The sequence below is a fragment of the Embleya sp. NPDC059237 genome (assembly GCF_042754105.1).
GTDB lineage: Bacteria > Actinomycetota > Actinomycetes > Streptomycetales > Streptomycetaceae > Embleya.
In genome coordinates this window covers 1-57,671 of record NZ_JBHZAE010000030.1, presented here as the reverse complement: position 1 = coordinate 57,671, position 57,671 = coordinate 1, and the positions used below count along the sequence as shown (strand labels likewise).

34 protein-coding genes, 1 pseudogene and 5 CRISPR repeat arrays (1 of these 40 running past the window's edge) are annotated in these 57,671 nt (G+C 69.6%); of the genes and pseudogenes, 13 read left to right on the top strand and 22 right to left on the bottom strand.

Features of this window, described 5'->3' with window-relative positions:
- The 5 genes from ACFXKZ_RS49355 to ACFXKZ_RS49335 form a co-directional block, all read right to left on the bottom strand.
- A protein-coding gene (locus ACFXKZ_RS49355) for a methyltransferase domain-containing protein (protein WP_380014006.1) crosses the window boundary here: on the bottom strand, nucleotides 1–514 show its 5' end (the start). 689 nt of this gene lie to the left of the window's left edge; the window shows 514 of its 1,203 coding nt (coding positions 1–514); its start codon is at nucleotides 512–514; its stop codon lies off the left edge, out of view.
- A gap of 3 nt (nucleotides 515–517) precedes the next feature.
- Nucleotides 518–676, bottom strand: coding sequence for a hypothetical protein (locus ACFXKZ_RS49350; protein ID WP_380014003.1), 159 nt, complete (start codon nucleotides 674–676; stop codon nucleotides 518–520).
- A 131-nt stretch (nucleotides 677–807) separates the two neighbouring features.
- Nucleotides 808–1,382: a CRISPR direct-repeat array (repeat unit 28 nt; unit sequence GGAACATCCCCGCCTGCGCGGGGCCGAC).
- 1,604 nt (nucleotides 1,383–2,986) lie between these two features.
- Nucleotides 2,987–3,568 carry a PIG-L deacetylase family protein gene (locus ACFXKZ_RS49345; RefSeq protein ID WP_380014000.1) on the bottom strand — a complete coding sequence of 194 codons (582 nt, stop codon included), beginning with the start codon at nucleotides 3,566–3,568 and terminating at the stop codon, nucleotides 2,987–2,989.
- 29 nt (nucleotides 3,569–3,597) lie between these two features.
- Complete coding sequence (locus ACFXKZ_RS49340; protein ID WP_380014063.1) at nucleotides 3,598–4,464, bottom strand: 5'-3' exonuclease H3TH domain-containing protein; 867 nt, start codon at nucleotides 4,462–4,464, stop codon at nucleotides 3,598–3,600.
- Nucleotides 4,464–4,883 carry a glycosyltransferase family 4 protein gene (locus ACFXKZ_RS49335; protein WP_380013997.1) on the bottom strand — a complete coding sequence of 140 codons (420 nt, stop codon included), beginning with the start codon at nucleotides 4,881–4,883 and terminating at the stop codon, nucleotides 4,464–4,466. The genes ACFXKZ_RS49340 and ACFXKZ_RS49335 overlap by 1 nt, the downstream gene beginning before the upstream one ends.
- 29 nt (nucleotides 4,884–4,912) lie before the next feature.
- Here ACFXKZ_RS49335 and ACFXKZ_RS49330 point away from each other — a divergent pair, with 29 nt between their 5' ends.
- Nucleotides 4,913–5,305 (top strand): hypothetical protein, encoded by a 393-nt coding sequence (locus ACFXKZ_RS49330; protein WP_380013994.1) that lies wholly within the window; start codon nucleotides 4,913–4,915, stop codon nucleotides 5,303–5,305.
- 228 nt (nucleotides 5,306–5,533) lie between these two features.
- Nucleotides 5,534–6,904: a CRISPR direct-repeat array (repeat unit 28 nt; unit sequence GGAACATCCCCGCTCGCGCGGGGCCGAC).
- A 438-nt stretch (nucleotides 6,905–7,342) separates the two neighbouring features.
- Here the strand turns inward: ACFXKZ_RS49330 and ACFXKZ_RS49325 are convergent.
- The 14 genes from ACFXKZ_RS49325 to ACFXKZ_RS49260 form a co-directional block, all read right to left on the bottom strand.
- Nucleotides 7,343–7,873 carry a hypothetical protein gene (locus tag ACFXKZ_RS49325; RefSeq protein WP_380014060.1) on the bottom strand — a complete coding sequence of 177 codons (531 nt, stop codon included), beginning with the start codon at nucleotides 7,871–7,873 and terminating at the stop codon, nucleotides 7,343–7,345.
- 108 nt (nucleotides 7,874–7,981) lie between these two features.
- On the bottom strand, nucleotides 7,982–8,275 hold the full coding sequence (gene cas2 / locus ACFXKZ_RS49320) for a CRISPR-associated endonuclease Cas2 (protein WP_380013991.1): 294 nt from the start codon (nucleotides 8,273–8,275) through the stop codon (nucleotides 7,982–7,984).
- Entirely contained in the window at nucleotides 8,272–9,306 is a 1,035-nt protein-coding gene (gene cas1c, locus ACFXKZ_RS49315) for a type I-C CRISPR-associated endonuclease Cas1c (protein WP_380013988.1), read from the bottom strand. Before cas1c ends, cas2 begins: the two co-directional genes overlap by 4 nt.
- Before the next feature lie 15 nt (nucleotides 9,307–9,321).
- A complete protein-coding gene (gene cas4, locus ACFXKZ_RS49310) occupies nucleotides 9,322–9,993 on the bottom strand; it encodes a CRISPR-associated protein Cas4 (protein ID WP_380013985.1) in 672 nt (223 codons plus the stop codon).
- Nucleotides 9,990–10,844, bottom strand: a complete 855-nt coding sequence (gene cas7c, locus ACFXKZ_RS49305) for a type I-C CRISPR-associated protein Cas7/Csd2 (protein WP_380013982.1) — start codon at nucleotides 10,842–10,844, stop codon at nucleotides 9,990–9,992. Before cas7c ends, cas4 begins: the two co-directional genes overlap by 4 nt.
- Nucleotides 10,845–10,894: 50 nt before the next feature.
- Nucleotides 10,895–12,697 carry a type I-C CRISPR-associated protein Cas8c/Csd1 gene (gene cas8c / locus ACFXKZ_RS49300; RefSeq protein WP_380013979.1) on the bottom strand — a complete coding sequence of 601 codons (1,803 nt, stop codon included), beginning with the start codon at nucleotides 12,695–12,697 and terminating at the stop codon, nucleotides 10,895–10,897.
- Nucleotides 12,698–12,700: 3 nt separating this feature from the next.
- A complete protein-coding gene (gene cas5c, locus ACFXKZ_RS49295; protein ID WP_380013976.1) occupies nucleotides 12,701–13,426 on the bottom strand; it encodes a type I-C CRISPR-associated protein Cas5c in 726 nt (241 codons plus the stop codon).
- Nucleotides 13,423–15,633: a CRISPR-associated endonuclease Cas3'' gene (locus ACFXKZ_RS49290; RefSeq protein ID WP_380013973.1), complete on the bottom strand. Its 2,211-nt coding sequence runs from the start codon at nucleotides 15,631–15,633 to the stop codon at nucleotides 13,423–13,425. The genes cas5c and ACFXKZ_RS49290 overlap by 4 nt, the downstream gene beginning before the upstream one ends.
- Before the next feature lie 266 nt (nucleotides 15,634–15,899).
- Nucleotides 15,900–17,673: a CRISPR direct-repeat array (repeat unit 37 nt; unit sequence GTGGCGGTCAGCCTTCGGGCTGGCCGAGGGTCGCAAC).
- A 322-nt stretch (nucleotides 17,674–17,995) separates the two neighbouring features.
- Nucleotides 17,996–19,117 carry a methyltransferase domain-containing protein gene (locus ACFXKZ_RS49285; protein WP_380013970.1) on the bottom strand — a complete coding sequence of 374 codons (1,122 nt, stop codon included), beginning with the start codon at nucleotides 19,115–19,117 and terminating at the stop codon, nucleotides 17,996–17,998.
- Nucleotides 19,114–19,587, bottom strand: coding sequence for a hypothetical protein (locus ACFXKZ_RS49280; RefSeq protein ID WP_380013967.1), 474 nt, complete (start codon nucleotides 19,585–19,587; stop codon nucleotides 19,114–19,116). The genes ACFXKZ_RS49285 and ACFXKZ_RS49280 overlap by 4 nt, the downstream gene beginning before the upstream one ends.
- A gap of 2,247 nt (nucleotides 19,588–21,834) precedes the next feature.
- Nucleotides 21,835–22,638: an IS21-like element helper ATPase IstB gene (istB, locus tag ACFXKZ_RS49275; protein ID WP_380013964.1), complete on the bottom strand. Its 804-nt coding sequence runs from the start codon at nucleotides 22,636–22,638 to the stop codon at nucleotides 21,835–21,837.
- 1 nt (nucleotide 22,639) lies between these two features.
- A complete protein-coding gene (gene istA, locus ACFXKZ_RS49270) occupies nucleotides 22,640–23,902 on the bottom strand; it encodes an IS21 family transposase (RefSeq protein WP_380013961.1) in 1,263 nt (420 codons plus the stop codon).
- Nucleotides 23,903–24,039: 137 nt separating this feature from the next.
- Nucleotides 24,040–24,745: direct repeats of the CRISPR family, unit length 37 nt; unit sequence GTGGCGACCGACCTTCGGGTCGGTCGAGGATCGCAAC.
- Between the two features lie 83 nt (nucleotides 24,746–24,828).
- Complete coding sequence (locus ACFXKZ_RS49265; RefSeq protein ID WP_380013958.1) at nucleotides 24,829–25,086, bottom strand: hypothetical protein; 258 nt, start codon at nucleotides 25,084–25,086, stop codon at nucleotides 24,829–24,831.
- Between the two features lie 587 nt (nucleotides 25,087–25,673).
- Nucleotides 25,674–26,068: a CRISPR direct-repeat array (repeat unit 38 nt; unit sequence GGTGGCGGTCGACCTTCGGGTCGACCGGGGATCGCAAC).
- A 1,129-nt stretch (nucleotides 26,069–27,197) separates the two neighbouring features.
- Nucleotides 27,198–27,827 (bottom strand): hypothetical protein, encoded by a 630-nt coding sequence (locus tag ACFXKZ_RS49260; protein ID WP_380013955.1) that lies wholly within the window; start codon nucleotides 27,825–27,827, stop codon nucleotides 27,198–27,200.
- A gap of 3,465 nt (nucleotides 27,828–31,292) precedes the next feature.
- Between ACFXKZ_RS49260 and ACFXKZ_RS49255 the strand changes: the two genes are divergently transcribed.
- The 4 genes and pseudogenes from ACFXKZ_RS49255 to ACFXKZ_RS49240 all read left to right on the top strand — a co-directional run.
- Nucleotides 31,293–31,913, top strand: coding sequence for a hypothetical protein (locus ACFXKZ_RS49255; protein WP_380013952.1), 621 nt, complete (start codon nucleotides 31,293–31,295; stop codon nucleotides 31,911–31,913).
- A gap of 791 nt (nucleotides 31,914–32,704) precedes the next feature.
- Nucleotides 32,705–32,932 (top strand): hypothetical protein, encoded by a 228-nt coding sequence (locus tag ACFXKZ_RS49250; RefSeq protein ID WP_380013949.1) that lies wholly within the window; start codon nucleotides 32,705–32,707, stop codon nucleotides 32,930–32,932.
- A 485-nt stretch (nucleotides 32,933–33,417) separates the two neighbouring features.
- Nucleotides 33,418–34,509, top strand: coding sequence for a hypothetical protein (locus ACFXKZ_RS49245; RefSeq protein WP_380013946.1), 1,092 nt, complete (start codon nucleotides 33,418–33,420; stop codon nucleotides 34,507–34,509).
- A 70-nt stretch (nucleotides 34,510–34,579) separates the two neighbouring features.
- Nucleotides 34,580–35,005: pseudogene (locus tag ACFXKZ_RS49240) on the top strand (ATP/GTP-binding protein); the annotation flags it as partial.
- A gap of 417 nt (nucleotides 35,006–35,422) precedes the next feature.
- On the opposite strand, the gene ACFXKZ_RS49235 reads toward ACFXKZ_RS49240, so the two are convergent.
- The gene (locus ACFXKZ_RS49235) at nucleotides 35,423–42,472 is read right to left on the bottom strand and encodes a polymorphic toxin-type HINT domain-containing protein (protein ID WP_380013943.1); all 7,050 of its coding nucleotides are present in this window, start codon (nucleotides 42,470–42,472) and stop codon (nucleotides 35,423–35,425) included.
- Between the two features lie 358 nt (nucleotides 42,473–42,830).
- Here ACFXKZ_RS49235 and ACFXKZ_RS49230 point away from each other — a divergent pair, with 358 nt between their 5' ends.
- A complete protein-coding gene (locus tag ACFXKZ_RS49230) occupies nucleotides 42,831–47,837 on the top strand; it encodes an LGFP repeat-containing protein (protein WP_380013940.1) in 5,007 nt (1,668 codons plus the stop codon).
- A 372-nt stretch (nucleotides 47,838–48,209) separates the two neighbouring features.
- Here the strand turns inward: ACFXKZ_RS49230 and ACFXKZ_RS49225 are convergent, their stop codons facing one another.
- Nucleotides 48,210–48,338 carry a hypothetical protein gene (locus ACFXKZ_RS49225; RefSeq protein WP_380013937.1) on the bottom strand — a complete coding sequence of 43 codons (129 nt, stop codon included), beginning with the start codon at nucleotides 48,336–48,338 and terminating at the stop codon, nucleotides 48,210–48,212.
- Nucleotides 48,339–49,035: 697 nt separating this feature from the next.
- On the opposite strand from ACFXKZ_RS49225, the gene ACFXKZ_RS49220 reads away from it, so the two are divergent.
- The 5 genes from ACFXKZ_RS49220 to ACFXKZ_RS49200 all read left to right on the top strand — a co-directional run bounded on the left by ACFXKZ_RS49220 (nucleotide 49,036) and on the right by ACFXKZ_RS49200 (nucleotide 54,670).
- Nucleotides 49,036–50,388: a glycosyltransferase gene (locus ACFXKZ_RS49220; protein WP_380013934.1), complete on the top strand. Its 1,353-nt coding sequence runs from the start codon at nucleotides 49,036–49,038 to the stop codon at nucleotides 50,386–50,388.
- A gap of 69 nt (nucleotides 50,389–50,457) precedes the next feature.
- A complete protein-coding gene (locus ACFXKZ_RS49215) occupies nucleotides 50,458–51,246 on the top strand; it encodes a PIG-L deacetylase family protein (RefSeq protein WP_380013931.1) in 789 nt (262 codons plus the stop codon).
- 28 nt (nucleotides 51,247–51,274) lie between these two features.
- Nucleotides 51,275–52,534 carry an MFS transporter gene (locus tag ACFXKZ_RS49210; protein ID WP_380013928.1) on the top strand — a complete coding sequence of 420 codons (1,260 nt, stop codon included), beginning with the start codon at nucleotides 51,275–51,277 and terminating at the stop codon, nucleotides 52,532–52,534.
- A gap of 781 nt (nucleotides 52,535–53,315) precedes the next feature.
- Nucleotides 53,316–54,215, top strand: a complete 900-nt coding sequence (locus tag ACFXKZ_RS49205; RefSeq protein WP_380013925.1) for a helix-turn-helix domain-containing protein — start codon at nucleotides 53,316–53,318, stop codon at nucleotides 54,213–54,215.
- Nucleotides 54,134–54,670 carry a hypothetical protein gene (locus ACFXKZ_RS49200; protein ID WP_380013922.1) on the top strand — a complete coding sequence of 179 codons (537 nt, stop codon included), beginning with the start codon at nucleotides 54,134–54,136 and terminating at the stop codon, nucleotides 54,668–54,670. Before ACFXKZ_RS49205 ends, ACFXKZ_RS49200 begins: the two co-directional genes overlap by 82 nt.
- A gap of 524 nt (nucleotides 54,671–55,194) precedes the next feature.
- Here the strand turns inward: ACFXKZ_RS49200 and ACFXKZ_RS49195 are convergent.
- Nucleotides 55,195–55,539, bottom strand: a complete 345-nt coding sequence (locus ACFXKZ_RS49195; RefSeq protein WP_380013919.1) for a hypothetical protein — start codon at nucleotides 55,537–55,539, stop codon at nucleotides 55,195–55,197.
- A 28-nt stretch (nucleotides 55,540–55,567) separates the two neighbouring features.
- On the opposite strand from ACFXKZ_RS49195, the gene ACFXKZ_RS49190 reads away from it, so the two are divergent.
- On the top strand, nucleotides 55,568–55,705 hold the full coding sequence (locus tag ACFXKZ_RS49190) for a hypothetical protein (RefSeq protein WP_380013916.1): 138 nt from the start codon (nucleotides 55,568–55,570) through the stop codon (nucleotides 55,703–55,705).
- A gap of 236 nt (nucleotides 55,706–55,941) precedes the next feature.
- Nucleotides 55,942–57,519 carry an ISL3 family transposase gene (locus ACFXKZ_RS49185; RefSeq protein WP_380014057.1) on the top strand — a complete coding sequence of 526 codons (1,578 nt, stop codon included), beginning with the start codon at nucleotides 55,942–55,944 and terminating at the stop codon, nucleotides 57,517–57,519.
- Nucleotides 57,520–57,671 lie beyond the last annotated feature (152 nt).

The following is a 57,671-nucleotide window of genomic DNA, read 5'->3' as shown; positions in this document are numbered from 1 at the left end:
TTACGACGGTGGGGTGGAGTCCGAGGGTGTCGAGTCGTGTCCGTGCCGCCGCAGCCAACCCCGGATCGACCTCCACCGTGACGACGTTCGCGTCGCCCAGGCGGTGGGTGAGCAGCCCGGCGTTCCATCCGCCGCCGGTACCGATCTCCAGGACGCGGTGCCCGTCCGCGACGTCGAGCGCCACGAGCGTGGCCGCGACGATGGACGGCTGCGACACCGAGGACGAGGGCCAGGCCGGCTCCCCCGGCTCGGGATCGCGGCCGTCGCGGACCTGGATGACCACCGGCACGTCGGACCACACCTCCGCCGCCCAACGCTCGGGATCCGTCGCCCGGTCGCACGGCACATGATCCGGCAGCCCGTCGGCGAGTTGCACCCACACGACGTTCGGCGCGAACGCGGCGCGCGGAACCTGCTCGAACGCTTCGCGCCAGCGATCGGGCAACGGGCCCGTGGCCTGCTCCACCAGACGGAGCAGGCCAGCCGGGGCCCGCTCTGCGGCTTCACTCGTCACGCTTCACTTGTCCTTCTTGGGAGTTCCCGGATTCGGCGGCTTGTCGGGCAGGATCGGCGGCGGAATCGGCCGCCCCGGCTGGTTCCCGTCCTTTTCGATGGGGCTCGAATGATCACCCATGTCGTTTCCTTCACGGTCGTCGGCACCGATCGAACCGAGCATGCGCCCGGACGGTTGCCGATACGGTCTGTGACGGACGCGGTACGCGACCACGGTACGACCGTTCCCGCAGCGTCGGAAACCCCGCACTCACAGGTTGACCGTGCCCTGCGAACGACAATGGCGTGGCCGGGGAAGCATCCCCACTCGCGCGGGGCGACTCGATGTCGGCGACGGTGACGTCGCTGTAGTAGGGGACATCCCCGCGCTCGCGGGGCCGACGATCCTCCGGTCTCACTGGTCCTGCGGGATCGGGGAACATCCCCGGGCTCGCGGGGCCGACGTCACGCCCGGCGGTCCACCGGGGCGGTGCGTGGAGCATCCCCGCCTGCGCGGGGCCGACAACAGCCCATTTTCGATGTGCCTGCCTCGCAGCGGAACATCCCCGCCTGCGCGGGGCCGACCCGCTGAAACACCAGCGAATATGGTCGAGCCGGGGAACATCCCCGCCTGCGCGGGGCCGACAGCCGCAGCAAAAAGTGACACCCGGTGGTGACAGGAACATCCCCGCCTGCGCGGGGCCGACCGTAGGCGGCCAACCCCACGCCACCGCTCCGGGGGAACATCCCCGCCTGCGCGGGGCCGACTTCCCGTCGCCCGGCCGGATGTGGACGCCGAGAGGAACATCCCCGCCTGCGCGGGGCCGACAGGAGAGGCAGATCGAGCGCGCGGCGCAGGGCGGGAACATCCCCGCCTGCGCGGGGCCGACACTGGATGACCTGGGCGTCTACCAGTCGGTAACAGCTTTTTCGCTCGGTTGCATCATGCCACCCATGCGTGGACTTCGGCGAGGTGAACCTCCGCCGACATCACGGTAGTTCACCCGACCGCCACCTCCGCGCGTCGAAGGGGGCGATCGATCCTGACCGACCGAAGCCGGCACGACCGGGGGCGACCGTTCTCGACGCCGGTCGGATGCGCCGACCGGCACACCGCTGCGCTGCGCCAGGACCACGCTCCTCAGGGCGGCCGGACGCCGTCGTGTCGGAAGGGAGCCGCCGATGTGTCCGCAGCAGCACACTGTGGTGCGGTGCAGATCCTTACCGCAGACGCAGGGAACACCCCCGCACCTGCGGAGCCGACGGACGGTTCGCCGCGATGCCCTGCTCGGTGAGCGGACCATCCCCGCTCACGCGAGGCCGATCTGCGGCGTGTACTCCCACGTGTACGACCGGCGGGAACATCCCGCGTTCGCGGGGCCGACTCGGACATGCCGCGCGCCGTGATCCGTACGCTGGGACCATCCCCGCTCGCGCGGGGCCGACGAGCCCCAGGCCGCCCGTGTCGTGCGTGTGGTCGGACCATCCCCGCTCGCGCGGGGCCGACACTGGACGACCTGGGGTTCTACCAGTCGGTAGCAGCGTTTTCATTCGGTTGCATCTCGCCGCCCATGTGTCGTCTTCGATGACCTGAACCTCCGTCGAGACCACGGTAGTTCACCCAAGCGCTGCCCTCCGTGCGGCGAAGCGTCTCGACCCGGAGCGGCCGAGGCGGGCACGGTCGGAGCATATTCCGTCCTCGACAGGGTGCGGAGCGAACCACCGGCTTCCCGCTGCGCCCCGGCACCCGGACTGCGCGCGTGGAAGCGACGCTCGCGCCGGACCGGCCGTGCCCCGCACGATCGGGAGGGTGAACCCGCCCTCGGCACCCGCCGGATCGACCGACCGGCCCGCTCCTGCGCTGCGCGAGGGCCACGCGCTCGCGGGGCCGACCTCCCTATGCAGTGTGCTTCGTGGCCTTGGCCAGGAGCATCCCCGCGCTCGCGGGGCCGACTGCCACGGGAACTCCTCAGAAGCTGAATCGCTGGCAACATCCCCGCGTGCGCGGGGCCGACACACTGCCACACGTCGACAGACACGGGAAGCCGGGAACATCCCCGTCTACTGGTCCAGACGTTGCCCATGTAAACGACGAGGAGCCAGTCGCGCTGGGCGCGGCAGCCTGGTCAGAGCATGGGGATGCCAGCGATGCGCAGTTCGTCGGGGTGCTCGGTCGGTACACACGACGAGTTCGTCGGGCCCGGGCGGGCGCCGAGGCCGCGCAGGATCAGGCCCAGGGCGGAGGATCCGGAGTCGACGGCGATGGCCGCGGCGCGGTTCGCGAGGCCGGCGACCTTGTGTTCGGCCAGAGGGGTGAGGGCGCCGTCGTAGGTGGTCAGGGCCCGCTCCTTATGGCTGGGCTCACCAACGAGACCTGTCGGGTGCCGGTGAGGTCGTTGTATTGGTACACGGCTTCGGCGCGGTCGGGTGCGTGGGCACGAGGGATGATCCCTTCGAGTCTCGGCCCTGCGGGCGGGCGTCGGGAATGGTGGTGTCACAGGCAGGGGGAGGCGGGCACGCGTCCGAGGATGGGGATTGCGGTATAGGCCTCGGCACGGGCGGCGTCGATGCGGGCGCCCCACAGACGCGCGAGTGTGTCGGCCATGGGGCCGAAGTGGTCCTCGATGGGCTGGGACGTGTGCGCCCGCAGGGCGCGCATCTTCGTCGGGAACGTCGCGGTGACGTCGACGATCGTGTCGGCGTGGACGGGGCCGTCCAGGGTCAGCGAGTTGTAGGTGTCACACGTGTACAGGCGCCGCGGATGGCCGGTGGCGATCACGACCTCGGGCAGCGCCTCGACGACGGTCCAGGCGACGGCCGCGTGCTGGGGATGGACGTCGCGGATCGGATGGGTGACGACGACCTCGGGCCTGAAGGCGTTGATCAGGTCGTGGACGGCGCCCGCGTCGATTCCGGGTATCAGACGTAGGTCCGCGCCGAGTTCGGCGGCGCCTGTTGCCGCTTCCCGGTCGCGTAGTCGGTCGTGCGCGGCGACCGCGACGAGTACGTCGGCGTGCCGCGCGTGGAGTGCGAGGGTTCCGCCGCACCACAGTTCGGCGTCATCCGGGTGGGCCATGACCGCGAGGACCCGTCCGGGGCGGGGCGTCACCACAGGCCCAGCTTGGCGATGATGTCCGCCGCCTTGGGCAGTTCGGGGCTGGGCAGGCCGGTGGGGTGTGCGGTGACGGGGACGTCGGTGCGCATGCGGATCATGTCGCGCCAGCGCAGCACGTCACCCCAGGCATCGTGGACCGCCTGCCCCTTGGTGCCTGTGAGGCGTCCGCTCTCGGGCAGTTCGTCCAGGGTGAGGCCGCCGGCGAGGTACTTCGCGGCGGCGCCGGGGCCGACGCCGCGCACGCCGGGGATGTTGTCGGAAGGGTCTCCGGTGAGGCTGCGGTAATCGGCCCATTGGGCGGGCGTGACCTTGAAGCGGCCGGTGACTTCCTCGGGGCCGATGACGCGCTTCCCGGCGTTGCGGGAGCGGTTGATGATGCGTACGTTGTCGGTGTCCAGGAGTTGGTAGTAGTCCTGGTCGCCGGACATGATCCGCACCGGCCGGTCCGGGTGGGCGCGGGCGAGGGTGGCGATGGAGTCGTCCGCCTCTGCGTTCTCGATCTCCATCCAGGCATACCCGAACGCATCGAGACCGTCCTTGACGGGCTGAAGGAACTGCAGCGGCTTGAGGGCTTCGGGCGTGGTGGGCCGGTTCGCCTTGTAGTCGACGTCCTCGGTCTGGCGGGCGGCCGAGCCCTGTTCGCCGTCGAAGACGACGATGATCTCCGGGGCGGTGGTGTCGAGGTCGTCGCGGACGACGCACCGCAGCAGGGCGAAGAAGGCGAACGCGCCGGTGAGTTCCCGTGACTTGTCGCGGGAGCGGATCTCGGCGGGGAAGCCAAACGTGGCCGACCACAGCAGGTGGTGGCCGTCGACCAGGAGCAACGGACATACGCGCGCGGGCAGGAAAGAACCCATCACGACACCGCCTTGAGGAAGGTCTCAGCGACTCGGATGGGCCGATAGTCCGACGCGGCGTAGTACACGGCCCAGGTGACTGCGGCGTAGGTTACCGGGTTCGCCAGGAGTTCGTGGACGGCCGCCACCAGTCCGGGTGACCCCAGCGCCGGTTCCACAAGAAGCCTGTCCGCGCCGGGCACGCCCGCCAGAAGGTCGGGAAGATTCCCGGTGCGGTGGGACACGAACGGGGTGCCGACGCTCATCGCCTCGGCCGCCACGAGGCCGAACGTTTCGCGGCTGGACGGCACGATGATCGCCGACGCCTCGGCCAGCCAGGTGGGGACCTCGTCCCAGGGCAGGGCGGGCAGCGCGGACCGTCGAGGAGTTTCCGGTACAGGGCGTGGGTGTGCGGCCAGGACTCCAGCTTTCTCTTCCACTGTGTGTCCGCGTCGGCGGGGTCAAGGTGGTGGCCGACGGCCTGGCGAAGCGGAACGACCGTGAGCCCGGAGGCGATGAGGGCCGCGCCGAGGTGGGTGTCCTCCATGCCCCACCCCAGGGCGCCGAACGCTGGCTCGAAGCCGCCGACATGCTCGACGGCAGGCCGGGGGACGCCGAGGAGGGCGGTGACCACCATGCGTGGGAGGTCCCAGTCGTAGTGGAAGCAGCCCAGGCCGAGGTCCTGGAAGTCTCGGGTGTCGGTGAGGGGATGGCTTTCGAAGCCGTCCGGTATGACCAGGGTGGAGTGGAGCAGGGGCACCCCGCCCGGTGGACGCCAGGTCACGCGGTGGTCCGCCGCGAGGTCCGGCGCGGTCGACGCGAATGTGTCGTGGAGGGCGGGGACACGATCCGAACGATCTGACGCTTCGTGCCGCATCCGTCCGGGGTACTCGCGGCGCCGGAGCAGCACAGCTGGGAGTCCGGAGGTGATCTCACCGTTGGGGTGCCGTAGAGAGTCCGCGTCCACGCGTGGCGGTCGACCCTCGGGTCGACCAAGGATCGCAGCCATCGGTGTCGACTCCGCCTTCGACGTGGATGTCGGCAGGCACCGGCGGCGCGTCGCGTAGCGGGCGCCGAAATCGTCGAGGAACCGAATCCCCCGCCTGCGCGGGGCCGACCTGGTGCCCGTGGTCGTCACCCTGACCGAGGCGGGAACATCCCCGCGCTTGCGGGGCCGACTTCCAGACCGACCTGATCCCGCTGTTGTAGACGGGAACATCCCCGCTCGCGCGGGGCCGACTCTCCGTGGTCAGAACCCACGTGGTGATGCCGGGGAACATCCCCGCTCGCGCGGGGCCGACGAGGTGCGCCAAGATCTGGTTCTGCCCAGTCTGGGAACATCCCCGCTCGCGCGGGGCCGACGTCCGGGTCCATCTCGCGGTACAGCGCCGTCAGGGAACATCCCCGCTCGCGCGGGGCCGACCGGGCCCGAGCGAGGCAACCGCGGATCTGCCCCGGAACATCCCCGCTCGCGCGGGGCCGACGCGAAGGTCGCGATCTTTCGGAACGGACAGCGGGGAACATCCCCGCTCGCGCGGGGCCGACACGCGAACACGTGGTGGGTGATCGATCCCGTGGGGAACATCCCCGCTCGCGCGGGGCCGACGCCACGATCAGCCACACGCACGCGTTGACGACCGGAACATCCCCGCTCGCGCGGGGCCGACCCACCCAGGGCCGGGCCGCTACTGCTCCATCAGGGAACATCCCCGCTCGCGCGGGGCCGACCTCCTCCTTGGGCAGGAGTTCCTTGCGGAGTCCCGGAACATCCCCGCTCGCGCGGGGCCGACTCATCATCGAGACCTGCCACTGTGGGGAAGCCGGGAACATCCCCGCTCGCGCGGGGCCGACCCTGTCGCGGTCGTATCCGGCCACGGCCAGGTGGGAACATCCCCGCTCGCGCGGGGCCGACCTGATCAGCAAGGTGACCGTCCCCCCGTTCTCGGGAACATCCCCGCTCGCGCGGGGCCGACTTCGGCATCGAACGCGCCGCGCCCGCCCGCCCGGGAACATCCCCGCTCGCGCGGGGCCGACGAGTACCTGGACGAGCAGCGCCGGATCAACTCGGGAACATCCCCGCTCGCGCGGGGCCGACAGGGCCCACAGCACCTCGCGCTGTCCGTACCGCGGAACATCCCCGCTCGCGCGGGGCCGACCTCTGCGGTCTCCGGGTCGGGTCCGCGTCGCGGGGAACAACCCCGCTCGCGCGGGGCCGACTGCGGGGGTCATCTCGATACCTCTCGTGGGGTGGGAACATCCCCGCTCGCGCGGGGCCGACCTCCGGAACCTCGATCGCCGGGCCGGGCCGACGGGAACATCCCCGCTCGCGCGGGGCCGACGGGCTGCTGCCGCTGAAGGGCACGAAGAACCAGGGAACATCCCCGCTCGCGCGGGGCCGACCGAGACCGGCCGCGCCCTCAACTCGGATGAGACGGAACATCCCCGCTCGCGCGGGGCCGACGCTGGATGACCTGGGGATCTACCAGTCGGTAACAGCGTTTTCGTTCGGTTGCATCTTGCCACCCACGTGTCGCCTTCGACGACGTGAATCTCCGCCGACCACCGTAGTTCACCCAAGCACTCCCCTCCACATGCAAAGCGCCGTTCGATCCGGACCCGCCGATGTGGGCAAGGCCGGAGCGGACCCCGTCCTCGACGCAGGCCGGATCGGCCGACCAGCACGCCGTTGCGCTGCGCTGGAACCTCGCTCCCGTCCGTCGCCGTGATCGTGAGCGGCCCGTAGGCGAGCGGGAACGCGACCCGATCAGCAACATGGTCGGGAACCTCGCCACATAGGTGGTGTCGCATCGATCGGCAGGACAGCCCGTAACGACCGCCGCCGGCAGCATCCCGCCGAGGATCACCCGCAGGTTTCCGAATCGCTCGACCAGACGCGGCGTCACGATCGGCGCGAGTACCGCGTCCACCCCCACCGCAGGCAGCGCGAAGCCGGTCTCCAGCGTCGACCAACCGCGCACCTCCTGCAGGTAGAACACCGCGAGGAGCTGGAACTCGAAGAATGAGCCGCCGAACAACATCGCCCCCAGGTTCGCCCGCAGCAACGCCCCGGAGCGCAGGATGCCCAGCCGTACCGGCTGCGCCGACGACCGACGCTCCACCGCCACGAAGGCGAGCAGCAGCGCGATCCCGGCCGCGAACACCGCCGCGGTCCACCCGGGACCGCGCGCCGGGTGCTCCAGCCGCACGACCTCGTACCCCAGCAGCAACATCGCGCCGTCCACATCGAAGCCCCGGTCCGGCGCTCCGGACGTTCGTCGCGCGGCAACACCGCGAGGGCCAAGGCCAGGATCACTGCGGTCAGCACTACCGGTACGAAGAACACCTGACGCCAGCCGATCGTGGTCAGCAGCCCCCTGATGACCGGACCGAGTGAGAAGCCGCCCGCTGCGGTACCCGGGTAGAAGAGCAGTGCCCTGTTGCGCTCCGGACCTTCGGGGAAGGGTCGGTCGGTTTCAAACGAGGCACAGTCCGGGCTTGTGTTCGTGCGTTGACTGCCGCTGTTCGGGTTCCGGGATGGCTAGAAGACGAAGTCGTCGCGGTGTGCCAGGAGTCGGGCCGTGCCCACGGTGTGGACGGCTTCGAAGCCGTTCCCGGGAAGTCGGTAGATGCGGATGCTGTCCAGGTCGGCGTTGATGAGGCTCTTGACTGCGGCGAGGAGTTTGAGGAGGCCGATGTCGTCCGTGGCTACCTCGAAGACGGATTGTTGGACGCGGTTTCCGTAGCCTTCGCAGAGTTTGGCGACCTTGCGGAGGCGTCGGCAGCCTTCGGGTGTGGTGGTGTCGACGTCGTAGGTGAGGAGGAGGTCCATCATGCGGGTGTCCAGGGGAGGTAGCCGGGGAGTTCGCCGCGGAGGTGGCGGGCGAGGATACGGGCCTGCATGACGGGCAGGAGGCCGGCGGGGACGGGGCGTGCGGCGATCGGGTGGTCCCATTCCTGGCGTCGGGTGTCCTGCCAGCCTTCGAAGACGATCTTGCGGCCGTCGTCGTTGAGTTGCCAGGCGCCGCCGGAGAGTTCGTCGAAGTGTTCGATGCGGAGTGTGCGGCGGTTGATCAGAGTGAGAGCCAGACGATCGGCGAAGGCGGGGCGGAACTCCTCCATGAGGTCGAGGGCCAGGGCCGGCTTTGCGGGGCGGAGGCCGTGGAGGAAGCCGACGTGTGGGTCGAGTCCCACCTGTTCCGCGGCGCCCTGGGCGAGGTTGCGCAGGAGGCCGTAGAGGAAGGAGATGAGGGCGTTGGTGGGATCGGTCGGCGGGCGTTTGGAACGCCTGGTGAACGGCGGGAAGTCGGTTCCCTTGCTCAGAGCCAGCGGCAGCACGGCGAAGTACGTGCGGCTCGATTGACCTTCCATGCCCATGAGTTCTTCGAGGTTTTTGGCGTCCGGCAGCCACGTCACGGCCTCGGCGAGTTCCTCGGCTGCGGCGCGCAGGCCGATCTGGGCCGAATCGCGGGCGTCCCGGCCCGCTCTGAGGAGTATGCGGCGGCTGTTGCGGATTTTCCCGGCGACGAACGCCCGAGCGATTTCCAGGCGTGCGGCCTCATCGTCGTGGATTCGGTGTTGTGCGTGGCGGAGGAGGACGTTGCCTCGCGTGGGGCCTTCGAGGCGGGCGGTGAAGCGCCCGCTCCTCGACATCCAGACGATGGGTCTGTTGTCGTCGGCGCAGCGGGCGATGAGTTCGGTGGAGAGGTTGATGTGGCCGTAGACGACGATGGATTCGATGCGACGGAGGGGCAGGGTTTTGCGTCCGGGGGTGTCGGGGAGGGCGACGCGGATGCTGTCCTCGTCCAGGTGCAGTGAAGCGCCTTGGGTTTGTACGTAGAGGGTGTTGAGGATTTCGGTGGGCATGGGGTGCTCTTCGGGTCAGGTGGGCGTGGGTGGCTCGTCGGTGGGTGTGCGGTACAGGTCGGCGAGGGCCTGGCGGTAGCGGCGGTCGCCGGCGAGGACTTTGGGCATGCAGGATTCGGCCATGGAGCAGCGTCGGCAGCGTTTGTCGGCGGGTGCGGCCGGGAGTGAAGCCGCAGTGAGCATGGCGCGGACGGCGGCGGTGGTGGTTTCGACGGTGGCCCTGAGTGCGGCGTCGACGGCGACTTCGTGGCGGCGGCGGTCGGTGGCGGACCAGACGACGGCTGTGTCGATGGTGGTGTCGAACATGGCCTCGAGGCACATGGCTTGTGCGGCGACCTGGACGTCGCCGGGGCCGCCGGGTTGGTAGCGGCCGGATTTGTGTTCGACGGGCGTGACGGTTTTGCGGCGGATTTCCACGACGTCGCACACTCCGGTCAGGCCGAGGGTGTCGTGCCAGACGGGCAGTGCGCGGAGGGTTTTGGTGCCGGGGCGGGTTTCGTGTCCGGGGGTGTGGACGCGTTCGTGGAGGATGGTGCCGCGGACGGTGGCGGCGTCGTCGGCGAAGGCGTCCTCGAGGAGGATCAGGCCGGCTTGGCGGGGGCAGTACGTGTGGTGTTCCAGGGCCGAGATCGGTACCTGGGCCGGCTCGGCGGCCGCTGTTCCGGGGTGGTGGTGGGGTGGGGTCATCCCACGATGCGGGTGAGGGTGATGCCGGCGGGGAGGTCGCCGTCGAGGATTTCGATTTTGTAGTCGTCGAAGCCTCGGGCGGGGCCGGTGCCGATGGGTTGTACGTGTACGCGGTCGAGGAGTTGGCGGGCGGGGGCGCGGCCGTAGGCGTCGTCGTGGGTGAAGACGTACAGGCCGCGCAGGCTCATGGAGCCGCGGGTGGATGCGCGGTCGTGGTCGAGCATGAGGGTGAAGGCGCGCCAGAAGGCTTCGAGGTCGTCGGTGGTGACGCCGGTGCGGGTGGCGAGGGGGGCGCTGAAGTGGCCTTCGCCGATGTACAGGCCGTAGGGGACGATGTGTTTGGAGCCCATTTCAGTGCTTTCGCCCTTGTCGATGTCGGCCTGGCGGGTCTGGGTGACGCGGGTGATGCCGATGTCGAGGGGCAGGACTTCGTCGACGGAGCGGGCGAAGGTGAGTTGCATGGGGCCTTGGACGCGTCCGGCGTGTTTGGTGCCGGTGGTCATGACGGCGCCGAACATGCGGATGTCGTAGAACGTTTCGCACATCCATTTCTGGGCGTCGACGGGGGTGGTGGTGTCGCCGAGGGCGGTGTAGGCGCGTTCGTGTTGGGCGTTGAGGGCGACGCCGGCCTCGACGTAGATGTCGTAGCCGGCGCGGCCTTCGTTGAGGAGGGGGATGACGTTGCGGATCTTGCGCTTGATCGCGACGTCGGTGATGAGTCCTTGGCTGGTGACGGGGTCGAGGCGGGGCATGCCGCCGGCGTCGGGGTCGCCGTTGGGGTTGCCGTCGCGGACGTCGACCATGAAGACGTAGTCGTGCTTGCGGGTGGGGTCGAGGTGCGGTGCGGTCACAGGGGTGCTCCTGGGAGTCGGAAGGGGTTCGGGGTGTTCCGGGGTTGCGGTCAGGGTTGGCGGGTGTCCGCCGCCGCGGCGGCGGCTTTGGTTTCGGCGCGTTCGGCGGCGGCTTCGAAGCCGGACTGTTGTTGGTGGTAGTAGCCGAGGGCGAAGCGCGCCTGCTGTCGCGGCGAGAGGGTGGCGGGCAGGACGTCCTCCGCGGTCGCGTCGAAGCGTGCCCAGACCGCGCCGATCTGCTTGCCGAGGGCGACCGCGGTTCCGGGTCGGTCACGGCGCAGGCGCTTGAGGTGGGCCTTGGATCCGCGGTCGAGGGTGAGCAGGACGTGCCTGGGGGCGGTGGTGGCCGAGCCGTAGAACTTGTCGGCGACCGTGGCGTTGACGCCTTGGCGGCGGCCGTTCTCCCCGACGGCGGAGAGTGCGGCGTATTGGGTGCTCTCGTACAGGGCGAAGAGCCGGCCGCACAGGTATCCCGGGTCGGTGGCGTCCGGGTCGAGTCCGGGCATGGTGGTTCCTCCGTGGGGCGAGCGTTCGAGGATCAGGCGTAGGAGTGCGGCGCGGGGGCCGTCGACGCGGCGGTCGGAGCGGATGCGGCCGAGCAGGTGCGCCAGCAGGTGTGCGGGGGGTGGTTGGTGGTTGAGGGCGCTGCGGAGGAGGGCGTTGTCGAGGCCGTCGGGGACGAGGGTGTTGGTGTAGCGGTTGGTGGTCTTGTCCCAGCGGCCGGCGGCCTGGGTCAGGCGCCACAGCGGGTACCAGACGGAGGTGCGGTTCCAGCCGTCGCGGGTCTCGTGGTCGGTGAACCAGGCGCCCTGGTTGCGGCGGAGTTCGTCGATGGGGATGTCGATCCAGTCGTGGACGACGACGCGGGAGCTGTTCGTGCCCAGGGTCAGGCTGTAGAAGCGGTTGGGGTCGACGCGCTCGTTCGCGGCGCGGTTGTGGGCGGGTTTGTGGAGGGTGTCGAGGAGGTGGCGGACGTCGTCCGGCTGGGGGGCGTCGAAGGCCGCGATGGGGTCGTCGTCGAGGGGGTCGCGGGTCCACCAGACGAGGCTGGAGGTGGTGCCGCGGCGGCGGTGGCGTTCGTCGGCGAGGAGGGCGTTGAGGGCGGCGACGCCGGTGGAGCCGCAGCCGTCGCAGATGGGCGTGTTGGCGAGTTGGAGGAGTCCCTCGCGGGCCTGGGCGGCGGAGTTGATGCTGACGAGTTGGGTCTTGCGGGCCTGCCCGGAGGTGGGGATGGCGCCGGCTTTGATGCTCTCCGGGAGGGTGGACAGCAGGTTGCCGTGGTCGCCGCAGACCAGGCACAGGCCTTGGCGGCCGCCGCCCTTGCGTTCGGCGACGATCGCGCACCACTCGGTCTGCGCGGTCGGCCGCAGGTGCACCCATGCGGCGTCGACCATGATGCCGACCCAGTCCGCCGCGACGAGATCGTCGGGGATGGGGACGTGGGCCAGGCCGTCGGCGTCGAGGAAGCGGGCGAGGGCGCGGGCGACGGGGTCGTGGTCGGCCGCGCGGTCGGTCCAGCGGCGGGCCAGGTCGACGAACGCGGCGCACCGGCGGTCGGCCTGGGCGTCGGCTTTGGGGCTGTCGTCGCGGGCGACGGCGAGGACGTATTCGGCGGTGTCGCACAGCAGCAGCGGTGGTGGGTGGATGCCGGCGCGGTAGGCGTCGGGCGCGGGGACGAGTTTGCCCTTGGGTCCCTTCGCCCCCGTGGCGGGGCGCAGGTCGACCAGGCCGCCGGGGGCGAGGTCGCCGTTCTCGGTGAGCGGGATGAACCAGCGCAGGGCCTTGGGGACGTAGTAGAGGGGCGGCATGTCGGTGCGGGTGCGTGCGTGGTCGCGGAGTTCGCGCAGGAGCATCGGTCAGCCCTCGGCGGCGCGTCGGGCCCGGGCGGAGCGTGCGGGCATGTCGACCTCGGTGTCCGACAGCGGGTGTTCGGGTACGTGCAGGACGCCCTGTTCGAGTCGGGCACGGAACCAGCGGTACCGCTCCCCCGTGTCGGTGTAGACGATCGAGTGGAGCATCACGCCGAGTTCCTCGCCGTCCTCGGGGGCCTCGTCGTGGCGGATCGGTGGGCGGGTGGTGGCGGGGCCGAAGTCGGCGGCGAACTCGCGGCAGCCGAGGAACGGCTGGGAGAAACACGCCCCGCGTTCGACACGGCGCCGGAACTGGTCGCGGTACTTGGCCTCGGTCGCGGTGGTGTGCGGCGCGAGGTCGACGTGCGCGTGGATGCGGTAGGCGACGTCGCGCAGCGCGACGGTGTTGCGCTGGTCCCGGTCCTCCTCCACGTCGTACCGGCGGCTCGGGTCCCGGCGCAGTTCACGGATCCGCGGCGGGGTCACGACGGATTTGACCTCGTTGCGGCGCAGGCTGAACCAGCGCACGGGTGCGAGGACCTCGATCTTGACCACGTCGTAGCGGAATTCCTTCTTCCAGAAGATCGCCTCCAACAGACCCCGCGCCGCGGACGGCGTCATGACGGGATAGCTGACGCGTTCGACCTTCAACTCGGGGCGGGTGAAACAGGCGAGCGGCCCGGACACCTCGACCACGAGCGGAGGAGCCGAATGCCGGTTGCGTTTGGTCACCAAGACGTGAAGTCCTCGCTGTTCTCGGGCTGTTCGAGATCGATACCGCGTTCGGAGTGGTAGTCGCTGACCCACAGCAGCAGGTCCCTGACCACCGGCTCGGCGTGGCCGGCCTGCACGGCCTTGCGTGCGGCCGAGCGCGGCAGCGACGCGGTGTAGGGCTGCAGGTCCCGCAGGGGCTGCGGGCCGCACGGGTACGGCGACCGCAGCGCCCGTACCGCGGCGCGCACGATGTCCTGGGCCTCGTCGTCGTCCATCAGGACGGCGACGGGGCTGGTCGCCTGGTCGTCGATCATGCGGAACTCCGCCGCCACCTGCGGATAGTCCAGGCGGGCGCGCAGGTCCTGGATGCGGCGGCCCAGGCCGTCGTCGCCGAGACGGCCGTACCGCAGCCGGTAGTAGCGGGCCAACGCGTCCAGGTCGTCCGGGTCGGCGAGACCGGGGCCGAAGTTCTCCATGGTCGCCTGCATCGCCTGCTTGTACGGTTCGCCGTTCGGGCGCCCTCCGTTGCACGGGTCGAACACCACGACCCGGCCGGGTGCGGGCAGGCGGCCTTCGCGGTTGCAGCGACCGGCCGCCTGCTGCAGGGACTCCGCCGGGGCGAACGCGCGGTAGACCACGGGGAAGTCGACGTCGACACCGGCTTCGACGAGTGGCGTGGCGACGACGGCGACCGGCTTGCCCTGCTCGAGGAGCCTCCCGATCCGGGCGAGGTTCTCCCGCCGATGCCGGGGGGCCATGCGGGTCGACAGGTGCAGTGCCGGGCCGAGATCGGACGGGCGTTCCTCGGCCAGGGCGCGGTGCACGGTGGCCGCGTTCGCGGTCGTGTTCACCACGACCAGGGCCTGCGGCAGGTCCGCCGCCTCCACGGCGATGTCCTCGAGCAACGGCTGCGGCGCCAGGCGCCACTCGTAGTCGACGCGCCGCAACCTCGCGTACAACGGCGCCGGATCGGGGATCACGTCGACCGCCCGCGCGCCCTCGAACCCGGACACCGCCATGAACTCGGGCTGGGTCGCCGACGTGAGCAGCACCGTCGTCCCGTAGTGGTCGCACAACCCGCGCAGCACGGACAGGATCGGCATCAACAACGGATCGGGCAGTGCCTGGACCTCGTCGAGGACGATCACCGCGCCGGCCAGGCGGTGCAGCCGCCGCATCGCGGCGGGCTTGCGCGAGAACAGCGACTCGAACAGGCGCACCGTCGTGGTGACGACGAACGGCGAGTCCCAGTTCTCCGCGGCGAGCTTCGCACCGCGCGGGGCCGCGTCGAGATCGACCGCACTGTGGTGTTCCAACAACGACGGCGCCGCGTCGCCGTCGCGCTCCAGGAGATCACGGTAGACGGCCGAGTTCTGCTCGGTGATCGAGATGAACGGAACCGCCACCACGACCCGCCGCAGACCCCACTTCACCGCGTGGTGGAGCCCGAACCCGCCGGCGGCGAACGTCTTCCCGGCACCGGTGGGCACACCGAGGCGGTGGATGCCCGGCGGAAGCACTGCCGCGGCGGCGGTACGGGCGTACACGTCGTCACGAAGACGGGAGAGATCGTTCCTCGGCCGGTCGCGGAGCTTCTCCATACGGCGCTGCTCGAACCGGCGCAGGAGCTCCGGGACGGCCGGAGCCGGTGGCAGCGCCGCCGCCCCGCTGTCGAAGTGCGCCGAAGTGTCGAGGAAATCCGCGTCGACGACGCAACTGAACAGCATCCGGATCAACAGGTCGTAGGCGAGGCCGAGTTCGGCTTTCGGAACGGACGCCAACCACGTCGGAAGCGACGGCGACACGTCCGGAAGGATCTCGGGCACGAGTTCGGCGACCGCGGCGATGGTGGCCTCGAGTTCCTCGACGGCCCCGGCAGCGGCGTGGAGTTCGTCCTTCAGGGTCTGGGTGTCGGGGAGCCCGCCGTGGTGCCCGATCACGATCCGGGCGAGCGTGGGCGGCAACGCGCGTTGCGCCAGGAGAGCTCCCGCGCGCTTGTGGTCGAGCCCCACCCGCCCACCACCGGCCGCCTCGACGGCCAGCAGTTTCGACTGCCAGGCACACGCGCCCTTCCCGACGTCGTGCACGACCCCCAGATAGCCCGCCGCCGCACCACCACCGAACACCGACCCGAACTCACCGGACCGGACGGCCGTACCACGCAGGTGCTCGTCGAGGCCGTGTCGAACACCGGAATCGTTGACGCTGTGCGCCAATAAACGCATGAAGGCTCCTTGAAAACCGGGTGGGGACGCGACGAACCGACCGGAGACGGAACCCGCCTCGGACACCCGGCAGATGAAAATCTAGGGCGTTGCCCACACATCATGGACCCGAATCGAAAAAGCCCCCCGAGAGCGCCGCTTCGGAACCACAAGCACACACGCGACACGCGAACCACACCGAAGCCGAAAGTCCGTTTCGACCACAATCGACGACACGGCAGTACCTCGCGAAGAAATTTTTCGATACGTTTCCCCTGCTCAGGCAGGATGGCGGCCAGCCTTCGGGCTGGTCGAGGGTCGCAACGCCGAGTTGATCCGCCTCGCCCAGGAACTCGGCGATGGCGGCCAGCCTTCGGGCTGGTCGAGGGTCGCAACATCCCTGCGCGCAGGGCGCGTCAGAGGAAGAATCAATGGCGGCCAGCCTTCGGGCTGGTCGAGGGTCGCAACGTCATCCAGCGGTGGTCCGCCGGGTCGACCAGCCGGATGGCGGCCAGCTTTCGGGCTGGTCGAGGGTCGCAACGAGCAGTTCGCGCGGGCATGGTGGGGGATGGCGAGTGGCGGTCGACCTTCGGGTCGGCTAGGGATCGCAACGACGTGATCAGCGTGGCCGCTGGTCCCGGAATTGCGGTGGCGACTGACCTTCGGGCCGGTCGAGGGTCGCAACGCATAGGACGAGCCATACACGGGAGGAAACCGGAGGGGTGGCGGTTAGCCTTCGGACTGGCCGAGGGTCGCAACGAACAGGCGGCGCGGCGGACCCGCCCCCGCCCCCGAGTGGCGGTCGGCTTTCGGGCTGGCCGAGGGTCGCAACCCGCCGGCGCTCGGTGCGGGCCCGGCATGGCTGGGTGGCGGTCAGCCTTCGGGCTGGCCGAGGGTCGCAACGACCCGAGCGCCGGCAGCGATCGCCCCTCACTGGGCGTGGCGGTCAGCCTTCGGGCTGGCCAAGGATCGCAACGTTGGGCCGGTGTGAGTGCGGGATCAGCGCACGTAGGTGGCGACCGACCTTCGGGCCGGTCGGGGATCGCAACACCTGCTCGGCCCTCGTGATCACTGTGGAGGACCCGTGGCGACCGACCTTCGGGTCGGTCGGGGATCGCAACCGCCCCTCTCCGGTTGGTCCTATGAGCAGAGTCCAGAGTGCGACCGGCTTCGGGTCGGTCGGGGATCGCAACTACGGCCGCGTCGAGTCGACGTGGACGTGGACGCGGAGTAGCGACCGACCTTCGGGCCGGTCGTGGATCGCAACATCGCCGCGATGTCCGCGATCGAGGTGCTGCCGCCGGTGGCGACCGACCTTCGGGCTGGTCGGGGATCGCAACGGGAAGTCGGGCACCCGAGGCGACGGCCTGCCGGTGGCGGCCAGCCTTCGGGCTGGTCGGGGATCGCAACGATTGGGTGGTCAACAAGGGCGAGAACGCCCTTAAGTGGCGGTCGATCTTCGGGCCGACCGGGGATCGCAACACGATGTCCTCGATCACGGTGACGGCGGCGCGCATGGTGGCGACCGACCTTCGGGCCGGTTGTGGATCGCAACTGCTTGCGCAACCGCCGCAGCAGCTCGGCGCGCTCCGTGGCGGTCAGCCTTTGGGCTGGCCGTGGATCGCAACGGGGCCGCGCGGTTTGGGTCGCCAGCCGAGTTCCAAGTGGCGGTCCGCCTTCGGGCTGGCCGAGGGTCGCAACTACGAAATCCTGCGGGGTACCGCGCAACCCACGGCGATGGCGGTCAGCCTTCGGGCTGGCCGAGGGTCGCAACTGGTTGCACACGATGATGCGGACGACGGGCTGGTCGTGGCGGTCAGCCTTCGGGCTGGCCGAGGGTCGCAACTACGAGTCGAGAGCCGGCCCGGGGTCGGGCTCCGGTGGCGGTCAGCCTTCGGGCTGGCCGAGGGTCGCAACGATGTGTTGGACGCCAGGCAGGGATGGTGGCGAGAGTGGCGGTCAGCCTTCGGGCTGGCCGAGGGTCGCAACGCCTGCGCGCCGTCGTGCCCGCCGGTCGTGCCCGGGTGGCGGTCAGCCTTCGGGCCGACCGGGGATCGCAACGACGAGGGCCCGGTCGACCTTCGGGACGACCGGGGATCGCAACGCGAGGGGTCCGGGATCATCTCGCCGCGGTCCGGGCGTGGCGGTCGACTGCGGGTCGCCCGGGGATCGCAACAGCGGCCCGCCGAGCCGGTGGTGAGCGAGGTCGACGGTGGCGACCGACCTTCGGGTCGGTCGGGGATCGCAACGAGCCGTAAGGACCTGTTGCGCGGTCTGGACTCGGACGAGAGATGCCGAGTCGGTGCCTGCTCGTGGCGCGTGTGCACCGACGTGAACGGCCCGAGCGGTGGGCGCGAGTTGCACGTCCGGCCGTCTGGCCGGTTCAGATCGTGAGTGTGAACGTGGTCGTGTGGTGTCCTCGGGTGTCGATGCGGAGTCGGTGGTGTCGGCGTTGGGGTCTGCCAGCGTTTTCGAAGTCGTGGTGGATGTGGGCGAGTTCGTGGGCGAGGTGGCGGGGGCCGGATTGGCGGCAGGTGCCGTCGGCGTGGATGGTGGCGACGGAGCCGTCGGTGGTCCATGGGGTCAGTGTGTCGGGGAGGTCGCGTTGGCCCAGGTCGGAGGCGGGTAGGGCGAGGGCGATGGCGAAGCGCAGGTCGTCGTCGTGCCACGCGGCGAGGGGCATGGCGCACGGTTCGAGGGGGCCGGTCGGGTCGCCCGGGTAGGGGATGGTGTTGGTGCCGGCGGTGGTGCGCAGGCCCATGAAGTAGGCGGGTGTGGCCAGGAACGGGCCTTCGGCGTGGCCGTGTTCGTCGAGGGTCAGGGCTGCGATGCCGGTGCCCACGGGTGCCACGAGGCGGCCGCCTGGTCGGACGGCGGCGAGCCAGGCCGGCGGGACATGGTCCGCGCCGCAGGTGGCGATCAATCGGTCGACGCTGCGGGGTTCGGCGGGCGGTCGGTTGCCGTCGGTGTGGACGACGCTCACGCCCGGGTGTCCGGCTGCGGTCAGGGCGTCGCGGGCGGCGGTGGCGACGTCGGGTTCGATGTCGATTGTGGTGATGTCGGTGTCGCCGGTCAGGTGGGCGAGGAGGCCGGCGTTGTAGCCGGTGCCGGCGCCGACCTCGAGCACGCTCATGCCGGGTTCCACGGCGAGGGCGTCGAGCATGGCGGCCATCAGGGAGGGGACGGTAGAGGAGGACAGGGGTGGGCCGTCGTCGCCGAACATCGTCGCGGTGATCAGGAGTTGGTCGGTGTAGACCTCGCGCGCCCAGTCGGGGTGGTCGGGCGTGAACACGCGGGTCTCCCAGGTCCCCGGAGAGGTTTCGATCCGGCGGACGAAGCGGGGCACGTACACGTGCCGCGGCTCGGCGCGGAACGCGTCGACGATCTCGGGTCGGATGCCGTCGAGGGTCATCGACGCGACCATGGCGTGCCGCAGGCTTCGCGTTTCGTCGGTGTCCGGCGGCGGCGCGGTGGGGGTGGTGTCCGGGTGGGGGTGGGTGGTCATCGGGTTGCCTGCTCCAGGTGGTCGGCGAGGGCGGTGGTGATGTGGTGGTGGTCGGGGACGAAGGCCCATTGGCCGCCGGGGTTGAGTTCGAGGGCGAGGACGCGGTGGTCGCGGGTGGCGATGAGGTCCCAGGCGGCGAAGACGAGGCCGAAGCCTCGGGTGACGGACACTACGCAGCGGGCGAGTTCGGCGGGCAGGGTTCCGGGTCTGTACGTGGTGTGTGCGTCGGGGGCGGTGCGGATGTCGAGGTAGGGGGCGTCGACGTGGATCTCGGTGGCGAACAGATGCTCGCCCACGACGGCGACGCGGTACTCGAAGGCGCGGTCGCGGACTTCGGCCTGAACCAGGTGCGCGGTGGAAGCCACGCGGGGGTGCCCGGTGTGGTGGGCGGGCACACGGGTGGTGTTGAGGACCCGGCGAGCGCCGGTGGCGTCGGTGTGGGTGATGGGGCCGAGGGTCTTGCCGATCACGGGGGCGTGGTCGGCGCAGAAGCGGCCGTGGGCGGTGGTGACCGGCCTTCGGGTCCGTCGACATTGTGGATGGCGGGGTTCGTCGGGTACACATCGACACCGCGAGGCTACGCAGCTTTCGGACCGGGCGAACCCTCGGGGAGCGTCCGGGCCGAGGGATAGGGTGTCCCCGGCGGCATCGAAGACACTCCAGGGAACGACGCGTTCTGCTTCGGAACCTCGAGCACACACGCGACACGCCGTCCGCGCCGCAGCCGAAAGTCCGCTTTGCTCAAGAACGTGATTGTCGACGGGCATCCAAAGGTGGGGTCCTCGACGGGATTTCCCTGCTCAGTCAAGGTGGCGACCAACCTTCGGGCTGGCCGAGGGCCGCAACGTGGTGGGCGTTGGCGGGGCAGGGTCCGGTGGCAGGTGGCGACCAACCTTCGGGCTGGCCGAGGGCCGCAAAGCGGTCCACCCCAGTGCCTCCAACGCGGCCATCAGGTGGCGACCAACCTTCGGGCTGGCCGAGGGCCGCAACGCCGGACGGGCCTGGCCGCCCGGCGGCGGCTACCGAGTGGCGGTCAGCTTTCGTGCTGGCCAAGGGTCGCAACGCCTGCGCGCCGTCGTGCCCGCCGGTCGTGCTCGGGTGGCGGTCAGTCTTCGGGCCGACCGGGGATCGCAACTCGAGCAGCCCGACATCGTCACGGACGACGCCTCCGGTGGCGGTCGACCTTCGGGCCGACCGGGGATCGCAACCACGTCGGTACTGGCGGCCCTGCGGTGAGCACCGTGTGGCGGTCAGCCTTCGGGCTGGCCGGGGATCGCAACCGCGCACCCTGCCCGGGTTGGGGGAACAGTGCGCGCGTGGCGACCGGCCTTCAGGTCGGTCGGGGATCGCAACGTCGGTCGCGTCTCGACCAAGGACAACCAGAACCCGATGGCGGTCGACCTTCGAGTCGATCGGGGATCGCAACGCTACGCTCCACGGGATCGCACCTGATGCAAGACGTGGCGACCGACCTCGGGTCGGTCGGGGATCGCAACTCGCCGCCGCACGAACAACCGCAGGATGCGCTCTGTGGCGGCCGGCCTTCGGGTCGATCGTGGATCGCAACCATCCAGATGTCGACGGGCCTGCCGCCGGACTGGGCGTGGCGGTCGGTCTTCGGGCCGGTCGGGGATCGCAACGGCGTTAATGCATCGCTCGTGCTCATGGACGAAGTGTGGCGGTCGACCTTCGGGTCGACCGAGGGCGAACCGCAGCACGGCCTCGTAGTTCGCAAGGGAGTGGCGGTCAGCCTTCGGGCTGACCGAGGGTCGCAACTACGACGACGGCGAACCCCAGCAGATGAGCACCAGGTGGCGACCAGCCTTCGGGCTGGTCGGGGATCGCAACAGGGTGTCGACCTCGGTCGCCGTCGAGTGGTCCTCGAGTGGCGACCGGCCTTCGGGCCGGCCGAGGGCCGCAACGTGCGTGGCAAGCTCGCGGACGGCTGGGACGCCACGTGGCGCTCGGTCCTTCGGACCGGCCGAGGATCAGAACTTCCGCACCAACGAACGGCGTTCGGCTGTACTGGAGTGCAGGGCATTGGTGCCCCGTTGGTGTTCGTTGCAAGGTGTGATCGGAGGCGAGAGGTAGGTTGCGGCCGTATCGCCGCGGACGCAGAACCCCGGCCAGGACGCACCCGGCCCCGGAACCTCAAGCACACACGCAACACACCGGCCGCGCCGAAGTCGAAAGTCCACTTTGATCGCGACGGTGAATGCCTGCGTCTCCGGACCCAAGATCATTGGCGGGGTATCCCTGCGCGGGCAGGGCAGCGACCAGCTTGCGGGCTGGTCAGGGATCGCAACTGCTTCTCCCCGGCCCCGAAGAAGTCGCCGACGGTGCGGCGACTTCAGGTGGCGGTCGGCCTTCGGACCACCTGAGAGTCGCGGGGTGGGTGTCGAGCTGCGTACGTTCACATCGACGCGCGTGGCGGTCGGTCTTGGGGCTCGTTGGGGTCCGATGCGAAGAGCGCGATCAGGCTGCGGGATAGGCTGCGTCGGTGTCGGTGACGAAGTCGCTGCAGGGGACGATGCCTTCTGCTTCGGAACCCCGAGCGCACACGCGACACGCTGGCTGCGCCGAGGTCGAAGGTCCGCTTTGCTCAAGTACGTGAGTGTCGGTGGGCTTCCGGACACAGTTGTCGGCGTCGTGTGAAATCGATGCCGTCTTCGTCGGGTGAATTCTGACCCATGGTCTTGTTGTGTGGGTCCCGCCGCTCAGGTGGCGGTCGGGGTGCGTCCGATGTCGCGGTTCTTGAGTCGGTAGGAGTCTCCCTTCAGGGAGAGCACGTCGGCGTGGTGGACGAGGCGGTCGATCATTGCGGCGGCGACGGTGTCGTCGCCGAAGACCTCGCCCCAGCGCCCGAAGGCCTTGTTGCTGGTGACGATCACGCTGGCGCGTTCGTAGCGTCCGGAGACGAGTTGGAAGAAGAGGTTCGCCGCCTCGGCTTCGAAGGGGATGTAGCCGACCTCGTCCACCACGATCACGGGGATCCGGGCCAGACGGGCGAGTTCGTCCTGGAGCCTGCCCGTGTGGTGGGCGGCGGCGAGCCGGTCCACCCACTGGGAGGCCGTGGCGAACGCGACCCGGTGTCCGGCCTGGCACGCGCGGATCCCCAACGCGATCGCCAGATGTGTCTTGCCGGTGCCGGGCGGGCCGAGGAAGACGACGTTCTCCTTGCCGGTGACGAAGTCCAGGGTGCCCAGGTGCAGGACCGATTCCCGTTTCAGGCCGCGAAGATGCGTGAAATCGAATTCCTCCAGGGTTTTTCGGGCGGGAAAGCGGGCCGCACGGATCCGCCCCTCGCCGCCGTGGGACTCGCGGGCGGCGACCTCGCGTTGCAGACACGCCGCCAGGTACTCGCGGTGGGACCAGCCGTCCGCGACCGCCCGCTCCGCGAGACGTTCGGCCGCGTCCCGCAGGGTGGGCGCCTTCAATGCCCGGGTCAAAAACGCCAACTCCGCATCGACGTCGCGTGACGACGTCCTCGCGGTGGTGGCGCGTGTTCGGGTGCCGGTCATCTCAGCCCGCCTCCCGCCCGACCCCGGCGCCGCCCTCGATCACGTGGAACACGCGGTCGTAGGCGGCGGGGTCGCGTTGTTCGACCTCCAGGTCCAGTGCCGCGGGACCCGACGTCGTCGCCGGTGCCCGGCGGTGTTCGAGCCGCAGTCGGGCGCCCGCCGCCGCGTGGTCGGGATCGGTGATCGTCTGATGCCGTGCCCAACACCGCGCGTGGGACGCGACCTCGCGTCCGTCCACGGTGGCCCGGATCCGTTCCGGACCGGCCTCGACGGCGACCACCCGCCCGATCGCCGACGGATGGATCGAGTAGTCGCAGGTGTCCAACCGCAGATAGTGATCGCGGCCCAACCGCACGCTCGAACGCCACCACCCGCCCGGGTCGACCGGCGGCAACGCGAGCATCCCCGCCCGATCCGCGTCCCACCGCTCCGCGGGTCGGGCGTCGATCCCGCGATGCACCCGCCGGTTCGCGATCCTCAACCATTCGGCCAGTTGAGCGTTGAAATCCTGCGGCGAGACGAAGACCCGACCCGGCAGGAACGACGTCTCCAGGTAGCCGTTCGCCCGCTCCACCAGACCCTTCGCCTCCGGATCCCGAGGACGACACAGCACCGTCCTGATCCCCAGCAGCCCGGCGAACGCGGCGAACTCGCCGGAGAGCACCACCCCGCCCTGCCGTCGCCGGCCGATCCCCGGCTCGTTGTCCCACACCAGGGCCCGAGGCACCGAACCCCACCCCGAGAGCAGGTCCCAATGCCCCGCGACCAGGTCCGGGGCCTGCCTCGACGGCAACATCCTCGCGGTGATCACCCGCGAATACCCCGACACCATCACCAACACCGGCGGGCGCCCGACCTGCCCGAACCCCAACGGCACGTCCACCGGCGGGAACCACAGATCACACTGCGCGAGCTCGCCCGGCCCATACATCGTCCGCGAGACCGGGTCCGGCGGCAGATACCCCGGACGCAACTCGCGCACCCGATCCCGCAGGACGGTCAACGACCGGTCCCACCCGATCCGCTCCGCGATCACCGTCGCCGGCATCCGCGGAAACCCCGCGAGAAGTTCCCGGATCTGCGGCTCGACCGCGTCGACGATCGAGCCTTTCAACGCCCGCCGGTACCTCGGCGGTCGATCCGACGCGAGCGCGCGCCGCACCGTGTTCCGGGCGATCCCCAGATGCAGGGCGATACCCCGCACCGACATGCCCTCACCACGATGGAGACGCCGAATCTCGGCCCAGTCCTCCACCTCGATCACCTCTTCCTCCTGACTCCCCAGGAGCCAGACTGATCACAAGATCACGAAGAGGGTCACTTTTCATCCGCCGAAAGTGGAGCACGATTCACACGACGCCGACAACAGTGCCTTCGGCGGGATTTCCCTGCTCCGACAGGGTGGCGACCGACCTTCGGGTCGGTCGAGGATCGCAACCAGGTGTGGATCTCGCCGGTCATGATGTGCTGGGTGGTGGCGACCGACCTTCGGGTCGGTCGAGGATCGCAACCCTGTCGCCCCGGCGCCCCTGAGGCGCGGGGGCGGGTGGCGACCGACCTTCGGGTCGGTCGAGGATCGCAACCGCCGCGGACCTGCGCGCGCCCCGACCCCAACTGCACGTGGCGACCGACCTTCGGGTCGGTCGAGGATCGCAACGTCATGAGGAGACTCCGGAGGGGATGCAGGAAACGAAGTGGCGACCGACCTTCGGGTCGGTCGAGGATCGCAACAGGTGAAACCGCTTGCGGCCAATCCTAGAAGCTGCTAGGGGCGACCGACCTTCGGGTCGGTCGAGGATCGCAACGGCAGCCAGCGGCCGTTCACGTCCCGGCTCACGAGTGGCGACCGACCTTCGGGTCGGTCGAGGATCGCAACTGCATCGACGCCCACAACGGGCCGCTGTCGATCACGTGGCGGTCGACCATCGGGGCGACCGTGGATTGCAACGGGCACGGTGGTCTCCGGTGGTGCGGCCGGGGCGCGATGGCGACCGACCTTCGGGTCGGTCGAGCGTCGCAACCGCTCCGCGAGGGTCGGCAGGGCGACGGCGCCGAGGTAGCGGTCGACCTACGGGAACCGACCTTCGGGCCGGTCGGAGATCGCAATGGTCTGTTGTGTTGCCCACCGGCTGCGGCCGTGTGGTGGCGATCGTACGGGAACGTCTTCGCGGATGCGGGGTCGGCCGGGTGTCAGAGTTCGGCGGCGTGTCGGCAGGGTTTGCGTTGGCTGTAGCCGCCGGTGACGGTGGTTCCGACCGCGGTCCAGAAGGGCTCGGAGACGCGGAAATGGCCGCCGAGCGTGTGCCAGGTCAGGCCGGGATGTTCCGCACGTAGGGCGGCCAGGCCAGCGGAGGCGAGGCCACATCGTTGATACGACGGGTCGGTGTACGGCTGTTCGACCCACCCGATGCCGCAATCGCGGCAGATCAGATAGTCGACCGTGAACACGGATTCGCCCTCGAGGTTGGCCTCGCGTTGCCGTCACCCGCGCCGCTCACCGGAAACCGTGTCCTGCCACGGCGTGCCCAACTGCGGAACGACGGGCCAGCCGTATCGTCGACCCCACCGACCCCCACTGCAGCGCCGCAGGAACGCGCGCCACCGGTCCCGCTCCACCACCCGTCCCACTTCATGCGCGCGCCCGGCCAACTCCCGCGCTGCGTACGTGCCGTCCCCCATCGCCATACATGCCATCGTGCCCGACCTCACGACGGGTAATGCGCCCCCGCGTGGCGACCGGACTCCGAGTCGACCGGGATTCGCGAGCGGGAACGAGTCGTCCGGGACACGATCGCCGGCGCGGAAATAACCACTCTCGGACCGGTCGATATGCGATGCACCGGGAGCGTCCGGGCCGAGGGATATGGTGTCCGCAGCGAAGACGCTCCGGAGAACGACGCGTTCTGCTTCGGAACCTCGGGCGCACACGCGACACGCCGACTGCACTGAAGGCGAAAGTCCGTTTTACTCGTGAACGTGACTGCCAGCGAGAGTGCGAACACATCGACTTCGGTGGGATGTCCCTGCTCGGACAGGGTGGCGGTCGACCTTCGGGTCGACCGGGGATCGCAACCTCGACACCGTCGACCAGTTCCGGATCCACCACCCGGTGGCGGTCGACCTTCGGGTCGACCGGGGATCGCAACCCAAAGGGACAGCTTGCTCGGCCGACCTCGGCCGGGTGGCGGTCGACCTTCGGGTCGACCGGGGATCGCAACGACCTGCGGGCGCTCGTAGCCAAACGCGTCGACGTGGTGGCGGTCGACCTTCGGGTCGACCGGGGATCGCAACATCCACGCGGGCCGGGCCTCCCTCCGGCGCCCGCGTGGCGGTCGACCTTCGGGTCGGCCGGGGATCGCAACTGGACTCAGCTACTCGCCCGGTTGAGTGCGCCTGGGTGGCGGTCGACCTTCCGACCGAGGATCGCAACGAGGGACGAGGCCGGAACGCGCAGAATGCGGCCAATCCCCGGTCTACCTTCGGGCCGACTGGGGACCGCAACGCCGCCAGCTCCAAGCCCTGCGCAAGCTGCGGCCCATGGCGGTCGACCTTCGGTTCGGTCGGGGATCGTAACGTCACGGGGAGTGAGCGCGAAAGAAGTCGTGCAGGGGTGGCAACCGACCTTCGGGCCGGTCGGGGATCGCAACTCCCACTCGTGCGCGGGCCGGGACCCCGGAGCCGAGGTGGCGACCGACCTTCGGGCGGGTCGGGGATCGCAACGTCCGACCGAGGCCGTTGGTCCGGCGCGATCGCGGGGTGGCGACCGACCTTCGGGCCGGTCGGGGATCGCAACACCTACTCGGCCCTCGTGATCACTGTGGAGGACCCGTGGCGACCGACCTTCGGGTCGGTCGGGGATCGCAACCGCCCCACTCCGGTTGGTCCTATGAGCAGAGTCCAGAGTGGCGACCGGCTTCGGGTCGGTAGGGGATCGTAACGCTGGCTGGTCGGTCGTGAATCCGACGGCCACGATGAGAAGCGGTCGACTCTTGGGTCGGCCGTGGATCGCAACATCGTGAACTTTTACGACAGCCGCAAGGGCTATGTGGTGCCGGTCGAAATGGCGGCTGGCCTTCGGGCTTACTGGGGATCGCAACAGGACTCAGCACCGGCCCGTTCTGCTGGCCGCCCATAGCGGCTGGCCTTCGGGCTGGCTGTGGATCGCAACGTCGCGGTGTCGGCGGCGGTTGTGGTGGTGTCGGTGTGGCGGTCAGCCTTCGGGCTGGCCGAGGATCGCAACGGGTCGCTGGACTGGCGCGGTCCGCTCGGCGCGGGCGTGGCGGTCAGCCTTCGGGCTGGCTGTGGATCGCAACCAGTTGATGGGCATGGTCGCCGGGTCATCGGCGCGATGGCGACTGGCCTTCGGTCCGGTTTCGCGGGACTGTTGCAGAAGTTGGGCCCTCGGTCTATTCGGAAGCCGACTGCCGCGTGGTCGAGTCCTTCAGCGCCCTGTCGAGGCCGTCGTTGCGATCCACGGCCGGCTTGAGAGTCGGCCACCACCCTGCCGCTCGGCGTGGATCAGCTCTAGGTCACCGTTGCGATCCTCATGCTCGCCGGGATCAGTCAATGTCCCATTCCGTGTGCGGGAGTGGGCCTTCCGAGGTGTCGCCGAGGCCCGCAATCCACTCCGGGGCGGCGAAGACGGGCCTGGTGAGCAGGATGTCGCCGGCGCGTTGGACGCGCAGCAGAATGCCGACGTCCTCGTAACTGTAGGTGCCCTCCTGGGAGATGCGAATCTCGGTATCCGGGTCCCGATTGCGGAGACGGGCGTAGATCGCGTCGTCGGTCGTCGACGGCACGCGACCGGTCAGAGCCAGGCCGTCCCATCGGACCTGGGGGCCGTTGCGGGCATCGACGGCCACCGCGGCAAGCACCGACGTGCGCCTGGGCGAACATCGGGAACAGCTCCCGGCGGTCCGCCACGTGGGGCAGGAGCGGGGTTCCTCCGGCGGGACTTCGTCCTCGCTGGCGGGGCGATAGTAGGCCACGAGCATGTTTCCCCATATCCGTTGGTCGGGATACGAGTAGTGCGCGAAGCCGGTGCCACTGGCCGTGGGTCCGCGGCCCAGGGCGACGGTGACCTCGCCGGGGGTCATGCCGAACCGAAGCGGTCCCACCCGGATCAGCGGTGTGACCTCCCACCGCTCGCGCTCGCTCTCCGCCCGCACCGGCCACATCACGTCGGACACCCGAATCCCCCGCCGATCGTCACCGGTTCCCGACCGTCTGGCCGACAACCGGCGGGATGCTATCCACCACCGGCGACATCACATAACAACGAGCCCTCCGGTCCACGCCGATTCATGAACACCCACCGGCGAGATCGACCGGCTCCCGAACGTGGTGGCCACGGCCCTGCTCGGGCAGAGTAGCGGTGGACCTTCGGGTCGACCGTGGATCGCAACCTCACCGGCGAGGACGATGGATGCCCCGAAGCCGTCGTGGCGGTCAGTCTTCGGGCTGGCCGAGGGTCGCAACCTCCGCACGTCGCCCGGCGCGTGCGGCCGCTGGGCGGTCAGACGTCCGATCTGGAGAGCGTGACCGGACTGCGGGATAGGCTGTGTCGGTGACGAAGTCGCCGCCGGGAAAGGTGACTTCTGCTTCGGAACCCCGAGCACGCATGCGACACGCCGGGTGCGCCGAAGTCGAAGGTCTGCTTTGCCCGTGAAGGTGAATGTCGATGGACTTCCGAGCGCAGAGCCCTTGGCAGGATTCCCTGTTCAGGCAGGGTGGCGACTGGCCTTCGGGTCGGTCGGGGATCGCAATCTGCCGCTGCTGTTCGCGGGCGGCCTGTTCACGCTGTGGCGACTGGCCTTCGGGTCGGTCGGGGATCGCAATCGGCACCGCTTGGGCGTGGGCTTCGCGCCGGGACAGTGGCGACTGGCCTTCGGGTCGGTCGGGGATCGCAATGCCATCTCCGTAAAGCCAGCGCCGATGATCAGAGCGGAGGCGGTCAGCTTTCGGACTGGCCGAGGGGCGCAACGCCCAGGCACCGGGTGCCAGCGGATTGGGCGGCGTGGCGATCCGCCTTCGGGTGGGCCTGGATCGCAACCAGGCGACATCTATGTGGCTTGGTGCCAGTCGGACGTGGCGATCGGTCTCGGGGTTCGTTGATGTCCGATGCGAAGGGCGTGATCGGACTGCGGGATAGACTGCGACGAAGTTGCCGCGGGGAACGGCGCCTTCGGCTTCGGAACCCGGAGCGCACACGTGACACGCCGTCCGCGCTGAAGTCGAAAGTCCGCTTTGTTCAAGGACGTGAACGTCGGCGGGCTTCCAGACTGCCTTCGGCGGGATTTCCCTGCTTGGGCAGGTGGCGGTCGACCTTCGGGTCGACCGGGATCGCAACGACGACTATCTGTCGCTTGAGCGGGATGCCGCCCGGAGTGGCGGTCGACCTTCGGGCCGACCGGGGATCGCAACGACGGTTGGACGGAGTCACGGGTTTACCCGCGCCTCGTGGCGGTCGACCTTCGGGTCGACCGTGGATCAACCGCAAGGCGTACAAGGCGACAGCCCGTTCCAGCGGTGGCGGTCGGCCTTCGGACCGGCCGGGGGTCGAGCCCAGCTCTCCAGCCTGGCAGTGGCGGTCAACCTTCGGGCTGGCCGGGAATCGCAACCGCAAGCTGGGCACGGGCCGCAACTGCGAGGCTCATGGCGACCGGTCTTCGGGTCGGTCGGGGATCGCAACATCGGCCCCCGGCCTCCCCTTCCGTGGCCATGAGTGGCAGTCGAGCTTCGGGTCGACCGAGGGTCGCAACCGTGCGTCGATGGCCGAGTCCGACCAGCCTGGCCCCGCGGCGGTCGACCTTCGGGTCGACCGAGAGTCGCAACGAGTGGACGGACTCCATGACGGCACTCGGCGTCGAGGTGGCGGTCAGCCTTCGGGCTGGCCGTGGATCGCAACCCACTGCCTGGGTCTGGCCCTCGAGGTGGCCGCGGCGTGGCGGTCAGCTTTCGGGCTGACCGAGGATCGCAACGGCGGTGCCTCGGGTTTGGCGGAGCTGACCAGGCGCAGTGACGGTCGGCCTTCGGGCTGGTCAGGGAGCGCAACTGCTTCGTCCCGGTCCTGAAGAAGTCGGCGACGGTGCGGCGACTTCAGGTGGCGGTCGGCCTTCGGACCAGCTGAGAGTCGCGGGGTGGGTGTCGAGCTGCGTACGTTCACATCGACGCGCGTGGCGGTCGGTCTTGGGGCTCGTTGGGGTCCGATGCGAAGAGCGCGATCAGGCTGCGGGATAGGCTGCGTCGGTGTCGGTGACGAAGTCGCTGCAGGGGACGATGCCTTCTGCTTCGGAACCCCGAGCGCACACGCGACACGCTGGCTGCGCCGAGGTCGAAGGTCCGCTTTGCTCAAGTACGTGAGTGTCGGTGGGCTTCCGGACACAGTGCCTTCGGCGGGATTTCCCTGCTCCGACAGGGTGGCGACCGACCTTCGGGTCGATCGAGGATCGCAACTTGCGCGGGGGGGGACAGTCGGGATGTCCAGGTGTCCGTGGCGACCGACCTTCGGGTCGGTCGTGGATCGCAACGTCGGCGCTCCAGTCGGGAGACCAGGCTCGCGAGAAGTGGCGGTCAGCTTTCGGGCTGGCTGAGGATCGCAACCGGCGGACGATCACGCTCAGTCCTGACGCCCCCAGAGTGGCGACCGGCCTTCGGGCCGGTCGAGGATCGCAACCGCCTCGGCGACCGCGCGGCGGGCCGCCGCCGCCTCGTGGCGACCGGCCTTCGGGCCGGTCGAGAATCGCAACGCGGTGAAGCTCGGCAGTCGTTCACTCGCCGGACCGTGGCGGTCGACCTTCGGGCCGACCGGGGATCGCAACCGCCAAGCCGCCGCCGACGGGCCAGCCGTGCCTACACGTGGCGACCGACCTTCGGGTCGGTCGGGGATCACAACGTCGCGACGGTGGCGGTCGAGACGGACGGCTCGGTCGTGGCGGTCAGCCTTCGGGCTGGCCGGGGATCGCAACCTGGACCCGTATAGCGGGCTGAACGTCCGGCGGGCGTGGCGGTCGACCTTCGGACCGACCGGGGATCGGAACCGGGCCCGTACGGATACAACGGCGCCGGAACCGAGTGGCGGTCGACCTTCGGGTCGACCGAGGGCGAACCGCAGCACGGCCTCGTAGTTCGCAAGGGAGTGACGACCAGCCTTCGGGCTGGTCGGGGATCGCAACGCCGCGCGGCCCTCCTGCGCGACGACCAGGCGGCGGTGGCGACCAGCCTTCGGGCTGGCCGAGGGTCGCAACAGCATCCGCAGGTCGGTGGCGACCGGCCCTCGGGTCGGTCGGGGATCGCAACGCATGCGTCCAACCGTCCGGATCGGCGCCGGAATGGTGGCGAATGGCCTTCGGGCCGGTCGAGGATCGCAACTAGGCACGGGACGCCGTAGTGGTGGACACTCCCCAGTGACGGTCGGTCCTCGGACCGGCCGGGGATCGCTATGGTCAAACCCGACTTGATCCCGCTCGCGCGAGGCTGACCGAGGTCTGCGATGTCACTGTCGTGGTGCGGAGTTCAACTGCGGATGCACGATGTGTGAAGAGTCGTTCCTGACGCCGCAACGCACACCAGTCTGGAACGACTTCGCGGTATCCGGCTCTGCCTGCGATAGCGTGGCTCGCTGGCAACCACCCGATGTGGAGGGATGAGCCGGAGTGAGCAAGCAAGCGGTTGAGTACGTACGCCGGTTGGGCATCACTGACCACATCACCCTGCGGGTCTTCCTGGTCCTGGCCAAGTACACGAAGACCGCGCACAGCCTGTCCGGGCCCCACGGTCCCGAAATCATGGGCATCGACCTCGCCGAGACCGACCTACCGAGGCTCGCGGCCGAGGCCGGCCTCAACGTAGAGGCGTTCCGTCGGGAACTGCGCGCTCTCGGACGCCGCGTCCCGATGGACGTTCTCGAACATGACGACGGGGTCTGGGAAATCGTCTACGGTCCCTTGTACACCGACCCGCAGCCGCCAACCGGAGGACGGATTGTTGTCACCGATGAGAACGTCGGTGAGCTCCACGCCTTCTCAATGCCCGGCTGGAATCGCTACAGCACCTGGGGATACGACCGGAACCCCGACTGCCTGTACGCCCAGATCATCCACAATGAGGATGATCCACATGGCAGACCCCGAATCTGGATCACCCCGCCCAGGTACCGCCCGAAAACGATCGACGAACTGGCACAGGCGATCACCGAAGCGTTGGTTCCCCATTCGTTGGTACCACCGCCTGCGGAACTGATCAGGGACTGGCTGACGAAGCCGCGGCCCTCCTAGCCAACCAACGCACCCCGCAGAACTCGGCAGCCAGCTCCGGACCGCCCAGGGATCGCAACCCCTCTATATGGGGGGTGCGTGTGACGGCGGACCGGAGTAGCGGTCGACATTCGGGTCGACCGGGGATCGCAACGCCGGCCCCGACGGGAGTCGGTTGCCGCTCGCCGGTGGCGACCGACCTTCGGGCTGCTCGAGGGCCGCAACTCTAGGGTCTCCTCTCACCTGTACGGGTCGGCCACAAGGTGGCGGTTCGCCTTCGGGCTCGCCGAGAGTCGCAACCACGCGCATCAAGCGAAGGTCTCTCGCGCCCGCGGTGGCGGTCAACCTTCGGGCCGGTCGAGGGTCGCAACGGGGTCAAGGGCGGGTCGTCGTTCGGGTTGCGGTGACCACGTCCGATGCATCGCCGACGCTTTCGATGTCGATGATTTCTCGGCAGTGATGGGCGAGAAGCGGGATGATGCTGTACGGAGGTCCCATGGCTAGCGAATATGTGTCATTAGGGGTGGCAGCCGTCGGAATCGTCGGGACGTTGGTGTCACCGATCATTGCGCAACGCCTTTCGCGACAGACACAGGCGGACATCCATCGGCACCAGCAAACCCTCGCCGACGCGGAACGTCGCCACGTGGTGCACCAAACTGCACTGGAAGCCAAGCGGATGTCCTACGTCACGGCCAACGCGGCCGCACGTCAATACCGGATACGGCTACTCAACTATGCGGTGGCCGTTCAACGCGGCCGCGTCCAGGGACCGGGATCGCGACGATGCCGAGACCGTTCGACAGGCATACGTGGCAGAGATCGCCGACATCCAGATGACCGGCTCGCTCGAGGTCCTGGCCGAACTCGAAACCGTTTCCGCGACCTTGTCATCGGCACTGCGCAGAATCAGATATGTGGAGGAGGGTGTTCCGGAACCGAACGACGACATCGACAAGATCCATCGGGACCTGTTGGGGGTCATCAACCAATGGACAATCATGCGAGCCGCCATGCGACGCGACTTAGGCCAGCCGTAGACCATGCGAGCGATCTATTCGGTGACCTGATGCACGTCGGCGACATGGGTTATGCCAGGTGCCGGGCACGGCGTGACGGTCGGCCTTGGGACCAGCTGAGAGTCGCGGGGCGGGTGTCGAGCTGCGTACGTTCACATCGGCGCGCGTGGCGGTCCGTCTTGGGGCTCGTTGGGGTCCGATGCGAAGGGCACAACCGGGCCGCGGGATAGGCTGCGTCGGTGTCGGTGACCAGATCGCGACGGGAGACGGTGTCTTCTGCTTCGGAACGCCGAGCGCACACGCGACACGCCGGCTGCGCCGAAGTCGAAGGTCCGCTTTATCCATGAACGTGAATGCTGGCGGGCTTTCGAACGTGGTGGCCGTGGCGGGATTTCCCTGCTCAGGCAGGGTGTCCACGGTCCGAAGGGTCGTGGCTTTGTCGGCGTCGCGATCGTGGCTCTGGATCACGGATGTGAGCCAGAACCGAAACTCATGAACAGAGCCAGATGTCGCTGGACGAACGCCTCGAAGGCGCTGCCGCGCGGCCGGTCGTGGTACCGGAGACCATCGTCGTGGATCGCGGAGAGGTCTTCCTGTCGAGGGCGTTCACCGCCGCGTGCGAGACGCTCGGGATCGGCGTGCAGCCGGCTCCCCCGTTCGCGCCGACGGCCAAGGGCATCGTCGAGCGCACCTTCGGATCGATCAACTCCCCGTTCTGCCGACACCTTCCCGGGTACACCGGCTCCGACGCCGGGCGACGCGGCAGAGACGCCGAGCGTGAGGCGTGTTTCAGCGTCGCCCGGTTGCAGGACCTGCTCGACGAATGGGTCGTGCACCGGCACCATCGCCCTCACGAGGGGCTGCGGCATCCGGTGCTGCCAAGGGTCGCGCCGGCGCCGAACCGGATGTGGGCCGCGCTGGTCGCGACCTGCGGGTACGTGCCGGTACCGCTGAGCGGCGGCGACTACCTCGAACTGTTGCCCGTGCGGTGGCAGGCCGTCACCGAACGCGGGATCCGCATCGACCACCGCACCTACGACCACGAGGTCCTGGGCCCGCTTCGCGGGCAGCCCTCCGGCATCGCCGCCCGAGGCGGGAAATGGGAGGTCCACCACAACCCCCACGACGGCCGCCAGGTGTGGATCCGCCTGCCCGACGGCGAGTCGACCGAGATCCCGTGGATCCACCGCGAGCACGCCCACCACCCGTTCGACGAACGCACCTGGCAATACGTGCGTGCCACCCTCATCCCCCACACCGACGCCGACATCCACGAAGCGAACCTTGCCGACGCCCTCGACCGGCTCATGCGCCGCGCCCGCACCGGAGGCGCCACCCGCGCCGAACAACGCCTCCTCGCCCGCGGCACGCCCACCCGGATTCCCCCACCGGGACGCCCCGCGCGCGAAGGGCGGGAACAGTACCTCGACGGCACCGTCCCGGGGACGGGCGAGGACGGCCTCGACGAACTCGACGACGGTCCCGACGAGTCACCACCGAGGGGGTGGGACGCCGACGAAACCGACCCCGACTCCCCCGCCCCGCCGTACACGCGGTACGGGCTCTACGACGCCCACGAGGAGGCCATGAAATGGTGACCCCCGGTGCGCAGTCGGGCGACGACAGAGGCAACGCGTGGGTACACACCGATACCGACACCACGGAACAATCCCGGCCGGTCACCAGGGCCGGCAGGACTTCGTGACCGCGCCGGCCCCGACGCCACCCGAGCCCGATGCACCGCCACGCAGTCGGGAGGAACGCCTGGCCCATCACTCCGCGTTCGCGTGCGTCCGCACCCCGACCATCGACACCCTCGCCGCGAACGTGCGCACGCTGATCCTCGGCCGTCACCAACGGACCACCGCACGACCGGCGTTGATCGTCACCGGGCCCGCCGCCGCTGGCAAGACCACCGCGCTGCTCCACGTCGGGCGCGCCTGCCACCTCGCCCACGCCCGCCGTGTCCCGGCGCCGCCGGGGCAGGCCCACCCACGCGTGCCGGTCACGTACGTCCTCGTGCCACCGGCCGCGACCGCCAAGGCCCTCGCCGCCAGCCCCGTACCCGGACCAACCATTCCGGTACAACGGCGAAACCTAACCCCCATACCGCCCCACTACCAGCAACCACTCACAAACGCAGCCCCCCGATCTCCTGCAATAGAATTGCCATATCCCCCGTCGCCTTAATGCAAAAGTCCTGATCGGATCGCTTGATACTCAACAGGAGATCCGCATTCCCATCTCCGACATTTTCGGATTCTCGACTCAATCGCCCGGGAATTAGCAGCCAATTTCTTCCCGAAGTATCCAGTCTCCAATCAACATTCCCGATAAATTCCGCCACAATGCTCAAAATCCTCTGCCGGAGGCATTCCGAAGCATTGACGTAGCGCCATGAAATGAAGGGGAGACGGACGAGGTCATCCACGGGGTCACGGCCGACTGAAATTTGCGCCCATTGGACTGGCCCATGCACATTCAAAGCCGAAAGTACGTCCGTTGAATCGATCATGAATTGAACCCATCAAACCCTGGAGAACCATATCTGAGTCCCGGATTGAGCGCCTTGATCGTCCGCATATAGTCTCCCCATGGGATTGCACTCGAACTGAGCCTCGGATCATACGCGTATCGACCATCAGTATAGACATGATGGTACGTGTACTCTGTAGTGCCACTACGTACAGGCGCAAGCAAAGTATCCTTCACGCCCTTAAAGGAAACTACCCTACCGTTTCCACCTGCAGCCTTGAGCAGCTCTTCTGCAATTTCGGAACAGTCTTTATTGCTACAATCATCAGTCGGCTGCTTTGCCATTTCCCGCATAACAGAGGTACTCGGTGGAAAATCGGGATTCGGAGCGCGGAAGTTGAACTGGCAGATTTCGGAGTTGTGAACCAAAATCGCGCTGTTCGCCGCCAGCACATAGTACGCATGGTCCACATCGACAGTCAGGTCATGCGTGCGTTGTTCGCGGGCGAAAATTCGAATAGCGCCCACGCGAACGTAGGTACCTGCGGAAGTCTGCAACCATTGCCCCGGCTTCAGGTCCCCTGCATCGACCCATTGTTTGGGGTCGGGAGACCAAAAGGGATGGTTCGTGGTGGCGATAATGAAAGCGTCGCCGTTTTCGGTTTTGACTGCTATTTCAGCGAAGTCCTTGTCATCCTCTGTGGTGATGGACGCCAGGACGGTGCGGGGATTGGACTCGCCGGTCTCCGGGTTGGTGGCCAGGACTTTGTCGCCTGGTCGGATGTCCTGGATCGGCTTGGTAGAGCCGTCGGCCATCTGGACTTCGGTATCGGGGACGAAGCTATGGCAGCCCCTGAGGAACTTGTTGACCAGTAGCTGGGTCGCGCCGCCGGTGAGGGCGCCCAGGCCCACGTCGGTGAAGCCGTCGACGAGTTGCTGGAGGATGCTGCGCTTTCCCCCGGGGTCCACTGCCTCGTCGACGGCGCTGTACGTGGCGGCACCGAGGGCTCCGCAAGTCGCGCCGACGGCTACTCCGCCGGTTCCTGCCGTGGCCGCGCCTGCGGCTCCGGCGGCGAAGAAGCAGCCCCCTTCCGCGAGGACCGTCACGAAGGCGGGCGCGACTTTCTTCCACATAGGAATTTCGGGCTTCGGCTTGGGCTTATTGGGCGGTGGGCAGTTGCCGGAGCACTGGAAGCCGTAGCTTGGGGCCTCGTCGTTGCTGGTGATCGTCTCCGTGATGGTGATTTCCGTCGTCACGGGTGGGGGTGCCGACGCGGCGTTGTCGCGTTCGTTGATGATCTTCGGGTAGTTGGGGTTGTCGACGCGGGGGTCGTTGGGGCCGGTGCGCAGGCCTGTGGGGTCGGACAGGGTTGCCGGGTTGTTGTTGCTGTAGGTGTAGCCGTGCATCTGGCCGGCGTCGGTCAGGTCCATGATCGGGTCGACGCTGATGAAGCGGCCGATGGCGGGGTCGTATTCGCGGGCGGCGACATGGGTGAGGCCGGTGGCGTCCATCGGTTTGCCGAGGAAGCCCTTGTCATCGGGCCATTGGCCGCCTGCCTGAGTGGGTTGCGGGCCGCGGGGTTCGCCGAAGGGCTTGGACTGGCGGCGGGTTGCGGTCAGGGTGGTGGCGTCGAGGGTGCCGACCGGGGTGCCGTGGTGGTCGGCCGCCATGTAGGCGAGTCCTCCGTTGCCGCTCCGTACGACGGTGGCGCCGCCCGCTGTCGGGTAGTAGCGGGTGCCGACGACCGGGCCGGATTGGTCGGTGTTGGTGGTGAGTTCGTCGGGGCCGAGGTAGAGGGTGGTTTTGCCGGCCTCGCGGCGGATGATGCGGTTGCCGTCGGCGTCGTGGACGTACTCGCTGGTGCCGGTGGCGGAGGCGACCTTGGTGAGTTTGTCCTCTTCGTTCCAGGTGAGGGTTTGGAGGTTGGCGTCGGCGCCCGGGCGGGTCTTCGTGTTGCCGGACTGGTCGTAGGTCAGGCCCGTGGTGACGGCCTCGCGGGTGCCGGTCTTGACGGTGACCGAGTCCAGGCGGTGGGTGCGGTCGGTGGGCTGGGCGCCGGCGCGGTAGCCGTACTCGGTGGTGACGTTCTTGGTCGGGTCGTCGGTCGCGTCGTGGTCGACGAGTTTGGTGCGGTTGCCGACGGCGTCGTAGGCGAAGGACTGCCAGTACGCGTCCGGGCCGCCGACGGTCGCCGCGCTCGGGGTCTGGGTGGTGCAGCCGCCGATGCCGGGGACGTTGGGGGCGGGGAGGGTGGTGGTGCCGGCCGTGTCGGTCCAGGCTTCCTTCAGACGGCGCTTGGTGTCGTAGGCGAAGCACTGGATGTCGGTGGTGTTGTTGTCGCGTTTGGTGCTGATCGAGGTGACGTCGCCGCTGGGCCTGTAGGTGTAGGCGGTGGCGTCGACGTTCGCGGTGGTTCCGGTCTCCTTGGACCATTCGGTGTTCAGGAGGCGGCCGGTCGCGGGGTCGTAGATGCTGGTGAACGCCGCTTGGAGGGGGGTGTTGCCCAGGGTGGCGCGGATGTTGCGGCCGAAGGCGTCGTAGTCGGCCCGGTTGAGGTAGCCGTTGGCTCCGCCCAGGGAGGTGAGTAGTCCGGCGTTGTTGTACTTGTTGCGGAGGGTTTCGGCGGGAAGGCCGCCGTGTGCCGGGAGCGTGGTGGTGTAGGGCAGGTCCAGGACGGGCTCGTATGTGGTGCTCGTGGTGTAGATCCCGGCGAGTTTGCCTTCCACTGCGGGGATGGTCGTGCGGGTGCCGGCGGGCAGGTATGTGCCGGGTTCGAAGCCGGTGATCTCGGTGGTGTACTTCGCGCCCGACTTGCCGCCGACGTAGCGGGAGGAGCCGTCGGCCCGGCCCTTGGCGTAGCGGTCGTAGGTCCATTCGGCGAGGAGGTTGCCGTCGGCGACGGTGTCCTTGTAGGAGGCGGTCTTTCGGCCGAGGGTGTCGTAGGTGTAGGCGAGCTTTTGGCCTCGGGCGTCGGTGGTGCCGATGACGCGGCCGACGAGGTCGTAGCGGGTGTCGGACGGGCCCTTGTCGGGGTCCTCGACGTGGGTCTTGCGGCCGAGGAAGTCGTAGGTGTACGTCCAGGTGTTGCCGCCCGCGTCGGTGACGGTCTTCAGTTCCTCGCGTGGGGTGTACGTGTAGGTGATCGTCGAGAAGGTTCCTGTGGGGGTTCCGCCGTCGTACTCGCGCAACTCCTTGGGCTTGCCTCGGGCATCGCTGATCGAGAGTGTCGCGGTTCCGCCGGTCGGCGGGGTCACGCGGGTCTCGTCGGCGCCGGCGTACGTGGTGCTGGTGCGCCACTGTTCGATGGCCTTGGAGGAGAAGACCTGGGCGGTGGTGCGGCCCATGCCGTCGTAGACGACGGAGCTCTGGCCGGGGACCTTGTTGTCTTCGCCGACGAACACCGCGGTGTCCGGGCCGGAATCCTGGTTGAAGTAGGGCTGGTTCGTCTTGTACGGGCGGCCGAGGCTGTCGTAGAAGGTGTCGGTGATCACCCGACCGTAGGCGTCGTTGGCGGTTGCGGCCTGGGTCTGGCGTTCCTGGAGGAAGCTGTCGAGGATCTTGTGCGAGACCGAGTAGAACTCGTCGAGCCGCATCGCGCGGGTGGTGACCACCGAGGGTCCGGTCTTGCTGAGCGTGTACTCGTACTGCAGGTTCGCGTCGTCCGCCTTGGTGCGTCCGGGTTTCCAGACGGCGATGAGGCGACCGAGGCTGTCGTGCTCCTGCTCGACGACCAGGCCGTTGGCGTCGACTGCCTTGACGGGGAGATAGCGCGTGCCGGCGTAGGTGGTGGAGGAAGTCCAGCCGGTGGGGCCGGTGACGCCGACCGTGGTGGGTAGGGTGCCTGCGGCGGGGATGTAGGTGGTCGTGGTGACCTTGTTCTCGGCATCGGTGGCCTTGACCACGCGGCCGTAGGCGTCGAACTCCGACTTGGCCGTGGTGACCCAGTTCGGGGTGCCGTCGGCCTTGTAATCGACGACCGCGTCGGTGGAGGTGGCGTCGCCGACCGTGCCGATCTCGCCTTGGGGCTTGTTGTCGTACCGGGTGCGGGCCCAGGCGTAGACGGTGTCCTTGGTGGCGGTGGTGTCGCAGTCGCCGACCAGGGACAGAGTCTCGGTAGGTCTGCCGATGATCCAGGCCGCGGTGTTGTGCGCGTAGATGGTCTTGACGCAGTACTCGGGCAGACCGTCGGCCTTGTCCGAAACGGTCTCCGGGAGGCCGTGTTCGGGTTCGTAGGTGGTGGTCTTGGAGGTTTGGCGCCAGGTGGTGTTGTCGGCGAGGAGACTGCGGGTGCGGGTCTGCTCGGTGGCGGTGCGGCGGGCCGTGAGTGGGGGCAGGCCGCGGGCGCGGGTGTGGGTGGCGGTGACAGGCGAGGAGAACGGGGTGTTCAAGGTGGTGGCGGCGACGGTGCCGCCGTCGCCGGTGAACCTCTGGGATTCGTAGGCAAATCCGGCGTGTTCGTTCGCGTCGACGAGAGGGGTGTCGGTGGAGTCGGTGACGGTGACGGCGCGTTTGGTGCCGTCCTTCTTCACGTCGCCGTCCATGCCGCGCAGGTAGAACGTGGCGGATTGGGTGACGGCGTCGGGGGCCGCGCCGCTGCGGGTGATGACCTGGCCGTAGCCGCGGTACTGGTTCCAGGTGCGGCGGTCCTTGCTCTTGGGCCTGGACGCTTCCTTGTCCTCGGTCAACTCCGCGTCGTCGCGGTGCCAGGCGGCGCCGCCGAGGTATTCGTAGCGGGTGGAGCGGTTGGGGACCGAGGCGGTGATGTCGTGTTCGGTGACGGCGGCGACGGTGTACTTGTGGAACCAGTGCAGGACGGGTTCGCCGCCGTCGGCGTAGTTCCACCACATCGGGTAGCACGCCTTGGTGTTGGCATCCGGAGTGGGCAGGGCGGTGGGGGTGCACTCGGGGTCGTTGTAGGTGACGGTCGTCTGGCCGCCGGTCTCGTTGACGATGCCGGTGAGGCGGCGGCGGTTCATCGGCGGGGCGAGGTCGCCGGCGATGTCGACGCGGTTGTGCTTGAACGTGCCGGCAAAGTCGACCGAGGGGACGTCGATCTTCTTCGTGCCGGCCCAGGCGGTGCGGGTGATCGAGTTCAGCCACAGGGTGGCGGAGGAGCCGTCCTGGGGGTCGGGGTAGTCCTGGTCGAGGGCGAACTCGTCGACGGTCTGGTAGGTCGAGCCGACCAGGGACTGGGTGGTGATCTTCGTCAGGCGCCTGGTGGACCAGAAGGACGGCGAGTAGTTCTCGCACTTGCCGGTGGCCGCGCACAGTTGGTCGACGGGGACGTCCGGCCACTTCGACGCGTTGGCCTTGGTCATCTTGGCCGGGTCGCAGTCGAACCCGTCCTTCTTCAGGCAGCGCTCCGCGGTGTCGAAGAGGACCTGGGCGGTGGGCTGCGTGGTGTCGGTCGTCTTCGAGCCGTAGGTGATCTTGGCGAGGGTACCGCCGCGGGTGTACTCGGTCAGGGTGCCGGAGCCGACGAGGATCGCGCCGCGGGTGTAGCGGTTGGTCTCCGGGTTGTAGGTGTAGGTGACCATGCCGCCGCGCGGGTCGATGACGTAGTCGAGGTTCCAGCGCCACGCCTGCTGGCACCAGGAGGAGTCGAACCCGGCTGCCTTGTAGCAGGGTTCGGCGGGGTCGTTGCCGTAGACGGGGGCGGACCAGGTGGCGTTGGTGGCGGGGCCGGTGGTGGTGCCGGGCTTGTGGCCGACGCCGAAGTAGTACTGGACACCGGCGCCCGTGGTCAGGCGCCAGTGCTCGCCGTCGTTGTCGCCGTTGTCCGCGCCGGTGAGAAGCTCGATCCGGGAGTCGTCGTCGCCCTCCAGACGCCACTTGCTCTTGTCGGTGTCGTCCTGGATCAGCGCGGACGACCTGCCGTTGAGCGAGAGGGTCTGGGTGTTCTGGTTGGACCAACACCTCTCGCCGGAGGTGTCCTTGCCGTCCCTCGCACAGGCCTGGTAGGAGCGCTCCACGAAGCCGGGCGAGTAATCCCAGCCCTCGCCGATCCAGGACGCCTGGTTGTTGGTGGAGGTGGTGCGGCCGTCGACATTGCCGGAGTTGTAGGCCAGGTTGACGGTCGGGGCGGTGCCGCCGATGGAGGACGGGACGGCGATGCCGTAGGACCAGTTCATCGAACCGGCGTTGCCGCCGGCCGACCACTGGCCGGACGGGGACAGGGACGTGGCCTTGTAGTCGCCCGAGGGGCCCGAGGCGTCCGCCGTGGTGGCCAGGATCATCGCGCTGCCGGCGGCCGGTGCGAACGCGGTTCTCGCATCCGGCGCGGCAGCGGGGGCTGCGGCCAGGTCGACGTCGGCGAGGACGCGGTTCTTGGTGCGGTCGTTGCGGGCGCCCATGACGGGGGTTTTGACGCGGCAGGCGGCGATGTCGGGGGTGGTGAGGGCGCATTCGGGCATGGCGACCAGGCGCAGGCGGGTGGACCAGTCGGCGCCGAAGGCGTTGCGGAATCCGGTGTAGTCGATGCCGACGGTCACCCTGCCGGGGGTGGGGGTGGTGTCGGTGCGGCGGACGGTGATCAGGGCGCCGTCGACGCCGGCCTTCTCGGCTGCGGCGTGGTCGGCGACGGTGACCTTCACGCGGGCGGCGGGGGTGTTCGTCGCGGCGGTGGGGGTGGCGGCGAGGCTGCCGGTGCGCAGGGGGCCGGGGGTGGTGTCGGGGGTGGTGATCCAGACCGGGGTGCCGGGGGCGTTGCCGCCGGTGGGGGCGGCGAGCAGGGACGATCCGCCCCGGGCGACGAAGCCGGATGCGGGGGCGGGGGTGGTCTCTGCTTCGGCTGCCTTGGGCCACTCGGGTTTGGCGGGGTTCCAGGTGGGGTGGCCGTCGCCGGTGAGGGGCGTGGCCTTGGGTGTTGTCGCCTTGTGTCCGGGGACGGAGGGGGTTTTGGGCAGGGGGCTGGGGGACCAGGCGTTGGGGTCCGGGGGGTCGGCGAGCCAGTCCAGGGCCTGGGCCGGGGCGACGTTCGCGGTCAGGGCCAGCAGCAGCGTCCCGACGACGAGTATTCGTGCCGAGCCCGCGCCGTGTTCACGACGGGATCGCTTCTTCTTCGTTCCCCACGAGCGGTTACGCATGTCGGACAACCCCCACCAGGCAGGACGGACCCCGCCCCCGAACAGGCGAGAGATCACAGACGGAGCGCACGGTAGGGCGTGGATCCCGTGCAGGTAAAGGGAGTTCCCGTGATGAAGTGTGTACTTCGTCACTACAACCTGGAAGGCTGTTCGATCGTCGATATCACGGCCAAATCGCCTGCAGGAACGCATAGTTCGGCAATTCACGCCCCTCTCACAGGGGTTCGGCTCCATGTCGACAAGATCACTTGGTCGATGTGATCTGCGGCACGTCGCGCGGCCCGCTCCCAACCGGTAGGTTCCGCGCACCTGTGCGCACTCGCGCCACCGCATCCCCGTTCCCGCAGGAGTACCCGTCATGGGACAACCACCCGCCCACGTCCGCCCACGATCCCGTCCGGCCGCGGTGGTCTGCGGGCTCGTCGCGCTCTCCCTGGCCGGAGGAGTCTTTGCCGGCACCGCCAACGCCGCGCCGCGCGCGGGCGCCCCGCCCACCGCCACGACACCCCCCGCCGATCCCCGGGTCGCCGCCGAGAAAGCCGCGACCGCGCAGGCCAGAAGCACCGGACAGGACACTCCCGTACCGGAGTTGACGACCGAGACCGACACCGTCACCGCCAGACCCGACGGAACCCTCGTGCTCAAACGCACCGTCGAGCCCTCGCGGACGAAGAAGACCGGGACCTGGCGCGATCTCGACCCCACGCTGACCCGGGCCGGGGACGGCACCGTGCGGCCGGCGAGCACCACCACCGACCTTGCCCTGGGCGGGGGCGGCAGTCGGTTGTTGGCGTCGATGACCAACGGCGGGCGCAAGCTCACCTTCACCTGGCCCACCGCGCTGCCCGCGCCCGTCCTGGCCGGCGACGGCGCGCTCTACCCCGGGGTGCTGCCCGACGTCGACCTGAAGGTGTCGGCGACCGAGCAGGGCGGCTTCTCGCACACTCTGATCGTCAAGACCGCGGCGGCCGCGAAGAACCCGCAACTGGCCACGCTCAAGCTCGGGATGAGCACCGACGGGGTCACCGTCGCCGCGACCGGCGAGGGCCGCATGGCGGCCAAGTCGCCCGATGGGCGGGAGGTGTTCCGGGCTCCGGCGCCCACCATGTGGGACTCGCGCACCACCCCGAAGGCCGACGGCGCCGCGCGTGGCGCCGCGTCGACGGCCGGCGCGGGCGACACCGGTCCCGGCGCGATACCGGCGGACGAGTTGGCCTCCACCGACAAGCGGCCCGGCGTGCACGCCACGACCGCGCCGATCGCGACCGCGGTCGGCGGGGGCGCGCTGACGCTGACCCCGGACCAGGGGCTGATCAACGCCTCCGACACGGTGTTCCCGCTCTACATCGATCCCGCGTGGGTGCCCATGCTCGACCGGGTCAGCATGTACGGCTGGGCCCAGTCGGCCTTCCCCACGACACCCGGGCGCGACAACACGAACTGGCTGCCGGGCGCCGGGTACCAGTGGTACGACCAACCCAGCGGACTGGAGCGCTCCTTCTACCGGGTCGACTACAACTGGCAGGGGCGCCTGAACGGCAAGTCGATCAAACGCGTCGTGTTCACCACCACCCAGGTGTACTCCGCGAGGTTCAGCTGCCTGGACGCGGAGGCGGAGCCGGTCTACCTGCACCTGACCACCGACACCCTGACCAACGACACCAACTGGAACAACCAGCCCACCGACCTGGGCCTGTGGGGAACCGCCTCGGTCCCCGGCACCAAGAAACCCAACTGCGGTAACCGCAAGGCCGAATTCGACCTCACCGCCAACCTCGCAGCCCACCAGAACTGGCAGACGCTCACCTTCGGCGTCTACGGCAAGGAAAGCCCCCAGAACACGTCCAACCTCGGCTTCAAGCGGTTCTCCCGCGAAGCCGCGGACAACTACATCACCATCGAGTACAACACCAAGCCGAACACCCCCACCGACCTGCACATGACACCCGAGCCCGTGAACGGGGAAGCGTCCGGGAACTGCGGCTACATCGGGGCCGTCAACCCCGTTCGCGGCGGCGTCAGCCTGTTCGCCACCCTGTCCGACCCCGACGGACACGACGTCGTCGCCCGGTTCGCGGTCAACGAGGTCGGCAACGGCGATCCGCTCGTGTACGACAGCAGTTGGGTCTCCGCCGGACCCAGCGGCCACGTCGCCCGCGCCGACATCCCGGTCGGCACACTCCTGGGCGGCCGCACCTACAAGTGGGCCGTCGTCTCCGACGACGACGACCTCGAGTCGAACTGGATCAACGGCTGCACCTTCACCGTCGACGACACACCCCCGCCCGCGCCCGTCGCCATCCCCAGCATCGACTTCCCCGTCAACGGCGGCGGCAGGCACGCCGGCGAGAAGGGCACCTTCACCTTCACCGCCACCGACGTCGGATCCGGCGTCGACCGCGTCGAATACTCCCTCGGCGGCACCATCCCCGTCGGCGGCGCCGCCCAAGCCCAGTACGACCCGGTCGAGAAGGTCTGGAAGATCAAGGACCTGCCCGTCCTCGACTGGGGCGGCCAACGCCTGTTCGCACAGACCGTCGACAAGGCCGGAAACACCTCCCAACAGACCGCCTACACCTTCTACGTCCCCGCCGACCCCAACCATGAGACCAAACTCGGCGACATCGACGGCGACCGACGCCCCGACCTCGTCGTCGTCGACAACGCCGGCGCCCTGAGGATGTACGGCGCCAACACCGCACCCACCCCCGGCGGAACACTGGTCTCCGAGAAGGTCCAAGGCCCGCCCGACTCGAGCGGCCGCCCGACATGGACAGGCGCGTCCATCACCCACCGCGGCGGTCAGGGCATCGGACGCGACGACCTCTACGCCCACGCCCAGGGGCGGCTGTACATCTACCGCAGCGGCGCCCCGGGCGCCAACAACCAGTACTTCGCCAGCGATCGACGCGACCCGGTCATCCGCCCCGACGTCTGCGTCGACCCCACCCGCCCGGACAACCTGTGCGTCTCGTTCAACCGCAACTGGAAACAGGTCACCCAGATCCTCGCCCCCGGCAACGTCGACAACGACCTCGACCGCCAGACGGCGCGCCTGGACCTGCTCACCCTGGAGAACGACACCACCGGCAAACCCCGCCTGTGGCTCTTCCACGGCGACACCTCCCCCGGCTCCTTCGACTACGCCCGCCCGCTCGGCGACGCCGACTGGACCGGCCTGGACCTGATCGCCCCCGGCGACGTCAACGGCGACGACCACCCCGACCTGTGGGCCCGCGACCGCGCCACCGGCTTCCTCTACCAGTACGCCTCCCGGAAGAAGGCGGATGGCACGATCGACCTCGCCGCGCTCGGCGACGCCGCCGCCCGTACCCGCATCGGCATCGGATTCGACGCCGCGCTCTACCCCAAGGTCTCCTCCGACGGCGACCTCGACGGCGACGGCAGAACCGACCTGTGGGCCCAGGCCGCCGACGGCACCCTCTACACCTTCCGCGGCCAAGCCCCCGACGCCACCGGCAGCCTCTTCGCCCCGGCCGCGTTGATCGCCGACACCAAACCCTGGGCGGAATGCGCCAAGTTCCCCTCCGCCGGCAACGCCGCCGTCCAGATCGAACTGTGCGGACCCATCCTCGCCAAATACCAGGCACTCGGCGGACCAACCGGCCGTCTGCACCTGCCGATCGCTCCGATCGCCGCCGACGGAACGGGCAAGTACGTCAACTTCCAGGGCGACAGCGGCAACACCACCGACCGCGCCTCCATCCACTGGTCACCACTGGCCGGAGCCTGGTCCGTCCAGGGCGACATCCGCGCAGCCTGGCTCGCCCAAGGCGGCACGAGCGGAACACTCGGCTACCCCGTCTCCGACGAGGACATCGTCAAGGACGGAGCCGGCACCCACATCGGCAGCATGTCCCGCTTCACCGGAACACCCGCCACCGGCCCCGGCGTCGTCACCTGGACCCCCACCGGCGGCGCACACACCCTCAACGGAGACATCTTCCAACGCTGGCAGGCCATGAACGGCCCCCGCGGCGTCCTCGGCTTCCCCACCACCGACATCCTGCCCACCGCACCCCAAAAGCCGGGTAGCTACGCGCACTTCAGCATCCCGGGGGCGAGTGGGGACACGGCGTCGATCTACCGGTCCGACGCCACCGGGGCATGGCCCGTGTGGGGGTCGATTCGCGGGACATGGGCCGCGCAAGGATGGGAGACGGGGCCGCTCGGGTTCCCGACCAGCGCCGAATACGGCGTGATGGCAGGGGCGAGCAGCAACTTCGAGGGCGGGCACGTCCGGTGGAACATGCACACCGGGGGGACGACCGTCTACCCGGGGGCGGACGAGACGCCGATGGGGCGCACCATGCTCTCCGGGGACTTCGACGGCGACGGGCGTTCCGACGTGGCCACCGTGGTGGACTTCGGGGGGTGCGCGACCGGATGGTTCACGCAACTACGGCGCGCCGACGGGTCGTTGGGCGAGCCTCGACAAAGTCACGTGCAGCCGGCGGGGACGTTCTGTCAGGGGGACGCGAAGTACGCCGCCGGGGACTTCGACGGCGACGGGCGTGCGGACGTCGCGGCGTTGTATCACTACGGGAACGGGCACGTGCGCGTGTTCACCTTCCTCGCGAACGCCGGCGGTGACGGCGGGTTCCACCCCGGCGGCGCCGGGTGGGAACATCCCGCCGGGTGGGACTTCGAGCGGACGACCCTGCTGGCCGGGGACACCACCGGGGACAAGCGGGCCGACCTGGTGCTCGTGCAGGGGTACGCCGACGGGCGGATCTCCACACACAGCCTTCCCGCCGCCGCGGGTGGGGTGTTCGCCACGCTGGTGAACGGGTGGGTGGAGACCAACCCGGACTGGTGGCGGTACCAGAACGCCCGCTACACGCTCGGGGACCTGAACGGGGACGGGCGGGCCGATCTGGGGGCCGTCTACGTCCACGACACCGGGGAGGCCAAGGCGTTCGGGTTCATCACCCGACCCGACGGCACCATCCCCGCGCCGGTGGCCTCGTGGAGTGCGCCCGGGGCGGGATGGAACATCGGACAGATACAGGCGACCGCCGCCGACACCAACGGCGACAAGCGCGCCGACATCGTGCTGATGTTCGACCAGGGCGGCGCACAGACAACGCTGCGGACACTGCTCGCGAAGAGCGACGGGACCCTGGACGCGCCGTTCGCGAGTTGGGACAGCGGGGCCGGGAACTGGGAAGCGCCCCGCGCCGCGCCGCTCGCCGGGGACGTGAACGGCGACGGACGCACCGACATCACCGCCGTCTACGACTACGGCACCACCCGCTGGGCCGCCTACACCTTCACCGCCAAGACCGACGGCGGACTCAACACCTACACCAAGAGCTGGGAGGCACAGGCCGGGATCTGGTAGACGTCAAACGACCACGGAGTGGGGCCCGGCACGCGACCACGCGCCGGGCCCCACCCATACCACCCGCACCGCACCTGAGGTCGACTGCGGCGCGGCACCGAGGTGTCCGCCGGAGCCGGTGGACCCGGATGGCGAGCGGTGCGGGCGGGCGGTACATCCGACCGGGCGCCTTCACGGGGAACGGGTGCCGACGTTCGGAAGGTCGTCGTCCGCCCCGCATGGTTGGCGCGTTCTGGGTCGTGGGCAGGGCCGGCATGGCGCCGGGCCGGGTGCGCCGTGCGGCTTCGTCGGCGTGCCGAGCCCTTGGCCGCTCCGGGGCTCACGTGATCGGTTTCGCTCGTTCCGTGCTGCGGCGCTCGTGATGGCCGGGGGTCACAGACGCTCCAGGAACAGCGACATGAGCAGTGACTCGACCGTGCAGACGAAGGTGCGAGCGGTGGTGATGTCGCCTTGGGAGGCGTGTTCGAGTTTTTGGCCGTGGTTGCTGATCCTGGTCGTCATTGCCATGAGGGCGTCGATCTGGGCGCGGACGAGTTCGGGTCCGGGTGACCGGTGGGACGCGAAGACGGCGTCCACCAGGCTGCGCGGCGGAACTCTCCGTGTCAGAGGCCGGGTGAACAGCGCGAACTCTCGGTCGAGATCGGGTTCGTGGTCTGCTGCCCGCCCGATTGCCACGAGCAGCGCGGTCTCGGTGACTCGGAAGCGGTCTCGTCTGCCGATGCGTCGTCGAACATGCGTGGGCTCTCGTTCCCCCGTCGTCCGTGCTCGCGTCGTCGGCGCGAACGTGGGCGACGGTATGCACGAGGGGTACATCCCGGAGGCGCCCATCTCGGCGCGGCGAGGGTGGGACCGGTCAGGGACGGCGGACTCAGGCACCCGGGACAACGGGGGGCCGATGGTGAAGCGCAGGCGCCGGGATCGGGTCCGGTGCCGGATCCGGGACCTCGACCGGGACCGGATGGCCGCGAGCCGGGTCGCACCCCGGCCCGCCGCCGCCCCCGTCCACGCACAGCAAGGCAACACGATGAACCACACCGGATGCCCGCACGGGCCACCCCGTCCCCGCTTCGGCGCCCGCGCCAGGGATACCGTCACTCCGGAGAACCGCCCGAACCCGGACCCCAACCCCAACCCCAACCCGGACCCGAACCCGAGTTCGAGTCCGGACCCGAGCCGGCGCCGTGTTCGATACCCGCCCATGCCGCCCCCCGGGCCGACCGCTCCGCTCCCGGAGGTGCTGCTGCCGGCGACGCCCCTGTCCCGGCTCGAACACCTCGTCGGGGCACGCCGGTTGGCCCAGGTGCGCGACGCGCTGCGTGCGGCCCGGACGCGCCTCGCCGGCCGCGAGGTCTGGCACGTCAGCGACAATCCGACGCGCGGCGGGGTCGCCGAACTCCTGCGCACCACCCTGCCCCACCTGCGTGGCGAGGGTATCGATACCCGATGGGTCACGATCGAGGGCAGCAGGGAGTTCCGCGCCTTCACCAAGGCGCTCTACTACCGGTTGTGCGGGGTGGCCGCCCGCGACCACGAGGACGTGCCGGACCCGGAAAGCGGACGGGACGTGTACGAGCAGGTGAGTCGCGCCGCCGCGCGGCGACTGCTCGGCGTCGTGCGTCGGAGCAGCGTGGTCGTCCTGCACGATCACCAGACGGCCGGCCTGATCCCGTACCTGCGCGAGGCCGGGTGCGTCGTCTTGTGGCAATGCCACATCGGCACCCCTCTCGACGCCGAACGGGCGGGTCCCGCATGGGACTTCCTGCGTCGATACCTGTCCGCCGCACACGGCTTCATCGCGTCCTACGACGGAGCGTTGTCCGCAGGGCCACCCGATGTGCCGATTCGTATCCTGACGCCCTCCATCAATCCGCTGGCACCGAAGAACCTCCTCCTGCGGCCCGCCGCAGAGGCGTCGCGGCTGATGGCCCGGATCGACCGGGACACCGGATCGTTGCCGGTGGGTACCCCGCTGGTGACGCAGGTGAGTCGATGGGACCGGGTGAAGGACATTCCGGGCGTGATCGAGGCGTTCACCGACCACGTCGATCCGGGGTTCGGCGCGCACCTGCTCCTCGTGGGGCCCCGGGCGGCCGGCGATCCGCAGGCCGAACGGGTACTCGCGGAGTGCCGCGAAGCCCGCGAGCGTCGCCCGAACCAGCGGGATCGGGTGCATCTGGTGCAGATCCCCACCGACCAGCCCACCGAGCACGCGCTGACGATCAACGCCATCCAGAGGTGCTCGACCGTGGTGATCCAGAAGAGTCTCGCGGAGGGATTCGGGTTGACCGTGTCGGAGGCCGCCTGGAAGGGGCGGCCCGTCGTCGCCTCACCGGTGGGCGGCATCCGGCAGCAGATCGAACACGGCCGGTCCGGGCTGCTGTTGGCGCACGCGCGTGATCTGTCCGGGCTCGGCGCCGCGGTCGGGCGATTGCTCGCCGACCCGACGTACGCCCGGGAACTGGGCGAGAACGGACGACGACACGTGCGCGGGCGCTTCCTCACCGACAGCGGCGTGCTGGGGCTCGCCCGGATTCTCTCCGATGTCGCATAGGAGACGGCCGGAGACGGCTGGACGCGGCAGCGGCCCCGTCCACCACGACACCAAGGAGAACCGATCACCATGCGCATTCTCGCCCTCGGCGCCCATCCCGACGACGTCGAACTTTTGTGCGCGGGCACCCTCGCGTACTACCGGGCACGAGGCGCCCACGTGGACATCGCCATCCTGACCAACGGCGCGCCCACCGCGCGAGTCGCCCCTCCCGTTGCCACGATCGGCGTCCGCGCGCGCGAGGCTCGCGAAGCCGCGTCGGTACTGGGAGTCGATCCGATCCTCCTCGGCCTCCCCGACGGCTTCCTCTACGACACCCCCGAGACCCGACTGCTCGTCGTGGACCTGCTCCGCCGTACCCGCCCCGACCTGGTCTTCGCACACCACCCCGACGACTACCACCCCGACCACCGGGCCGCGAGCGCCCTCGCGGGCGCCGCGCGGCTGCTGGCCCGCGAACCGGGCATCGAAACCGACCACCCCGCGCTCGGCGCGGTGCCGGGGATGTTCCACATGGACACCCTGACCGGCGCGAACGCGGGTACACCGGACCTGTGGGTGGACATCACCGACACGATGCCGACGAAGGAGGCCATGCTGGCGCGCCACGAGAGCCAGAACGATCGCCGCCGCCGGCGCGCCGGCCGGGACTTCGTGGATCTCGCCCGGCGGCAGTCCACCGTGCGCGGCGCCGAGGTGGGCGTCGCCCACGCGGAGGCGTTCACGGGCGCCCGGGCCCATCCGCCGACGACCCCCACCGCCCTCGAACTGCCGTGGATCGCCCGTGCCGCGCCAGAGGTGGGCAACGCGTCCGAGTCCCTCGACACGACGCGCGAACACCGCCGAGCCGGGGCATGAGACCCGGGACGGGAAGGAACGGAACCGCATGCGTATCCGAGCCGACGCGGCGCCCGCCACCCGGCCCGAAGGGCCCCGACGCGGCGCCGAGCAGCGCCGATCGCGCGTCGGCCGTCGCGGGTTGTACACCGTGTTCTTCCTCAACGGATCGATCCTCGCCAGTTGGGCGCCGCGCATTCCGCAGGTCAAGGCCGACCTCCACCTGTCGGACGGGCAACTGGGCATCGCCCTGCTCGGCGTCGCGCTCGGTTCGGTTCCGGCGATGCCGGCGGCCGGCATCTTGGTGGACCGATTCGGCAGCCGGATCGTCACCCGCGCCGCACTGCCGGTGTACGCGTCGGCGATCGCCCTGCTCGCACCGGCCGACGGACTGCTCTCCCTGACCCTCGCCCTCGCGGTCCTGGGCGCCGCGGTGGGCACCCTGGACGTGGCCATGAACACCCACGCCGTCGACGGCGAACGCGGCTCGCGGCGCTCCCGCATCTCCTCGTTCCACGGCCTCTACAGCGCGGGCGCGCTCGCCGGCGCGCTGATCGGTACGGCCGCGGCGGCGGCCGGAGTGCGTCCGGACACCCAGTTCCTCGTCACCGCCGCCGTGGCCCTACTCGCCTCGGCGCCGGCCGCCGCGGTGCTGCGGCCGGCCGTACACGCCATGCACCGGTCGCGGACGCGGCCCCGCTCCCGGGTCGGGCCCGGATCGCGCCGGCGCCTGCTGTGGCTGAGCCTGCTCGGGCTGTCCGTGCTGCTCATCGAAGGGGTGATCACCGACTGGGGCACGGTATACCTCGCGGATTCGGTGCACGCGCGGCCCGGCGTGTCGGGCACGGGCTACGCGGCGTTCGCGCTGGCCATGACGCTCGGGCGGCTCGCCGGTGACCGTGCGGCGGCGCGATTCGGCCCGGTTCGCGTCGTGCGCTTCGGCGCGCTGACGGCCGGCTCCGCCGCCGCGATCGCGATCGCGGCGCCCACCCCGTGGGTGGTGGTACCGGCGTTCGCGGCCGTCGGCCTGGGTATCGCGTCCTCGTTCCCGCTCGTGCTCGGCGGTGTCGGCCGGCAGTTCCCCGATGCGCCGGGCCCGGCGGTCGCCACCGTCTCCAGCACCGGCTACCTGGCCTTCCTCGCCGGACCGCCACTCGTCGGCTTCCTCGCCGCCCACCTCGCCCTCCGCGCGGCCCTGCTCGTGCTGCCCCTCCTCGCCCTCGCCGCCGCGTCCCTCGCCGGACTCCTGTCCCGCGAACCGAGCATCGACCCACACCCACGCCGGCCACAATCGTGTGCCAGTGCGTGACACAGATCGACAGGGCGGACCACTTCCTGGTCAACGCGCTGCTCGACGACGGACCGGCGTTCTTCGGGGTCGGCCGGGACGACACCATCGAGCTGGTCTCGATCCGGGACTCGATGGGACTGCGCGGCACCCGCAGCCGGTTGGTGGAGTTCGCGAAACGCTGCTGCGCGCGAGCACCGGTGCCACATCGTCGACCCGACCGCGCCGAACGTCATCGCGCTCGGCCCGCCGTGGTTGTCGATCGGCGTCGCCGAGGCCGCGCTCGACGCGTGCACCGACCATGCCCGCAAGCGCGTCGTGCCGAGCGGTTCGTCATGTGGGTGGCCGGCACGCCGAACGCGGTGGGAAGCGCGGCGCGATCCGCCCCGGGTGAATCCGTATGTCATTCCCCGCACAGCCGCGTCGAAGCCGGCGTTGACGTCGGTGCCGAGCGCCGCGAACGGGCCGATGGTCGGGTTGAACAGGCCGATGGTGACGTTGCTTTTGGTGCCGGTCGCCTTGGCATCGTTGTTCTGCGGGCCGCCGGCCCTTGCTCGAGGAGTTCTTGCCGCCGCAGGCCGCGACGACCAGGAGCGCCGCGGCCGCGACCGCGGCCACTCCGACGCCGGACGCGGACTGGAAAGTGGGCCGCGTGGTCCCATCACGCCTCGGACGGGGTCGTCGCGTCCCGGCCGGGAACGCTTGGCGCAATCCCTTTGCGTGTTGTGCAAAGCGGTTCATCGTGGGGGTGTGCGGGTGCTATCACTGGGAGTTCCCGCACCGGCAGGCGAGGAGGTCGTCCGTGGCCGGCGTCAGGCAACAGCGGCAGCGCCCGGGTTCGGGCATGCGGGTACGGCAGGCTCGGTTGGCCCGGGCATGGACGCCGGCCGAACTCGGTCGGCGTGCCGGGTACTCGGCCGCGCAGGTCTCGCGGTACGAACGCGGTCTCGCGCCGTTGACGGACGTCACGGTCATCCGGCGGTTCGCCCACGCGCTGGAGTTGTCGGTCGAGGACTTCGGGCTCGCGCCGACGCCGCCGTTACCGGGAGCGCGTCCGGCCACGCATGGACCGTTTCCGGGGCTGCCGGGTTCTACTGTGGTGCGCGAGAACCCACGAGAGGGCGAGAGAGTGCGCAGACGACGCCTGTTGGCGGACCTGGCGGCCACCGCGTCCCTTCCCCTCGTCGGCGCGGGCCCGGCCGGCGCGCGGACGCCGGTGTCGGGTGATGTCCTGGTCGCGCGGGTGCGCGATGCGATGCTCGGTCTTGACGCCGCGCCGCCGACCACCACGACGGCGCGGGTGCGCGGCGCATTGGCCGTGGCCATGGGCGACTATCACGCCGGTCGCTACGGCGCGCTCGCGGAACGTCTGCCGTGCCTGGTCGCGGCCGGCCACGCCTTGGCCGACGACAGTGCGAGCGCCGAGCACCAGGCGCTGCTGGCGGAGGTCCATGTGCTGACCACGCGCATGCTGATCAAGCTGGACGACGTCCAGTTGGGGTGGATGGCCGCCGACCGCGCCCGCGCCACCGCCCACGCCGGGAACAGTCACTCGTCGCCGCGGAGGCCGCCCGGAACCTGGCCGTTCTCGCCCGCAAGGCCGGGTGGCACGAACAGGCCATGCGCATCGCTCTCGACGCCGCCGACTACCCCACCCTCCAGGGCCCCTCCCCGCGCTTCGCCGCCGAACGCGGTTTGCTGATCCAATCCGCCGCGTACACGGCCGCGCGGGCCGGGGATCGGGACGGCATGCGTGGACTCACCGACGAGGCGGCCGCCATCGCCGAGCGCCTGGGCGGGGTCATGCTCCGCGACCACGGCGGCGGCTTCGGACCAGCCACCGTCGCCCTGCACCGCATCTCCGCCGAGAACGCCGCCGGCGACCCCGGCGCGGCCATCACCGCCGCCCGCACCATCGCACCCGCGACCCTGCCCACTGTGGAGCGCCGCTGCCGCTACTTCACCGACGTCGCCACCGCCTACGCCCACTGGGGACGCCGCGACCAAAGCCTCCAAGCCCTCCTGACCGCCGAACGCTGCTCCCCCGAGGAAACCCACCCCCGACCCGCCGTCCGCGCCCTCGTCACCGGGCTCCTCGTCGGCGGGCGCACCACACCCGAACTCCGCACACGCGCCGCACGCTGCGCCATCACCTGACCATCGGCGAGGCGCAGGCGGACCGGTGGCCGCTCAGGTTCGTTCGGGCCGATGCCGAGGAGCCGGTGCGGAGTACGCCCCTGCCGGTGCCGGACGCGTCGAGCCGATCGCAACCTCTCGGCTCGGTGGGCGAGATCGACGCTGGTTCGTCCGAGTGAACGCACCCTTCGACTCGGACCGGGCGCGGGGCACGCCGCCCGAACACCATGCGTGCGGTGATCGCCGCCCGCCCCGAGTCGGCGCGAGCCCGCCGCTCGGTCTTGGAGCGAATCCGAGCCTCCGTTGGCAATGGATCTCCCGACCTGCCCGCAGGAATCGAGCCGCTGTTCCGAGTTGTCAAGCTCGCGCCCCGCCTTTCTCCGGAAGTTGCTCTTTCATCGCACGGGCCCGAGTGACCTCGGGCACCGCTCCGCGGGGTGGCGCCCACGCCGCCAGGCGCCAGGACGCGGGCGATCCGCAGGAGCGCCGAGTGGGTGTCCGGTGCGAAGACCGCCCTCTGTGTTGCCACGGCCGTCTTCCTTCGCTCACACGAGCGGAACCCAACCGAGGAAGATGTGGCCGGCGGCCCCGTAGCGCAGAACGTCCTGAGGGCCGGTGGTGGAAGTCGGCTCGCACGCGGTGGAGACCCCCAGCAGCAGCCCGCCCGTCACGCGACACGCTTTGACGGCGTCCAAGCTCGCCGACGACGACCATTGCCCGTCCGGGCCGGCGTCGACGTGGACGGTGGAGCCGGTCAGTCGGGCGAGGGGCGGGACCTGGTCGGCCACCCACTTGTCGACGATCAGTTCGCGGCCCATGGGGCGCAGCCCTCGGGCCCGCCAGTGCCGTTCGGTGTTCACGCTCCAGCCGTTGTCGCCGTCCTGGTCCAAGTGCACCGCCTCCAGGTGTGGACAGACGATGAACCTGTTCGCGCTCCTGACCGGCCGGCCGCCGTTCACCGGCCCCACCGGCTTCGCGATCATGCAACGCAAACTCAGCGAAGACGCCCCGCACCTGGACATCTCCTGGACCGGCCGGGAACCGATCGTGCCCTGACCGTCCTCGTGTCGTCCGTGCCGATTCCGCAACAACCTCGTGGGTGGGCGGTGCCTCACACGGCGCCCTGATCATCCGGTTACGTCTTATTTTCGAATCCGGCTGGCACGTACTTGGCTCTGGCAAGATTTTCGTAGCCGGAGATCATCCCGAGATGATGGTCTGCCCAGTCGTCGGCGGGAAACCTCTGACTGTGTTCTATCGAACTGTCGCAATTGATACCGAACTTGGCCGACGTGCTGGTGACCTCGACTGATCTCACGGGTCCCGTGATCGGGATCCAGGCCCGTACGAACTCCCCTGCCGCGGCGGCCTGTACGGGGTGTGGTGCGCCGAGCGAGTGGAGTCACAGCCGCTACGTGCGGCACCTCGCAGACGCTGCGGTCGGGGGTCGGCGCGTGCGGATCGACCTGAGTGTGCGCCGTTTGTACTGCGAGAATCCGGCCTGCCCGAAGGTGACCTTCGCCGAGCAGGTGCCGGGGTTGACCGAGCGCTATCAACGGCGCACTCCGCTGTTGCAGCGTGTGGTCGAGGAGGTCGGCGTCCTCCTGGCGGGCCGCGGCGGGGCCCGGATGCTGCGGGTCGTCGACGTCGCGCTCTCGCGGAGTACCGTCCTTTCCCAACTGATGCGCATGCCGCTGCCCCCGCTCGTCACACCACACGTGCTGGGGGTGGACGACTTCGCGCTGTACGGCGACACCTACGGCACCCTCCTGGTGGACGCCACGACCCGCCTCCCGCTCACTCTCTGGAAAGGCCGGGACGCCGAGCAGCTCGGCCGATGGCTGCGTGAACACCCCGGCGTCGACGTCGCCTGCCGCGACGGCTCTCTCGCCTATCGACAGGGCATCGCGGCGGGCGCCCCCGACGCCCTCCAGGTCAGCGACCGTTTTCACCTCTGGCAGGGCCTGTCCCGGCGCGTGAAGGACGTCGCCTCCGCCCACCGCGACTGCCTGCCCGCCGCGCTGCCCGAACCCGAGGACACCACCCCTGAGCGCGACGGGGCGGCAACAACGGCGGACACACGCGCCGATCGCCACGCACGGCGGCTGTTCGAAGCCGTGCACGCGGCCATCGACACCGGTCGCTCCCACAGCAGCGTGGCCCGCGAACTCGGCCTGGACCGCCGCACGGTGCGCAAGTACGCTCGCGCCCGCACCTGGCAGGAAGTCGTGCGCCGACCGCCCCGCCGCCCGTCCACACTGGATCCGTACCTCGACTACCTGCAACAACGCTGGGACGAGGGTGAGCACAGCGCCACGGTCCTTCATCAGGAGCTCCCGGCCAAGGGCTACTCGGGCCACTACCAGCGCGTGAAGATGGCGGTCGCGCCGCTGCGGCGCGGCCTGCCCCTGGACGAGCCGTGCGAACGACCGCCGTCTCCGCGCGAGGTCGCACGCTGGATCGTCACCGCGCCCCACCGGCACACCCCGCAGACCGCCGAGCGACTGCACCGGCTCCTCGAGCACTGCCCGGAACTCCACCGCACCCACGACCTGATCCGCCGGTTCGCGGCCATGCTCGACAACCACGACGCCACACCACTACCGGACTGGCTCGACCGACTCACCGCCGGCGGACTGCCACCTCTCGTCGGGATCGCGACAGCCCTGCGCGAGGACCGGGACGCGCTGGTCCAGGGGATCACCACCCCCCTACAACTCCGGCGTGAACGAAGGCCGCATCACCGACGTAAACTCCAGAAACGCATCATGGCGGGACGCGCCGGCGTCCCCCTTCTCCGCCAACGCGTCGTTCTCATCGCCCACTTACGCCGCCGATACCCGGATCGGCCGATCACGAGCTCGGAATGATCTCCGGCTACGAAAATCTTGCCAGAGCCAGAAAAGTGCTCAGGCGTGTACAGATGAACGGGCTCTGTCGCTGATCTTGTGACGCTCAGGGTCCTGCTGTTGGCTCAGGTGTCCTGGGTCGCCACTCCTCGCGGTAGTCGGGGTGTTCGGCG

Bases quoted from the DNA above. Each gene is read 5' to 3' on its own strand.
- ACFXKZ_RS49350 (WP_380014003.1), bottom strand. From the start codon at position 676: ATGCTCGGTTCGATCGGTGCCGACGACCGTGAAGGAAACGACATGGGT.
- ACFXKZ_RS49285 (WP_380013970.1), bottom strand. From the start codon at position 19,117: ATGACCACCCACCCCCACCCGGACACCACCCCCACCGCGCCGCCGCCG.
- ACFXKZ_RS49200 (WP_380013922.1), top strand. From the start codon at position 54,134: ATGCGCATCGCTCTCGACGCCGCCGACTACCCCACCCTCCAGGGCCCC.
- ACFXKZ_RS49235 (WP_380013943.1), bottom strand. From the start codon at position 42,472: ATGCGTAACCGCTCGTGGGGAACGAAGAAGAAGCGATCCCGTCGTGAA.
- ACFXKZ_RS49230 (WP_380013940.1), top strand. From the start codon at position 42,831: ATGGGACAACCACCCGCCCACGTCCGCCCACGATCCCGTCCGGCCGCG.
- istB (WP_380013964.1), bottom strand. From the start codon at position 22,638: ATGACCGGCACCCGAACACGCGCCACCACCGCGAGGACGTCGTCACGC.
- ACFXKZ_RS49210 (WP_380013928.1), top strand. From the start codon at position 51,275: ATGCGTATCCGAGCCGACGCGGCGCCCGCCACCCGGCCCGAAGGGCCC.
- cas8c (WP_380013979.1), bottom strand. From the start codon at position 12,697: ATGCTCCTGCGCGAACTCCGCGACCACGCACGCACCCGCACCGACATG.
- ACFXKZ_RS49190 (WP_380013916.1), top strand. From the start codon at position 55,568: ATGAACCTGTTCGCGCTCCTGACCGGCCGGCCGCCGTTCACCGGCCCC.
- ACFXKZ_RS49290 (WP_380013973.1), bottom strand. From the start codon at position 15,633: ATGCGTTTATTGGCGCACAGCGTCAACGATTCCGGTGTTCGACACGGC.
- cas1c (WP_380013988.1), bottom strand. From the start codon at position 9,306: ATGCCCACCGAAATCCTCAACACCCTCTACGTACAAACCCAAGGCGCT.
- ACFXKZ_RS49345 (WP_380014000.1), bottom strand. From the start codon at position 3,568: ATGGCCCACCCGGATGACGCCGAACTGTGGTGCGGCGGAACCCTCGCA.
- cas2 (WP_380013991.1), bottom strand. From the start codon at position 8,275: ATGATGGACCTCCTCCTCACCTACGACGTCGACACCACCACACCCGAA.
- ACFXKZ_RS49245 (WP_380013946.1), top strand. From the start codon at position 33,418: ATGTCGCTGGACGAACGCCTCGAAGGCGCTGCCGCGCGGCCGGTCGTG.
- ACFXKZ_RS49215 (WP_380013931.1), top strand. From the start codon at position 50,458: ATGCGCATTCTCGCCCTCGGCGCCCATCCCGACGACGTCGAACTTTTG.
- cas4 (WP_380013985.1), bottom strand. From the start codon at position 9,993: ATGACCCCACCCCACCACCACCCCGGAACAGCGGCCGCCGAGCCGGCC.
- ACFXKZ_RS49220 (WP_380013934.1), top strand. From the start codon at position 49,036: ATGCCGCCCCCCGGGCCGACCGCTCCGCTCCCGGAGGTGCTGCTGCCG.
- ACFXKZ_RS49340 (WP_380014063.1), bottom strand. From the start codon at position 4,464: ATGGGTTCTTTCCTGCCCGCGCGCGTATGTCCGTTGCTCCTGGTCGAC.
- ACFXKZ_RS49225 (WP_380013937.1), bottom strand. From the start codon at position 48,338: ATGACGACCAGGATCAGCAACCACGGCCAAAAACTCGAACACGCCTCC.